50 protein-coding genes and 2 pseudogenes (1 of these 52 running past the window's edge) are annotated in these 57,671 nt (G+C 58.9%); 27 read left to right on the forward strand and 25 right to left on the reverse strand.

Annotated elements, in window-relative coordinates; all coding sequences use genetic code 11:
• Positions 1 to 200: 200 nt before the first annotated feature.
• Positions 201 to 1,556: a dicarboxylate/amino acid:cation symporter gene (locus AC07XF_RS20765; protein WP_007983831.1), complete on the reverse strand. Its 1,356-nt coding sequence runs from the start codon at positions 1,554 to 1,556 to the stop codon at positions 201 to 203.
• 105 nt (positions 1,557 to 1,661) lie between these two features.
• Entirely contained in the window at positions 1,662 to 2,717 is a 1,056-nt protein-coding gene (locus AC07XF_RS20770; protein ID WP_495027940.1) for a tartrate dehydrogenase, read from the reverse strand.
• A 136-nt stretch (positions 2,718 to 2,853) separates the two neighbouring features.
• Here AC07XF_RS20770 and AC07XF_RS20775 point away from each other — a divergent pair, with 136 nt between their 5' ends.
• Positions 2,854 to 3,777: a LysR family transcriptional regulator gene (locus AC07XF_RS20775; protein WP_495027941.1), complete on the forward strand. Its 924-nt coding sequence runs from the start codon at positions 2,854 to 2,856 to the stop codon at positions 3,775 to 3,777.
• Between the two features lie 142 nt (positions 3,778 to 3,919).
• On the opposite strand, the gene AC07XF_RS20780 is transcribed toward AC07XF_RS20775, so the two are convergent.
• The gene (locus AC07XF_RS20780) at positions 3,920 to 4,693 is read right to left on the reverse strand and encodes a ParA family protein (protein ID WP_495027984.1); all 774 of its coding nucleotides are present in this window, start codon (positions 4,691 to 4,693) and stop codon (positions 3,920 to 3,922) included.
• Positions 4,694 to 4,874: 181 nt separating this feature from the next.
• Between AC07XF_RS20780 and AC07XF_RS20785 the strand changes: the two genes are divergently transcribed.
• Positions 4,875 to 5,150 (forward strand): YuaX family protein, encoded by a 276-nt coding sequence (locus AC07XF_RS20785; protein WP_495027942.1) that lies wholly within the window; start codon positions 4,875 to 4,877, stop codon positions 5,148 to 5,150.
• 257 nt (positions 5,151 to 5,407) lie between these two features.
• Here the strand turns inward: AC07XF_RS20785 and AC07XF_RS20790 are convergent, their stop codons facing one another.
• Positions 5,408 to 6,445: a LacI family DNA-binding transcriptional regulator gene (locus AC07XF_RS20790; protein ID WP_495027943.1), complete on the reverse strand. Its 1,038-nt coding sequence runs from the start codon at positions 6,443 to 6,445 to the stop codon at positions 5,408 to 5,410.
• Between the two features lie 212 nt (positions 6,446 to 6,657).
• On the opposite strand from AC07XF_RS20790, the gene AC07XF_RS20795 reads away from it, so the two are divergent.
• The gene (locus AC07XF_RS20795; RefSeq protein ID WP_495027944.1) at positions 6,658 to 7,989 is read left to right on the forward strand and encodes an MFS transporter; all 1,332 of its coding nucleotides are present in this window, start codon (positions 6,658 to 6,660) and stop codon (positions 7,987 to 7,989) included.
• 13 nt (positions 7,990 to 8,002) lie between these two features.
• Positions 8,003 to 9,358, forward strand: a complete 1,356-nt coding sequence (locus tag AC07XF_RS20800; RefSeq protein ID WP_495027945.1) for an amidase — start codon at positions 8,003 to 8,005, stop codon at positions 9,356 to 9,358.
• Positions 9,359 to 9,546: 188 nt separating this feature from the next.
• Here the strand turns inward: AC07XF_RS20800 and AC07XF_RS20805 are convergent, their stop codons facing one another.
• The 7 genes and pseudogenes from AC07XF_RS20805 to AC07XF_RS20835 all read right to left on the reverse strand — a co-directional run bounded on the left by AC07XF_RS20805 (position 9,547) and on the right by AC07XF_RS20835 (position 17,214).
• Positions 9,547 to 10,278, reverse strand: coding sequence for a hypothetical protein (locus AC07XF_RS20805; RefSeq protein ID WP_495027946.1), 732 nt, complete (start codon positions 10,276 to 10,278; stop codon positions 9,547 to 9,549).
• 74 nt (positions 10,279 to 10,352) lie between these two features.
• Positions 10,353 to 10,478: pseudogene (locus AC07XF_RS20810) on the reverse strand (TetR/AcrR family transcriptional regulator); the annotation flags it as partial.
• A gap of 434 nt (positions 10,479 to 10,912) precedes the next feature.
• On the reverse strand, positions 10,913 to 12,232 hold the full coding sequence (locus AC07XF_RS20815; RefSeq protein ID WP_495027947.1) for an OmpP1/FadL family transporter: 1,320 nt from the start codon (positions 12,230 to 12,232) through the stop codon (positions 10,913 to 10,915).
• 152 nt (positions 12,233 to 12,384) lie between these two features.
• On the reverse strand, positions 12,385 to 14,286 hold the full coding sequence (locus AC07XF_RS20820) for an acyl-CoA synthetase (RefSeq protein ID WP_495027948.1): 1,902 nt from the start codon (positions 14,284 to 14,286) through the stop codon (positions 12,385 to 12,387).
• A 2-nt stretch (positions 14,287 to 14,288) separates the two neighbouring features.
• Complete coding sequence (locus tag AC07XF_RS20825; RefSeq protein ID WP_495027949.1) at positions 14,289 to 15,245, reverse strand: fumarylacetoacetate hydrolase family protein; 957 nt, start codon at positions 15,243 to 15,245, stop codon at positions 14,289 to 14,291.
• Between the two features lie 175 nt (positions 15,246 to 15,420).
• Positions 15,421 to 16,512 carry a VOC family protein gene (locus tag AC07XF_RS20830; RefSeq protein ID WP_495027950.1) on the reverse strand — a complete coding sequence of 364 codons (1,092 nt, stop codon included), beginning with the start codon at positions 16,510 to 16,512 and terminating at the stop codon, positions 15,421 to 15,423.
• 87 nt (positions 16,513 to 16,599) lie between these two features.
• Positions 16,600 to 17,214, reverse strand: coding sequence for a TetR/AcrR family transcriptional regulator (locus AC07XF_RS20835; protein WP_495027951.1), 615 nt, complete (start codon positions 17,212 to 17,214; stop codon positions 16,600 to 16,602).
• A 195-nt stretch (positions 17,215 to 17,409) separates the two neighbouring features.
• Here AC07XF_RS20835 and AC07XF_RS20840 point away from each other — a divergent pair, with 195 nt between their 5' ends.
• Complete coding sequence (locus tag AC07XF_RS20840) at positions 17,410 to 17,859, forward strand: winged helix-turn-helix domain-containing protein (protein WP_495027952.1); 450 nt, start codon at positions 17,410 to 17,412, stop codon at positions 17,857 to 17,859.
• A gap of 72 nt (positions 17,860 to 17,931) precedes the next feature.
• Here AC07XF_RS20840 and AC07XF_RS20845 read toward each other — a convergent pair whose 3' ends face one another.
• From AC07XF_RS20845 to AC07XF_RS20855, 3 genes are all read right to left on the reverse strand, one after another.
• Positions 17,932 to 18,579 (reverse strand): TetR/AcrR family transcriptional regulator, encoded by a 648-nt coding sequence (locus AC07XF_RS20845; RefSeq protein WP_495027953.1) that lies wholly within the window; start codon positions 18,577 to 18,579, stop codon positions 17,932 to 17,934.
• 2 nt (positions 18,580 to 18,581) lie between these two features.
• Positions 18,582 to 20,240 carry a bifunctional 3-(3-hydroxy-phenyl)propionate/3-hydroxycinnamic acid hydroxylase MhpA gene (mhpA, locus tag AC07XF_RS20850; protein WP_495027954.1) on the reverse strand — a complete coding sequence of 553 codons (1,659 nt, stop codon included), beginning with the start codon at positions 20,238 to 20,240 and terminating at the stop codon, positions 18,582 to 18,584.
• 311 nt (positions 20,241 to 20,551) lie between these two features.
• Positions 20,552 to 21,004: an Lrp/AsnC family transcriptional regulator gene (locus tag AC07XF_RS20855; RefSeq protein ID WP_495027955.1), complete on the reverse strand. Its 453-nt coding sequence runs from the start codon at positions 21,002 to 21,004 to the stop codon at positions 20,552 to 20,554.
• A 152-nt stretch (positions 21,005 to 21,156) separates the two neighbouring features.
• Here AC07XF_RS20855 and AC07XF_RS20860 point away from each other — a divergent pair, with 152 nt between their 5' ends.
• The 3 genes from AC07XF_RS20860 to AC07XF_RS20870 all read left to right on the forward strand — a co-directional run bounded on the left by AC07XF_RS20860 (position 21,157) and on the right by AC07XF_RS20870 (position 23,070).
• The gene (locus AC07XF_RS20860; RefSeq protein ID WP_495027985.1) at positions 21,157 to 21,774 is read left to right on the forward strand and encodes a LysE family translocator; all 618 of its coding nucleotides are present in this window, start codon (positions 21,157 to 21,159) and stop codon (positions 21,772 to 21,774) included.
• Between the two features lie 62 nt (positions 21,775 to 21,836).
• On the forward strand, positions 21,837 to 22,322 hold the full coding sequence (locus tag AC07XF_RS20865) for a MaoC family dehydratase (protein WP_495027956.1): 486 nt from the start codon (positions 21,837 to 21,839) through the stop codon (positions 22,320 to 22,322).
• A 202-nt stretch (positions 22,323 to 22,524) separates the two neighbouring features.
• Positions 22,525 to 23,070: a DinB family protein gene (locus AC07XF_RS20870; RefSeq protein WP_495027957.1), complete on the forward strand. Its 546-nt coding sequence runs from the start codon at positions 22,525 to 22,527 to the stop codon at positions 23,068 to 23,070.
• Between the two features lie 145 nt (positions 23,071 to 23,215).
• Here the strand turns inward: AC07XF_RS20870 and AC07XF_RS20875 are convergent, their stop codons facing one another.
• A complete protein-coding gene (locus AC07XF_RS20875; RefSeq protein WP_495027958.1) occupies positions 23,216 to 23,467 on the reverse strand; it encodes a glutathione S-transferase family protein in 252 nt (83 codons plus the stop codon).
• 556 nt (positions 23,468 to 24,023) lie between these two features.
• Positions 24,024 to 24,701 carry an acyl-homoserine-lactone synthase gene (locus tag AC07XF_RS20880; RefSeq protein WP_495027959.1) on the reverse strand — a complete coding sequence of 226 codons (678 nt, stop codon included), beginning with the start codon at positions 24,699 to 24,701 and terminating at the stop codon, positions 24,024 to 24,026.
• 134 nt (positions 24,702 to 24,835) lie between these two features.
• Here AC07XF_RS20880 and AC07XF_RS20885 point away from each other — a divergent pair, with 134 nt between their 5' ends.
• Positions 24,836 to 25,066: a hypothetical protein gene (locus AC07XF_RS20885; protein WP_495027960.1), complete on the forward strand. Its 231-nt coding sequence runs from the start codon at positions 24,836 to 24,838 to the stop codon at positions 25,064 to 25,066.
• A gap of 3 nt (positions 25,067 to 25,069) precedes the next feature.
• Here the strand turns inward: AC07XF_RS20885 and AC07XF_RS20890 are convergent, their stop codons facing one another.
• The 3 genes from AC07XF_RS20890 to gntB form a co-directional block, all read right to left on the reverse strand.
• Entirely contained in the window at positions 25,070 to 25,786 is a 717-nt protein-coding gene (locus AC07XF_RS20890) for a helix-turn-helix transcriptional regulator (protein WP_495027961.1), read from the reverse strand.
• Between the two features lie 142 nt (positions 25,787 to 25,928).
• On the reverse strand, positions 25,929 to 26,828 hold the full coding sequence (locus AC07XF_RS20895) for a DMT family transporter (protein WP_495027962.1): 900 nt from the start codon (positions 26,826 to 26,828) through the stop codon (positions 25,929 to 25,931).
• Positions 26,818 to 27,792: a guanitoxin biosynthesis L-arginine gamma (S) hydroxylase gene (gntB, locus tag AC07XF_RS20900; protein ID WP_495027963.1), complete on the reverse strand. Its 975-nt coding sequence runs from the start codon at positions 27,790 to 27,792 to the stop codon at positions 26,818 to 26,820. Before gntB ends, AC07XF_RS20895 begins: the two co-directional genes overlap by 11 nt.
• Positions 27,793 to 27,924: 132 nt before the next feature.
• On the opposite strand from gntB, the gene AC07XF_RS20905 reads away from it, so the two are divergent.
• The 12 genes from AC07XF_RS20905 to AC07XF_RS20960 all read left to right on the forward strand — a co-directional run bounded on the left by AC07XF_RS20905 (position 27,925) and on the right by AC07XF_RS20960 (position 45,027).
• Positions 27,925 to 28,824, forward strand: a complete 900-nt coding sequence (locus AC07XF_RS20905) for an enoyl-CoA hydratase/isomerase family protein (RefSeq protein WP_495027964.1) — start codon at positions 27,925 to 27,927, stop codon at positions 28,822 to 28,824.
• Positions 28,821 to 30,209 (forward strand): asparagine synthase C-terminal domain-containing protein, encoded by a 1,389-nt coding sequence (locus tag AC07XF_RS20910; RefSeq protein ID WP_495027965.1) that lies wholly within the window; start codon positions 28,821 to 28,823, stop codon positions 30,207 to 30,209. The genes AC07XF_RS20905 and AC07XF_RS20910 overlap by 4 nt, the downstream gene beginning before the upstream one ends.
• A gap of 11 nt (positions 30,210 to 30,220) precedes the next feature.
• Entirely contained in the window at positions 30,221 to 31,084 is an 864-nt protein-coding gene (locus AC07XF_RS20915; protein ID WP_495027966.1) for a TauD/TfdA dioxygenase family protein, read from the forward strand.
• A gap of 2 nt (positions 31,085 to 31,086) precedes the next feature.
• Entirely contained in the window at positions 31,087 to 31,821 is a 735-nt protein-coding gene (locus AC07XF_RS20920; RefSeq protein ID WP_495027967.1) for an NRDE family protein, read from the forward strand.
• Between the two features lie 24 nt (positions 31,822 to 31,845).
• Complete coding sequence (locus tag AC07XF_RS20925) at positions 31,846 to 32,670, forward strand: GNAT family N-acetyltransferase (protein WP_495027968.1); 825 nt, start codon at positions 31,846 to 31,848, stop codon at positions 32,668 to 32,670.
• Between the two features lie 19 nt (positions 32,671 to 32,689).
• Positions 32,690 to 34,147: a class I adenylate-forming enzyme family protein gene (locus AC07XF_RS20930; protein ID WP_495027969.1), complete on the forward strand. Its 1,458-nt coding sequence runs from the start codon at positions 32,690 to 32,692 to the stop codon at positions 34,145 to 34,147.
• Positions 34,144 to 35,301, forward strand: coding sequence for a bifunctional glutamate N-acetyltransferase/amino-acid acetyltransferase ArgJ (gene argJ / locus AC07XF_RS20935; protein ID WP_495027970.1), 1,158 nt, complete (start codon positions 34,144 to 34,146; stop codon positions 35,299 to 35,301). Before AC07XF_RS20930 ends, argJ begins: the two co-directional genes overlap by 4 nt.
• A gap of 538 nt (positions 35,302 to 35,839) precedes the next feature.
• A complete protein-coding gene (locus tag AC07XF_RS20940; RefSeq protein ID WP_495027971.1) occupies positions 35,840 to 38,737 on the forward strand; it encodes an AAA family ATPase in 2,898 nt (965 codons plus the stop codon).
• A gap of 202 nt (positions 38,738 to 38,939) precedes the next feature.
• On the forward strand, positions 38,940 to 39,155 hold the full coding sequence (locus AC07XF_RS20945; protein WP_495027986.1) for a hypothetical protein: 216 nt from the start codon (positions 38,940 to 38,942) through the stop codon (positions 39,153 to 39,155).
• Between the two features lie 119 nt (positions 39,156 to 39,274).
• On the forward strand, positions 39,275 to 40,792 hold the full coding sequence (locus AC07XF_RS20950; protein WP_495027972.1) for an efflux transporter outer membrane subunit: 1,518 nt from the start codon (positions 39,275 to 39,277) through the stop codon (positions 40,790 to 40,792).
• A gap of 30 nt (positions 40,793 to 40,822) precedes the next feature.
• Positions 40,823 to 41,935: an efflux RND transporter periplasmic adaptor subunit gene (locus AC07XF_RS20955; protein ID WP_495027973.1), complete on the forward strand. Its 1,113-nt coding sequence runs from the start codon at positions 40,823 to 40,825 to the stop codon at positions 41,933 to 41,935.
• Entirely contained in the window at positions 41,932 to 45,027 is a 3,096-nt protein-coding gene (locus AC07XF_RS20960; protein ID WP_495027974.1) for an efflux RND transporter permease subunit, read from the forward strand. Before AC07XF_RS20955 ends, AC07XF_RS20960 begins: the two co-directional genes overlap by 4 nt.
• Positions 45,028 to 45,186: 159 nt before the next feature.
• Here the strand turns inward: AC07XF_RS20960 and AC07XF_RS20965 are convergent, their stop codons facing one another.
• Entirely contained in the window at positions 45,187 to 45,537 is a 351-nt protein-coding gene (locus AC07XF_RS20965; protein WP_495027975.1) for a BON domain-containing protein, read from the reverse strand.
• 286 nt (positions 45,538 to 45,823) lie between these two features.
• On the opposite strand from AC07XF_RS20965, the pseudogene AC07XF_RS20970 reads away from it, so the two are divergent.
• Positions 45,824 to 46,060 (forward strand): annotated as a pseudogene (locus AC07XF_RS20970) (type 1 glutamine amidotransferase family protein); the annotation flags it as partial.
• 29 nt (positions 46,061 to 46,089) lie between these two features.
• Here AC07XF_RS20970 and AC07XF_RS20975 read toward each other — a convergent pair.
• The gene (locus tag AC07XF_RS20975; RefSeq protein WP_495027976.1) at positions 46,090 to 46,437 is read right to left on the reverse strand and encodes a hypothetical protein; all 348 of its coding nucleotides are present in this window, start codon (positions 46,435 to 46,437) and stop codon (positions 46,090 to 46,092) included.
• A 183-nt stretch (positions 46,438 to 46,620) separates the two neighbouring features.
• Here AC07XF_RS20975 and AC07XF_RS20980 point away from each other — a divergent pair, with 183 nt between their 5' ends.
• The 5 genes from AC07XF_RS20980 (at position 46,621) to AC07XF_RS21000 (ending at position 52,169) form a co-directional block, all read left to right on the forward strand.
• Entirely contained in the window at positions 46,621 to 47,529 is a 909-nt protein-coding gene (locus AC07XF_RS20980) for a peptidyl-prolyl cis-trans isomerase (RefSeq protein WP_495027977.1), read from the forward strand.
• Complete coding sequence (locus AC07XF_RS20985; RefSeq protein WP_495027978.1) at positions 47,529 to 48,527, forward strand: HupE/UreJ family protein; 999 nt, start codon at positions 47,529 to 47,531, stop codon at positions 48,525 to 48,527. Before AC07XF_RS20980 ends, AC07XF_RS20985 begins: the two co-directional genes overlap by 1 nt.
• Before the next feature lie 39 nt (positions 48,528 to 48,566).
• Positions 48,567 to 50,783, forward strand: a complete 2,217-nt coding sequence (locus AC07XF_RS20990) for a DUF3604 domain-containing protein (RefSeq protein ID WP_495027979.1) — start codon at positions 48,567 to 48,569, stop codon at positions 50,781 to 50,783.
• Positions 50,784 to 51,069: 286 nt separating this feature from the next.
• Positions 51,070 to 51,390, forward strand: coding sequence for an isochorismate lyase (locus AC07XF_RS20995; protein WP_495027980.1), 321 nt, complete (start codon positions 51,070 to 51,072; stop codon positions 51,388 to 51,390).
• A gap of 242 nt (positions 51,391 to 51,632) precedes the next feature.
• The gene (locus AC07XF_RS21000) at positions 51,633 to 52,169 is read left to right on the forward strand and encodes a P-loop NTPase family protein (RefSeq protein WP_495027981.1); all 537 of its coding nucleotides are present in this window, start codon (positions 51,633 to 51,635) and stop codon (positions 52,167 to 52,169) included.
• A gap of 308 nt (positions 52,170 to 52,477) precedes the next feature.
• Here AC07XF_RS21000 and AC07XF_RS21005 read toward each other — a convergent pair whose 3' ends face one another.
• The 4 genes from AC07XF_RS21005 to AC07XF_RS21020 form a co-directional block, all read right to left on the reverse strand.
• Entirely contained in the window at positions 52,478 to 52,774 is a 297-nt protein-coding gene (locus AC07XF_RS21005; RefSeq protein ID WP_495027987.1) for an OprD family outer membrane porin, read from the reverse strand.
• Positions 52,678 to 54,882: a catalase/peroxidase HPI gene (gene katG / locus AC07XF_RS21010; protein WP_495027982.1), complete on the reverse strand. Its 2,205-nt coding sequence runs from the start codon at positions 54,880 to 54,882 to the stop codon at positions 52,678 to 52,680. Before katG ends, AC07XF_RS21005 begins: the two co-directional genes overlap by 97 nt.
• Positions 54,883 to 55,404: 522 nt before the next feature.
• Complete coding sequence (locus AC07XF_RS21015) at positions 55,405 to 55,602, reverse strand: YbdD/YjiX family protein (protein ID WP_046042517.1); 198 nt, start codon at positions 55,600 to 55,602, stop codon at positions 55,405 to 55,407.
• A 14-nt stretch (positions 55,603 to 55,616) separates the two neighbouring features.
• A protein-coding gene (locus tag AC07XF_RS21020; RefSeq protein WP_495027983.1) for a carbon starvation CstA family protein crosses the window boundary here: on the reverse strand, positions 55,617 to 57,671 show its 3' portion. It continues 3 nt past the right edge of the window; 2,055 of the gene's 2,058 nt are visible here — the last part of the coding sequence; the start codon falls outside the window, past its right edge — the gene reads right to left on this strand; its stop codon occupies positions 55,617 to 55,619.

Here is a 57,671-nt window from a genome sequence, read left to right on the forward strand (position 1 = left end):
GTCCGGCTGCGCAGCAGTCGTAAATCCGGCTTGCACGATCTCTCTGACGTACCGCGAACTCTGATTTTACGACTGCTTCGCAGCCGGACGCAGGCTACGCCAGCTGCTACAGATTGCGTTGTGGCTTAACTGATCGGCATTACCCTCTAGAGGCCTTTCTTTTGCTTGATCAAACACGGCACTGACTGTCGCTACGCGCCCTACGCCCGAGACGCTTTTTTCAAGTCTGGCAGTACGGACCGCTCCTCCACTGCCGAATGAGCAAAAATACGATCAGCCTGGCCCACCGCGGATCTCTCCTCCTCGACTTCACCATTGAGCGCCTTGTTCATTTTGACCGTATCGAGCGCCCCTACCCATTTGGCGATGGCCATGGTGCCGACACCATTGCCGATGGTGTTGGTGATGGCCCGCGCTTCCGACATAAACCGGTCGACACCCAACAGCAACACCATGCCCGCTACCGGAATGGTGCCCAGGGAAGACAAGGTAGCGGCCAGGATGATGAACCCGGAACCTGTGACCCCCGCCGAGCCTTTGGAGGTGAACATCAACACCGCCAGTACGATCAATTGGTCGGTCAGGGTCAGTGGAGTATTGGTTGCCTGCGCAATGAAAATCGCGGCGATGGTGTAGTAGATCGCCTGCCCGTCCGGGTTGAAGGTCAGGCCGGAGGGAATGATCATCCCGGCGACGGGTTTGGACACCCCGGCCTTCTCCATTTTGGAAATCATCTGTGGCAGTACCGATTCCGAGGAACTGGTGCCCAGCACGGTGAACAGTTCTTCCTTGATGAATTTCAGAAATTTCCACAGGCTGAAACCGCTGTAGCGGCAGATCGGGCCGAGTACGAAGATCACGAACACCGCACAAGTGAGATAGACGCAGGCCATCAACTTGCCCAGAGAGAACAGTGAGCCGAAGCCATACTTGCCGATGGTGAAGGCGATGGCACCAAATGCGCCGATCGGTGCCAGGCGCATGACCATGTTGACGATGCGGAACATGCCCTGCATCAGGCTATCCAGCGTATCGACGAACGCTTTACCGCGTGGACCTACATGCGCCAGGGCGATACCCAGCAGGATGGAAAACAGCAGGATCTGCAGCACATTGCCCTTGGCGAAGGCATCGACGATGGTGTCGGGGATGATGTTCATGACGAAGTCCATGAACGATGCATGTTTCACAGCCGAGGTGTAAGTGGCCAGGCTGGAGGTGTCCAGCGTCGCGACATCGATGTTCATGCCTGCGCCCGGCTTGAACACATCCACCACTACCAGGCCGACCACCAGCGCCAGCGTCGAGACCACTTCAAAATAGAGCAAGGCCCGGAAGCCGACACGCCCCAGTTCCTTCATGTTTTCCATGCGCGCGATGCCGGTGACCACGGTGAGAAATATCACCGGAGCGAGGAGCATCTTGATCAATTTGATGAAGGCGTCGCCCAGAGGTTTGAGCGCGGTGCCGGTTTCGGGAACGAACACCCCGACGATTGCGCCGAGGATCACAGCGATGAGTACCTGTACGTACAGTTTGCCAAATATTCTTTTCATGACAGGGCCCTGATTTTTTATTGTTGTCAGGAAATGCCAAGGAGTCAGATCCAGTGACCTGCCCCTCGGCGGTGTGCCGCAGTACTACTTTGAATCGCTGGAAAATCAGCGGTTGATCAGCGCGATGACCGCATCAGTGATCTGGCGTGTGGTGGCGTTGCCGCCGAGATCCGGGGTATGCAAACCACTTTCGGTCACGGCTTCGATGGCTGACATCAGTTGCTTGGCGGCAGCTTGCTCGCCGAGATGTTCAAGCATCATGGCGGCGGTCCAGAACGTTGCGATCGGGTTGGCCACACCTTTGCCGGTGATGTCGAAAGCCGAACCATGGATCGGTTCGAACATCGACGGGAATTTGCGGGACGGGTTCAGGTTGGCGGTTGGTGCGATGCCCAGACTGCCTGACAGCGCCGCGGCCAGGTCGGACAGAATATCGGCGTGGAGGTTGGTGGCGACGATCACATCAAGCGTCGATGGCTTGAGCACCATGCGCGTGGTTACGGCATCCACCAGTTCCTTGTCGATCCTGACGTCCGGGAAGTCCTTGGCCACTTCATAGAAGATCTCGTCCCACAACACCATGCCATGACGCTGGGCGTTGGACTTGGTGACCATGGTCAAGTGTTTGCGCGGACGGCTCTGCGCCAGCTCGAAAGCGAAACGGTGAATGCGTTCGACCCCGGCACGGGTGAAAACCGATACTTCGGTGGCGACCTCTTCCGGCAGGCCGCGGTGTACGCGGCCACCGTTACCGGAGTATTCGCCTTCGGAGTTTTCCCGCACCACCACCCAGTCAATTTGATCGCCATTGTGCAGCGGACTTTTCACCCCCGGCAGTACTCGCGCAGGACGCACGTTGGCGTATTGATCGAAGCCCTGGCAAATCGGCAGGCGCAAGCCCCAGAGGGAAATGTGATCCGGAACGTTGAGCGCGCCCACCGCACCGAAGAAGATGGCATCAAAGGTTTTCAGTTCTTCCAGGCCACCTTCGGGAATGTAGTACCCGTTTTTCAGGTAGTTATCCGAGTTCCAGTCAAAGTGTTTGAAATCCAGTTGGAAACCGGATTTTTTCGACAGGGCTTGCAACACCTCGACGCCAGCGGCAATCACTTCAACACCGATGCCATCACCTGGAACCGCTGCAATCTTGTATGCGCTCATGGTCAACTCCACTCTCGTAACGTTCTTGTTGTGCCTGTCGAACGGGCTGTTCAATCAGGGTGTGAGCGGAGTATATGTAGTGAACAAATAGATGTGAGTTACTCAAAATCACTACATAAATAACTTTGAGTTACGAATGAACCAGACCCTGGATTTGTCCTTTTTCTACCTCTTGGCCAACAAAGGCAGCCTCGCCGCGACCGCGCGGGAACTGGGCATCACGCCGCCGGCAGTGAGTAAACGCCTGACCGCACTGGAAGCTCGACTGGGCATCCGCCTGGTCAACCGCACCACGCGCTCGATGAGCCTGACTTCGGAAGGTGAACTGCTGTTTTCCCATGCAGCCCGCATCCTGACGCAGATCGATGAGGTCGAGCAGTTGATCAACAGCAGTCGGGCGACGCCAAAGGGTCTGATTCGGGTGAACGCGTCGTTAGGCTTCGGTCGCCGTTACATCGGCCCCGCTCTGGGTGCATTCTTTGCCCAGTACCCGGAGGTGGAGGTACAACTGGAAATCAGCGATCACCCCCTGGACCTGACGACCCATGGATTTGACCTGGGCATACGCTTCGGTACCCTGCCGGACGCCGCCTTCCATGCACGCAAGATCGCGTCCAATCGTCGTCTTCTATGCGCTTCGCCGCTGTACCTGGAAAAGCATGGTATGCCACAGCGCCTGACGGACCTGCAGCAACACAACTGCATCTTTCTGCGGCAAAACGAAACGCCCTACGGTGTATGGAGTTTCACCAATGGGGGGCGCACGCAAAACATCAAGGTCCGTGGGGCTTTGGGCTGCAATGACGGCGAAGTGGCACTGAACTGGGCGCTGGAAGGCTACGGCATTCTGTTGCGAGCCGAATGGGACATTGCCCGCTATGTGCGCAGCGGCCGCTTGCGACTAGTGCTGGAAGACCAGACCCCGACGCGGGCCGATGTCTATGCGGTGTACCCACAACAATTACATCTTTCAGCCCGAGTGCGCAGCTTGATCGATTTCCTGGTAGAGCGTTTCAAGCACATTGACCACCTTGAAGAAGCGGCAGGCATGCAAGACTGAACAGCGTGGGCTCGCCTCCACTTTGGCTAATCGCACTGGCATTTCGAGTTCAATTTTATGTTCAGCGCACACAATCAGATGGAGAAGCAGCGTTGGCTATACAGTCGCCAGAAACTCAAACTTCCCCCCCCTGCTCTTGCGATCAACTGGCTCGCTCCAAAGCTGAAAACAGGCTGACGAATTCCAATGAAAGCTTATGACGCGGCGCCAGATGGATCATGGGCACTGACACCTCATGGGACTCACGCATTTTGACCGTGCTGCTCAAATAATCCGGTAACACAGGCAAGCCTTCAGCCACCAACTCGTCGATCAGCAACTGGTGCAAGCTGGCACGCGCCACAAATTGGTTGACCACCACACCTTCCACGATCAACGACTCGTTGTGGTCAGCCTGTAATTCGGCCACTTGCGCGATGACGTTGTAGAGCGCCTGACGAGAAAAGCTGTCGCAGTCGAAAGGAATCAACACGCGGTCGGCTGCAATCAGCGCGCTGAACGTATAGAAATTCAGGGACGGCGGTGTATCGATATAAATGCGTTCGTAATCCTCGGAAAGCGCCACCAACAGGCGGCGCAGCTTGTTGATCTTGAACCTGGACTCAAGCTTTGACTGCAGGTCAGCAAGCTCGCAGCTAGCCGTGACCAGATGCAGATTGTCGTAGCGGGTATCAGTGATGGCCACGCGATTCTTTTTGCTGGCCGGGCCGCTGGACAATGTTTGCTTGAAGAAATCGGCAATCCCCATGGGGATATCATCACCTGTCAGCCCGGTCAGGTAGTGGGTCGAGTTAGCCTGAGGGTCGAGATCCACCAGAAGCGTCCTATAGCCTTCGGCAGCACTTACAGCAGCAAGATTGCAGGCGATGCTTGATTTGCCAACGCCCCCTTTTTGATTGAACACAACTCGACGCATGAGACAGGTAACCTGAGAAAAACCTCCCTCGATCATAGGAATGAAATATTTCAGTAATGTTTCTGCGCGACAATATTGTTTCATTTTTAAGACAGCCAACACCACGCTCCGACTGCTTCACCAGATCAGCTGTCGGCCAGTGGTTTATGCCTGTACGTAGCGTTATACAAGGAGGTCAACGATGCGATGCTCACCGGATGAAATGCGCCACCAGATCCTGGACGCCGAACCCGTGCTGAAACGACTCGATATCGAGATGGAAGGAATTCAGTTCGATCCGCTGGTGCCTTCAAGCGTCAACGCTGCCTACGCCAAGGTAGATCGGGTGATCGAGCATTTGTTGGCCCGCTTCAAGGCAAACCCCATCCTCGGGCCATTAACGACGGAGCTGAAGTCCCAATACTTTGACGGTATTCGAGCGAAGGTCGTGCACGCCAGGAATGGCAAACAAGTTTGAAAACCTTGTCGGCAGTGACCGTTTAATTTGCTCTTTGATTGGCCGTCGTTGTCTCCCGTGGGGCACAACATTTCGTACTTATGGTGACCACGGCGAGAACTCGTTTACTGACAGTGCCACTGGGTGCCTTTGGCGACCATGGCGGCGCTGTTCGTATGCTTTGCCCACAGTTCGCACTGCAAGGCCTATGCGGCGTAGTAGCGGGGGAACGCTCAGAAACTCCCGCTCCTGCCGGCGAAGGGCCGTGCAGCCGCCCCTCAGTCAGCGCGGCGCAACAGCGAGGAACTCGCCCGCACCTGCAATTGCGGCGCCAGGATGATCGACTCGGCGGCCTCGCCTTTGATGCGCTTGAGCAGCAACTCCACCGCATGCCGCCCCATCTGTGCCATCTGCAGGCGCACGCTGGTCAGTGGAACGATTAATTCATTGGCTAGCGGGATGTCGTTGAAGCCGACGACGGCAATGTCCTTGCCCGGCTGCAACCCTTTGTCGCGTGCGGCGCCCATCAGGCCAATGGCAAGGAAATCGTTGACCGCGAAAAACGCCTGCGGGCGTGGGTTGAGCCCCAACAGATATTCGCCTTGTTGGTGTCCGGTGTGGCTGTCGAAAGGACCATTGAGTATCCACTCGGGGCGCAGGGTTAGGCCTTGTTCGCGGTAATAACGGATGAACCCGCGGGTACGATCAGCCCCGGTGGACGCATGTCGTTCGCCAGCCAGGATCGCCACATCGCGACAGCCCAGCCGATACAAATGCTCAGCCGCCAACCAGCCGCCCAATTCGTCGTCGCTGGCCGCCGACAGATGCCCGGCAATCTGCCGGCTGACCAGCACGTAGGGAATTTGCTTGCGTGCAAGCAGATCGAGTAGGGGCTGGGTTTCACCCACATGCGAGTCACCCACGATCAGCCCGGCCACCGAGCGGCGCAAGGCGTGCTCGGCACGCGCCATCTGGCGCGGCTGCTGGTCGTCGGTATTGGAGACAAAGGTGAGGTAGCCGGCCTGCTCGGCCGCGCTGTCGATGCTGTCGTAAATGGTCGCCATTACCAGGTCGGTGAGGCGCGGCATGAGCACGCAGATCTCCTGGCTTTTACGCAATTTCAGGTTGGATGCCTGCGTGTTCGGCCGATAATCCAGCTCTTTGGCCAATGCGCGGATGCGCGCCACCACCTCGGCCGACGCCGCTCGCTCAACCCCGGTCGGGTCGCCATTGAGCACCCGTGACACCGTGGAAACGTGCAACCCGAGTGCAGTCGCCATGGACTTCAGGGTGGCGGGGCGAGATTGATTCGGCATGTCTGAAAGGCTTCCAACCGTCCGTTATTCAGCGCGCGATTCTACCTCAATACAGCACCTCCTCTCGGAAATAAACCTTTACCCAAACGATTGACTAAAACTTTTTCTCTCACTACATTTCGCCAACCCAAACGTTTGGGTAACACAATAAAAATACGCCGGACGCGGCCGACTTTTTGACTTCTGCCAATCATTTGAAGAGTCAGATCCCTATGAACAGCGCAGCTATTCCGTCTTTCCGCTACCAGATTTTCTTCCTGATCATGCTGATGGCACTGCTCAACTACATTGACCGCGGCGCGATCGCCTATGCCTCGGCGAGCATTCTTCCGGAGTACGGTTTCGACAAGGCCGACTGGGGCAAGGTCCTGGGTTATTTCGGTTACGGCTACATCCTCGGGGCGTTGATCGGCGGCATCCTGGCCGACCACTTTGGCGCCAAGCGCATCTGGCTGATTGCGGGTGCCACCTGGTCGATTTTCGAGATCGCCACCGCGTTTGCCGGTGACCTCGGGCTGGCATTCATGGGAGGCTCGGCCATGGCCGGTTTCGCCACTATCCGCGTGCTGTTCGGCTTTGCCGAAGGCCCGGCCTACTCGGTGATCAACAAGAGCGTGGCCAACTGGGCCACGCCCAAGGAGCGCGGCTTCGTGGTCTCGGTGGGACTGCTCAGCACACCACTGGGCGCGCTGCTCACCGCTCCGGTAGCGGTAAGTCTGCAAACCCTGACTGGCGGCTGGCGCAGCATGTTCGTGGTGCTGGGCGTGGTCAGCCTGGCGCTGCTGATTTTCTTCATGACGCGCTTCACCAACACCCCCGATAAGAACCCGCGGGTGTCCAAGGCCGAGCTCGACTTCCTGCGACGGGAACGCGCAGCGGCAGCCAATGCTTCAACCCCGACCACTAGCGTTGCGCCGGTATGGCATTTCTTCAAGAACAAGGACCTGATACTCAATGCGGTCGGTTACTTCTCGTTCGTGTACGTGACGTTCCTTCTGCTGACCTGGACCCCCAAATACCTGCAGGACGAGTTTCACTACAACCTGTCGTCGCTGTGGTACATGGGCATGATTCCGTGGACCGGCGCCTGCTTCACCGTGCTGCTGGGCGGCAAAATCTCCGACCTGCTGTTGCGCCGCACCGGCAACCTGAAGGTGGCACGCAGCTGGCTGGCCGCGACCTGTCTGCTGTTGACCACGCTCTGTTTCATACTGGTATCGCAGGCCCAGACCGTGTGGGGTGTGATTGCCCTGATGACTCTGGCCAACGCCCTCAACGCGCTGCCCAACTCGGTTTACTGGGCCGTGGTGATCGACACCGCGCCGTCCAACCGGGTCGGTGCCTACAGCGGCATGACCCATTTCATCGCCAACACCGCGTCGTTCATCGCGCCAATGCTGACCGGCTACCTGACCGTGCGCTATGGCTACTCGTCGATGTTCGTGGCCGCGGCGGTAGCCACTGCACTGGGCATGAGCGCGATGCTGATGGTGCGTCCCGGCAGTCGGCAATCCAGCCCTTCCCCTTTATCCGCAGCAGTTTGATGGAGTTGTTTGTATGAGCCTGGCGGAACCTACTCACGTTGGATCTTTTTTTGGTCAATCGGTCATCGCGCTGGCCGAGCGCCTGCGCACGGGCAGCCTCACGAGTGTCGAGCTGACCCAAGCAGCCCTGGACAGCATCGAGCGCCTGAATCCGACTTTGAACGCCTTCGTTCATGTCGATCCACCCGTGGCGCTGGCCCAGGCGCGCAAGGCCGACGAGCTGTTCGCCCAGGGCCTGGACCTGGGCCCGCTGCACGGCATACCGGTGGCGGTCAAAGACAATATCGACACGTTCGACTATGTCACCACCTACGGCTCTGCTCATTTCGCAGGCTTCAAGCCGAGCCGCGATGCGCTGTGCGTGCAGCGCCTGCGCGAGGCCGGTGCGGTGATTGTCGGCAAGACCTTGACCCACGAATTCGCCTACGGCCCGACCGGCGATCGCTCGCTGCAGGGCGCGGCACGTAACCCCTGGGATGTCAGCTGCATCACTGGCGGCTCCAGCGCCGGCAGCGCGGCGGCGGTGGCCAGCGGCATGGTGCCGCTGGCGCTGGGCACCGACACCGGCGGATCGATCCGTATTCCGGCGGCGTTGTGCGCAGTGGTCGGCTTCAAGCCATCGTTTGCCAGTGTGCCGCTGGAGGGGGTGTTCCCGCTGGCGTCGAGCCTCGACCACGTGGGTCCGATCGCCAACCACGTCGAGGATGCGCGTCTGCTGTTCGAAGTGGTGGCTGGGCGAGTTTGTGCGTCGGTGGCCAACCCTCGACCGTTGCGGGTTGGCTGGATCACCACCGGGAGCTTCGGCCCGGTCGACGTTGAGCTGGATCGGCAGGTATACCAGGCGGCGCGGCAGCTGTTTGGCGAGGCGCTGCAGGATACTGCTGAACTGGAGCCGCTGGCGGCCGGAATGAAAGACACCTTGCTGGTGCTGCAACGCGCCGAGGCCTTCGATGTGCATGCCGAGCGCATGCAGGATGCACCGCACAAGTTCGAGCAGGAGGTGCGCGAGCGCCTCGAATTGTCGCGTGAAGTCAGGGGCTGGCAATACATCCGCGCACAAGCCAGCCAAGCACGATTCAAGGTGGCGATGGCTCGCTTGTTCGAGTGCTATGACTTTCTTGTCTCGCCCAGCGTGCCGATTACCGCGACAGCAGTCGATGCGCGCGAGGTCCGGGTTGGTGACCAGGACATCGATGTGCGCGCCGCGCTGCTCAGCCATACCAGTGCCTGGAACCTCACCGGGCTGCCTGCGATCAGCCTGCCGGTGGGGCTGGTAAGGGGGATGCCGGTGGGGCTGCAGGTGATTGGCGCCGCGGGAGAGGATGATCGTTTGTTGCGGGTGATGGCGCAGCGATTCGTACGGGACTAACGGGTCAGCAGCGACACATACCCTGTAGCAGCTGGCGAAGCCCGCGTTCGGCTGCGCAGCAGTCGTGAACCCTGGGCGCGCGGTGGGTCTGACGCACCGCATAGGCTGACTTTACGACTGCTGTGCAGCCGAACGCAGGCTTCGCCAGCTGCTACATGGATCGCGTTTTGGCTTGATTAATCGGTATGTCACGGATCAGGCGCACAGCGCCAACCACCAGCTGGAATGAATGTGCCGAGTGAAGACATGACGGCTTCATTGGCGAAAATATCCGGGGCAAACGGGTCCACCGATGATGGCAGCAGGCATTGGCCAGTTTTGGCGGGGAGCGTTGAGCACTCGATTTCCCATGGGGTTTCTCCGGCGTGATGCCGGCCAAAAGACAGTTCGCAGGCAAACAGGGAGGCAGGATTTATTGAGCTTTCGGGTTGGCTGAACTTTTCGCGCAAATGAGTGCCCGGTGTCAGCGGTGTGGGACGGCTGGCGGCGAACAGAAAATAGTCCCCGGCCAATAGCAGACAGCCCTGACGCGATGGATCATCCATCGCTTGCAACCATTGGCCACGACAAGCACCGAGGGAGTCGGGCAAGCGTTCCCATATTTCGTAGTAGCTTTCGTCCAGAGCGGTTTCGATCAGGCACTCACTGGTTTCAAAGTGCATGCGACCAATGTCTTCAGCGCCACTGACCGGCTGATAGTCCATTTTGCGATGCCATTGGCAAATGTCGACGTCTATCTGGGTCACCCCGGCGAAACCTTTCTGCTCACACAACGCCAAATGTTGAGAGTGGTTGAGTTCTTCGAGCGCCAGACTTGGGAGCGGATTGGAGGGGATTCGCAGGTCGGCAAACAGTCGTGGTGTCTGTAGCCAATACACGGCCGTTTCGCTGTCCGAACGCCCTGAGCGGTGCTGGATCAAACGCCGCTTCCATACGCCAAGATAACATTGCGCAACTTGATGCATTGATATTCCCTTTGTTATGCGTCGCGTTTGGGCAAATAGGGCAGTCCGAAATGGTGATCGTACAATTTGTGCATCAGGTCGCCAAGCTCGATGTCGTGCTGACGGTCAACCTGGGTGACTTCGGTCAGGCCGTGCTGGGCGAGGTTCAGTTGGCGTAAGTCCCGGCTAGATATCAGCTATTTCATGACGACTTCAGGATCGCAAAGAGGCTGCTGGCGAAAGCAGCCCTTCACGAAAGGCAGCAATCGGCTGTGGATTCAACCGGTCGATGCAACACAAACCCTCCAGACTTTTGATTTGCGTAATTCGGTGGCGCCGTCCCGAACTCGCGGAGCGCGCGTTCGGGGTCCTCCAAATCGCCACGGATAGCGACGACCTTCAGACAGGCGCAGATTTAAAGCAGAGACCCTCTTGTGGAGAGTGCACTGACAGCAAGGAGCTTGGTGCAGCGCCTCGATTAGGCATGGCTACTAACGCCGTGGAACGCGTAGCGTCCGCCCGCTGTAATGAGCCCCCATGACAGGTTCAGCAATGGGCGCTGGAAAACTACTCAATCAATTCGTAGTGGAAATGCTCTGAGTCAGGTCGATCAGTACCGATAGGTTGCCTGCACTGAAACTCCATTCGCGCTGTTTTCGTAGTTGGCACTGTATTCAGGTTGAAGACCGGAGTTGTTCGACTGCTTTACCGAGGCTTTGGAATCCCAGAGATAACCATAAGCAAAGTCTATCGTCAGATCGGAACTCGGCGAATAAGCGCCACCCAGTGTCACGGCTTGGCGATTGCCGACCGGAACGCGCACGCTGCGATCGGCATTCCTGATTGGCGACGGATCATAGGCGTAGCCTGCGCGCAGCAGCCATTGTTGGTTCAATTGCCAGGATGCGCCAACTGCGGTGGACCACGTGTCGTGCCAGTTCATTTCTTCGGTCACACTTCCCAGGCCGGCCGCCTGACCCAAGGGGGAAAGACCGCTGTTGACTGCCTCGACCTTCTTGATCCGGCTCCAACGTTTCCAGGTGGTCCCCAGGTATCCCGTCCAGCGACTATTGAAATGATGGGTGATAGACGTGTCCACGGATTCGGGCATAGTGAGGTCTATCTTGTTGTCATAGTTTCCGTCCAGCGGGACAACGCTCGGGGAGCCGGAAACCTCAGTATGCCCTTTGAGTTCATAGCTCACCTTCGAGTGATAGTTAATCCCCCAACGGGTCGCATCACTCAAATCAAACAAGACGCCGACGTTGTAACCAAGTGCCGTGTCATCGCCTTTGATGGTAACCAGTGTGTCCTGGCCGTTGTTCAGGGCGCCGGTGGCCAGGTAATTCTGAAGCTTTGCATTGAAACGGTTTATGGTCGGTCCGCCACCAATGGACACGTAATCATTGATCCGCCAGGCAATGGTGGGCTGCAGGGTTATTTCCCTGGTCGTGCTATAGGAGCCATGATAACGGCCCTGAAAACCGCTCTCGTAATCATTGATCAGACCACTCGGAGCATACAGGCCAATACCAATCGAAAATCGATCGTCAAGCGGCGTCGACATATAGGCGAAAGGGACGACCCCCAAAGGTACCGAGTCCCCTTTATTCGTTCCCGGGGCACTGCTCTGCGCATCACTGATGTCATCGCTCACCGAGACGACCGCAGCTCCGCCGGAAATTTCAGGGCGTTTCAATTTGGTCAAACCTGCAGGATTTCCAAAGATAGTGCTGGCGTCCAGCGCAGAAGACGATCTTCCCGCATAAGCAGTACCCGCACTGCTTGCACTTTGTTCGTTAAGGGCAATGCCATTGGCGCTTGCGCTTGTTGAAACGCTGAGTATTGCCGCGGCACCTGTGAATTTAATCCAGGAAGACACTTCTCGCACAGCTGAGAGACACGGGGTTGCACGGTTGCTCAGTTTCATTTCCCACCTCGTATTGTTTTTATTGATTGGTGCGCAGGCAAAGCTTCGCCTTCCGGTGCACTTGGCAGTGCCGGTTGGAGTTGATCGAAGTTGTGAAAAAGGCCCTGGTTTATTACTACCAGGGCGCAGGTGCCGAACTTACGAAGTCAGGATCATTTGAGCCACTCCACCTGAAAGCTATAGCGACCTAGAAGGAGGGCCAGGGGCTCTTGATTTCTCCCAGCCCGGATGCAGGCGACTAACCCACGTTGTTCGTGCTGAATGACCTCTACTGCAATGTCCTGCAGACACATGCGTTCCACTTCCTGCCGAACGACTCGGGCCACCTCGCGCTGCTGCAAAGCGGGCTTGAAGATCTTGCCAACCGCCGTCAATGGCAGTGCGTCGAGGATTTCGATCCGCTTGGGAATGGCCGCCCGCTCACTGATGTGGTGCAGAGCAAATTGCTCAAGTTCTTCAACATTGCAGACGTGGCCTGGTCGCAGTTGCACGTAGGCGACCGGCACTTCACCCGAATAGGCATCCGGGCTGCCAATGGCAGCTGCCAACGCCACCGCCGGGTGGGCTTGCAGAGCCTCTTCGATTTGCTTGGGATCGATATTGTGGCCGCCGCGGATAATCAGCTCCTTTTTGCGCCCGGTCAGCCAGAAGTAGCCATTTTCATCCTGGCGCCCCAGATCGCCCGTATTCAGCCAGCGCTGACCATTTATGTTGATCCACAGGCCGCGGTTATGGCTTTCCTCAACGTAACCCTCGAACAGGTTCGGACCCGTGATGGTGATCAGGCCAATTTCGTCGACGTCGGCGTCGCGCAGATACTCTCCTGCGTCATCGAGCATGACTGCGCGCATGTCCTGGTAGGCAATCCGTATACCGATGGAACCGATGTAGCGCTCGCCATGGGGCGGATTGACCGAGGAGACGCATGCGCCTTCCGTGAGTCCATAGCCTTCGAGGATCTTCACCCCGGTCCGGCCTTCGAATTCCCGGAAAAGTTCGACCGGCATCGGCGCGGCACCACACATGGCATAACGAAGGCTGGACAGGTCGCAGCCTTCCAGCTCGTTTTGCAAAAGTGCGGAATAGACAGTAGGAACACCGGAGAAGAAGTTGATGCCGAAGTGCTCAACCATCTCCCAGAAGTGCGGGATCACACCCTCACCGCGATAACCCTGCGGCGTGCCGAGGATGACATGATCACCTTGGCTCCAAGGCATCAGGCCTGTCACCAGCTGTGCATTTACATGGAACAGCGGCAACCCACAGAAAATGACCTGGCCACTCTCATGTGGTTGCATGTGCGTGGCCATGGCCCACGCGTTGAAGACCTCCGCCCCATGGGTACGCATCGCGATCTTGGGCAGCCCGGTGGTGCCGCCGGTGCAGAAGTAAGAGGAACGATCCTCAGGGCGAAACAGCCGGGCACTCTTCAAATGCGTGCCTGGCTGAGCGTCCATCAACGTTCGTAATTCGTGAATCGTGGCCCCCCTGTGCAACTCACGTTCTTTCTGTGCCAGGGATTCAAGGGTTTCACGCTGAGCGACATCAACATAGGGTCCCATGCCAACCCAAACGACGTGCTTGATCTCGGGAAGTTGATCCAGCTGAGAGGCCAGCTTAGGCCACAGGTCGCTGCCCGGAGTCGGCGCGAGCGTTACCACCACACTGGCCTTCGCGGCCCGTAGCAAAGCCGCTATCTGTTTGGCCTCTTGCAGCGGATTGATCGCCATGACGACACCGGCCGCTTCACCTCCCCAGATGGTGAAGTGGGTTTCCGGCAGGTTGGGCAGGATGAAGGCAAGCACTTCCCCCGGGGTAATGCCCAGGTCGTGGAAGGCATTCGCCGCGCGAGTGATATCTTCGACGAGTTCGGCATAGCTCCAGTGGTGGGTGTTCCTGAAGCAGCTGGCGTCGGCGAAGAAACTCAGTGCGGGCGCGTTGGGGCTAAGCTCGGCTGTCCGTGTCAGTGCTTCATAGGTGCTGGAAGCCAGGCTACGCTCTGCCAACGGGACCTGCTCGATACTTTCAATGTCGTTCAGTGATCGCACCATCATCGTCAGGCTTCCTCTACGACTCGGTTGCGTTGCACACCCAGATCAATCACGCCATCCGCGCTGCTAATGCGCGCTTCAACGACGTCTCCTGGCTTGAGATACTGAGACCGCCCTTCCTGCGCTTTGAGGAAAAGCTTCCACTTGGTGGCTTCTGGCATCAGGGCCGCAATGCGCTGTTTGGCGGGTGAAGGTATGGTCAACGCGCATCCCGCAGGAGTACCGGTGGCGATCAGGTCGCCGGGGGCGAGATCCTGGACGGTGGAGAGTTCGGTCAGGGTTTCAGCGGGGCCATATACCAGGTTGGCCGTGCTGTCGCTCTGTCGCACTTCGCCGTTGACCGTCAGGCGCAACTGCAAGGCTTTCAGGTAATGCATGTCTTGGGCATCCAGCAGGCAGAGGTACGGGCCGACCGGGCCAAAAGTACGGAAGCTCTTGCCCTTGTAGAACTGCATCTGAGGGATCTGAATGTCGCGTGCCGAGTAGTCGTTGACAATGACCACGCCGGCAATGAACTCATGCAGGTTGGCGTCATTGACGGTCACTGCGCCGCTGATTACGCGTTTCATCACCAGCCCAAGTTCGATCTCATAGTCAAGGAAACGCACGGTGCGCGGCTTGATCAGGACGCTGTCTGCGGCCACCAGGCAACTGGTCGCCTTGGTGAACATCATGTTGTATTTCTTCGCATCCGGATCCATGCCCGACTCGATCATGTGCTGTCGGTAGTTGGCCCCTTGGCAGACGAACTGTTGATTGCGGGTCACCGGCGACAGCAGCTTGACTTTGTGCGCCTCCAACTGAGTACCTTTCAGTTGAGCGAGGTCATCGATACTGTTCTGGCAGATGAAGTCACCCGTGGTCTCAAAAGTGCCTGGGACAATCGTGATACGGTCTTGGCGTAGCACGCCCCAGTGGATACCGTTCTCAAACTCAAAGCGGACTACGTGTACAGCAGACATTGAAGGTACTCCTGGAGCAGTGTTTGTCCCGCGCTCGATGGTGCGAGAACTGTGGTGTTGTTCTGAAGGTGGGTTGGCGACGCTGTAGATCAATGAGCCGCCGGCGATCAAGGCACTGGCCTTGAGCACGTCTCGCCGGCCATACCGTTTAGTGATGCCCGACATGGCGGCCGCTCTACCCGAACATCCGCATCAGCGTGATCAACTTGCGAATCGTTAAGTCCGGGCTGCGTCGCAGGTTGCGAACCAGCGCTCGCATATTGCTGAAGCTCATCTTGGGTTTTGTAAAACTCTTGGGCATGCGCTGCCCCCACTGCGCCATTGCTTCAGGGCTCACGGGATGGATGCCCGTAGGCTGTATGGCCGTAAAAATATCCCCATCGCAGTAGTGCTCGTGTTTATCCCCCCAAGGGTCTTGCCAATAATCGAAGATCTGACTGCCCAGAATGTGCCGGCCGATGCCCCATGAGTGCTCCCAACCCCGCTCTCGCAGAACCCGCTGCCCCATGCCCACCGCGTCTGCGTCGACGACTTCATAGGCACTATGACTGTAGGTCGCCATGAACCCCTGCGCGATCGCCAGCGTATGGTGATCGGCCGGCCTGTCACCGAGATCAAGGCGCATGAAAGCGACGATGGGGGTGCCGTCGGGGAGTACCTGCACATCGCTGGGAATAAACCCGAAATGCTGGGTATACCAGGCACAAGTCGCCTGATAGTCGGCCACTTCAATGACGATATGGCCCAGTCTGAGGACTTCAGGCGGTGCAATCGGCGGGCGCTGTGTGGCGTTGATTCGCGGCTGCTCTTGCGCCAGATTCCAGGGAAGTGGGGCTCTGTGTTCCAGGGTTTTACCGGGCGTCTGGTCGCAAACCACCTCGACGATAAAGCCAGAAGGATCGGTCAGTCTGACGTAGTGGCCGCCGCCAGGATGGGTCGAGGCCCCGACCGAGGATGCACCTGGAATTTGCGTCAGCTTTTCCAGATCCTTGAGCGATCGGACTGCCAGGCCGAACCCGATAAAGCCTGCCTTTTCTGCACGGTGCACACGGTAACAATAGGGAGCCGACTCTGTGCCACGCAGATAGAGCATTTCGGCGTTCTGATGACTGACGGTCAGACCGAAGTCAGTCAGGAAATGCGCCGCCTCATTCAAGTCCGGCCTTTGAAAAATCAGGTGAGTCAGACCTTGGGCCTTCACCGTCGGTTGCGGATGCCTGGCAGGCTGTCGCGTTGCCAACCGGGGCATTTCATTTTTGCTATTCATTGTTCTTGTTTTCCAGTTTTTTAGGGCAAAGCGATCCCCGAACCCCTGAAAACTTCAGGGGTTTGCTCGTAGTGTCGGTTACCGCGCTTAGTCGATCGGAGGAAGTGCCGGCAACTCTGCGGCCGCCAGCGCTTTAGCCTCTTCAAGAGGCACACCCAAGGCCCGCAACACGAGTTCGGCCGTATCAGATCCCGATTCGCGCCACGTTCTGTGCCCTTCCAGAACCAGGAAAATGGACCCGAGGACGCTGCTCGATATGAGCGTCAGGACCGAGAGCAATTGCTCTTGCTGAAACATGTACCGACCGGTGGAAAGTCCACTCAGAAGATCCGTCGTCGCCTGGCTGCTAAACATTTCACGCAGCGAAGAGTTGCTCATGGCGAACTTATGGATGAATGCCCCCCAGTGGGAGTCTTCGTGAGCCCGACGAATGAAGAATCGGATACCATTGGCCAGGCGCTGAGCGGGATCGGAGAGGGAGTTGAAGCTCTTGTTGACCCGTTCATGCATCTCTTTGGCGAGCTGACTGGCGACCGCTTCGAAAAGGCTTTCCATACTCTCGATGTTGCTGTAGATCGTGCCGCGCGCTACCCCCGCCTCTTGTGCAAGGTCGAGAATGTTCACTTGCAAGGTGCCTTTTTCCGCGAATAGACGAAAAGCGGCTTGGTGAATGCGGCGCTGTGTTGGATTCAGGGATTGCACAATTTATCTCCAGACTCATCTGAGGGTCGATTGAACACCTGTGTTCAATCGATGTCAACGTGTTTTCGGGATGACAGTTCCCACCTCGCGCCTGGATTTGATGTGAGGCTCAATATTTTGCCCCTAGAAGAAAGGGGGTTCTGGTTTTCAACGGGCTTGCAAAATTACCGTTTCTAGTGACATCGTTGAACACGTATGTTCAACAAGCCTTTTGGTCGCGGTCTGATCCCGCCAGCTGGATACGGTTTGAATGATGAACACGCCTCTACACATGGCGAGGAACGCTGCACAGGTGAAGCGAAAACCTGCATTCAACGGAGGGAACTGCAATTGATCGTGCCCAACAAGGAAGACTGGAAGTTAGACATCGGTCATAAGGTACTGGTGAAGGACGACGTCAAGGTCATCCTCACAGGCATCGAATCGGCTCTGGTAAGAACTCTGGTGCAAGCGGATAACCGTGTGGTGAGCAGAGAGGACTTGATTCGAAGCATCGGTCGAGAGCCGGATCAATACTGCGGTCTGGAGATGAGCCTTAGCCGCCTGCAAGACAAGTTCAAAAAGGTCACTCGTGGTGAGCGATTGTTCTGCGCTGTTAGAAATCGAGGATATTGCTTGATCCAGAGTATCGCTCACGAGTACTGACACTAAGGAAGCCGGAGGTTCGCCAACGCTTCGCAAAACGTAAAAACAATGTAACTCCGTGCAGCCAGCAGATCAGGTGGGCAGTGGCTTTACGGCTATTTTCCGGGCTTTGGCAGGCGCTACGCCCAGGGCCCGGAGAATCATTTCGGCGACCCGCACATCGTGCTCAGTCACTGCACGTCCCTCGACAACAGAACGCATCGCTCCGGTTGTACACGATAAGACCAAATCCAGGGCGATCCCTTCATCCTCATAAGCAAAAGTGCCTGCACGCAGCCCTTCACGCAGATCGCTCATTACATGAGTAGCCAATCGCGAGCGCATGGCCTGGTCGAAATGGATGATGCGCAGCAGCGCATTCGCCCATTGGTGGTCGGCGGCCGCCCGACACACAAACATGCGTACGCCAATCGAAAGCCGCTGTGCTCCGCACTGCACGTCCGCGTTCAAGACAGAAATGGCGTCAGAGAACTCGGCGGCCATGGCAATGCCCACCGCCTCGAGTACTTCGTCGCGCGTTCGGAAATAGTTGTAGATGGTGCCGTTAGATACGGCCGCCTCGGCGGCGACTTCGAACAATGCGATCTCCCCTACCTCCTTACGTGCGACAAGTCGCAATGCCGCGTCCACCAGACCGCGACGGGTGCGCTCACGCTTCTTGTGCCCCCTGGTGAGAGGTTCTGGCGCAGCAGCTTCTAAAGGAGGTGTAGGGAAATGCATGATTAAGCTCGTAATCTGATCGGCTCGTTGATGGTAATGGAAACGCGGCCAGGAGTGGCGTCATTACTCATCAGCAAGCCCTGGCAATCTCGAAGGAGTCTGCTTGCCTCTGTGCCAGGGGCGTGGTGCATGATGATACGGTCAGGACGAACGGCGACCAGTGTTCCTTTCGCAGCCAGCGGCAGGATGTCATGGTTCATGTCTTCGATGAAGTCACAACTGCCGCCGGAGCGTTGACCGTGGGGTCTAACCTCCAGGAAGTGGCCCCCCATTTTTTCCCAGGCAACGATCTGATCAGTGGTGAGCAGTGTCAACGGGTCAACACCGAATCCAACCAAGGTCAGATTGTCTCCCAGTGCATCGTCGCTCAGCTTGATCTGCTTTTGCAGGGTGCGAACCCAAGCTTGGGGAAACAGGCTGCCACGTACCAGCTTGTCTCCCCGACGATGCTGCACGAACAGGCCGTGCTTGAAGGTATTCTTCGGCTTGATATCCAACTGCTCGAAGTACCTTCTGGTGGCTGGAGTCAACGCCAGCATGCGCATCAGGCCGTGGATGAAAAAAGCCGCGATCTTGTTCTTGGGCATTACCAGACGGCCCATGAGTTTCGCCAGATTGATCATCGCCTGAGCATGCGGGCGGCGCTCTACGTCATAGGTATCGAGTATCGCAGGCGCGGCGTGGCCACGAAGAACCCAAGCAAGCTTCCAGGCAAGGTTGGCGCCATCACGAAGGCCCGCCACGAGACCTTGCCCAACAAAAGGGGGGGTGATGTGTGCGGCATCACCGACGAGGAAAGTACGTCCCTTGCTGAATCGATTGCAGCAACGCGCGTGGAATCGATACACCGCCTTGCGCTCGATTTCCAGTTCCTGCGGATTGACCCATGGCGCAATGAGCCGCGCGATGCTTTCCGGGCTTTCCAGCTCCTCCCGGGATTCGCCGGGTTGCAGCATGAATTCCCAGCGTTCCCTTCCACCCGGGGCGGGCATGTGCGGCGTGGGCCGCCGCGGATCACAGATAAACTCAATGTGATCGATGGCTGACTGATGCCGATTCCTGGCATCGACAATCAGCCAATCCTCTGCATAGGTTTGTCCTTCGAACTCCTGGCCAATCAGTGCTCTGACCCTGGAGCTGGCGCCGTCCGCACCGATCAGGTACTGGGCACGAACAGAATGCGAATGCCCATTTTGATCCCGTACGGTGGCGACCACGCAATCCGCTTCCTCGACCAGATTCTCCAGCTCGAAACCACCCAGGCTGGTCACTGATTTCAGCCGGGAAACCTGGCCACGCATCGCTCGTTCGAGGTCGGGTTGATAGAACGTCACAAGTTTGGGATGGCCGTCGACGCACCCTTCAGTATTGGCTCGACCGAATTGCCCGAGGACCGGAGAGTGCATTTTCACTTCAGGGATAACGATCTTCTCGAAAGCGTCCTCCGACAATCCGGCGAGTTGCAGAATGCGCAGAGCCTCGTTGTCCAGAGCAATGGCACGAGGCATCAGAACGATTTCATGGAGCTTGTCCAGCACCAGGGTCGTAACCCCGTAGCGGCCGAGCAGCGCCGCGATTGTCGCACCCACCGGACCGTTTCCGACGACCAGTACATCGACGGCGGAGGGAGGCAATTCGGAAACTTTCTTGTTGTTGTTCATCTCGAGCCCTTGTTGTGATTGAAGTCGTGAGGCGCACAGGCCTCATCGTCAGGCAGAGTCAAGGTATGCAATATTGAGAAATTTTTCAATATTGATGTTTCCGTCATTAATTTTTCGAGCTCATTGAAGAGCCATGATGAGACCGATCGGGCGAGCCGAGATATCAGGCGGGCGCGGCAGAGCGCGTTCAGATCAAGACAACGAGTTCCGCAGACTCGTGGCGTGAATCGACCGGCTGAATCCACAGTCAGAAGCGGTCACGCCCGACTCTCATGAAGAACCGCATGAAGCCAGAGGCTTGCGCCGGGCTGTCACAAAGGAAGTGGCCTGTCCTGTACGACCCGTTTCATGACGAGCGTCGAGGTCAGCCGTTGTACGTTGGGCAGCGTGGAAAGGCTCTCATCGTAAAGCCTCTGGAAGGCCGGCAGATCCTGGGTGATCACGTGCAGCAGGTAGTCCGGCTCCCCAAACAAACGCTGGGCATCGACCACCTGGGGAATTTCGACGAGCGCAGCCTCGAAAGCCGCGACCGCTTGCCTGTCACCCTCCCGAAGCGTGGCAAACACCATGGCGGAAAAGTTCAGGCCGAGTGCTCCGGGATCCAGCTGTGCACGATAGCCCAGCAACACCCCAGACTCCTCCAATGCCCGAACTCGCCGATGGCAGGGAGACAGGCTGAGACCCACGCGCTCGGCCAGTTCGGTGACCGACAGGCGACCATCCTTTTGCAGCTCGGAAAGAATCTTTCGATCAATCCTGTCCATATAGAAGAATCTCCCAATCAGACCCGTTCCGATGATCATCTTTGAAAGTAAATTCTAACAAGATTTCATTATTCTTCCTTCAATCATTCATAGCCGTCCTGCGCTCAAAACCGTTGCAGGGGCGGTCTTTGATTCAAGGAGCGGGTAGCACCATGACCTTCAGCGTTTTCGTTGCATTCTGGGCAGTGTCGATTCTGTTCATCATCACACCAGGCGCAGATTGGGCCTACGCGATTTCGGCGGGGTTGAAGCATCGAGTCGTCCTGCCCGCCGTAGGCGGTCTGTTATCCGGCCACTTGATTGCCACAATGATTGTTGCCGGTGGTGTTGGCACACTGGTCGCCAACCACCCTCTGGCCTTGTCGGTGCTTACCGTTGCCGGGGCGGGTTATCTGCTTTGGCTGGGCGCCAACATGCTTGCCCGCCCTTCCACACCCCGCGCGGATGAGACTCAGGTGTCAGGCTCATGGAAGCGTTGGGCGCTCAAGGGGCTTTGCGTGAGTGGGCTGAATCCGAAAGTCTTCCTGCTGTTCCTGGCGCTCTTGCCTCAATTTGCCGACGCCACCGCGCCCTGGCCTGTACCGGTGCAAATGATTGCGCTCGGACTCGTCCACACTGTCAGTTGTGGCGTGATCTACCTGCTGGTCGGATTTGGCTCGCAGGTTGTCCTGCGGACGCGCCCTGCCGCCGCTCAACGGGTCAGCCAATTTTCCGGAGCCGCCATGATCATCATCGCGCTGGTGCTGCTGATTGAGCAATTGCGGGGTTGATCCCTCATCAGCGGGACATTTCTTGTTTTTTGCCACCGCTTCATCACTGCCAGGAAGTGCTTATGAAAAGCCCGAGAGAACGTGCCGCCGAAGGTCTCCAGGTAGGTGACCGGTTCACAATAGTCCGCTGTTTTTCAGAGGATGATATTCAACAGTTCGCACTGATCTCTCGTGACTACAACCCGGTTCATTGCGATGCGCGCTACGCGCAAATACGCAGGTTCAAGGCGCCCATTGCCCATGGCCTCCTGACCGCCAGCCTCATCACTGAAGTTGGCGGGCAAATCGGCTGGCTGGCGACTGGGATGAATTTCGAGTTCAAACGACCGGTTTATGCAGGCGAGCAAATCACCTGCCACTGGCTCATCGCCGACATCGATGAACGCGGTCACGCAAAAGCCGAAGTCAGGATACTCAACGCACAGGGCATCACGGTGCTGGAGGCAACGACGACTGGCGTCCTACCCGGAACTGAAGAGCGTGAACGCCTCCAACAAATGCTTGCTGAGGGCGATCTCACTAACGGAGCTGCCACCCCCATGACTTGATGCCCTGGAATGGGTGGCAACTGGTGATATCTTTGTGTGTCCGCCAAGGGTCGACAGAAGACTTTCGCCAGGCTACACGCATGCTCCAAGCAAGAGTGGCCACTCTGTTGCGCCACACTGAAAACAACGAAGCCCAGTACTAGACGGGGTTTCAAGATGAGCGTGGAGCGCTGATCAAATATTCACTCAAAGGATGAACACAATGAGCCGCACCGGCCATATCTGCTTGATGGCGACCTATAACGAGTGGATGAACGCAAAGATTTATGAGGCTGCCAAAAGCCTGCCAGATGAAGAGCTTTCAGTGAATAGAAAAGCATTCTTTGGTTCTATTCTCGGGACGTTGAACCACTTGGTGGCCGGGGACACTATCTGGCTCAAGCGATTCGCCGAGCACCCGGCGAACCACTTGGCTCTGGAGCCGATTCGGCAGCTTCCTGCCCCCAAAAGCCTTGACCAGTTAACATTCTCAAATATCCGAGAACTTTCGGCACATCGAGTGTGGCTCGACAGGATCATTATCGAGTGGTCTTGCTCCATGACAGAGGCGAATTTAGATCACACCCTCAATTACACAAGCATGACGGGAGTGCCCGCCGACAAGAACTTTTATGGTTTGGTCATGCATTTCTTCAACCACCAGACGCATCACCGTGGGCAAGTGACTACCTTATTTTCACAAGCGGGTGTCGACATAGGTAATACGGATCTGGTCGTCCTCATTCCATCCGAGCCCCGCACACTGTAGAAAATCCCAGCGCTGGAACAGGTTTTGTCACATCAGATCGGGTCGGCTAAACAGTGCAGCCATCCAGAATGGCTGTCAAACCCGAGTGACGGCAAACGGCCAGATAGCGGCCCTTGGGCGAACGATAAGTCCAGCATTTTCTGCATTAACTAAAGTTCGGCTCGGTCAACACGTTGCGCCCTGACTGGCGCAATCGCATGCGCAAAAGATGATCACGAAGATTTGATGTTTTTTCCAGCCATTGCGCACTTTCGGGCACGCGTTCCAAATAATCGAGCATAGGCGTCAGGATGGCGTCCGCCATGCGGTAGTCCGCCCCGCAGAAAAATGGCTGCCCGTCCAATTGCGTCTCCAACTGCCCAAGTGTCTGGATAGCCATTGGCTCGGCGGTAGCCACAGCTACTCTATCGATAGGGCGTGAGGTTGCGCAGGTGAGACCAGCAATAAAAGATAACGACGTATCAGTCGATCATCGGCAAACATCGCCAAGGCAGCGGACCACTGATCGACCTTTACCTTCTGGGCCAAGTCTGCGGGTCTTAGAGAAGTGTGCGCAAAGCTTCATCCACGTGCATCCCGTGTGTGTAATCAGCACTCTCTCTTCGCAGTAAAGTCTGACACTACGTACATCGATTTTCTCGCGCTCCATTGCATTCATCTGTTTGGCAAGAGGAGAAGGTATTCGGCAAGAGGTGTAGTGGTTAGACGGGCGTCCACTTATGCGGCAGCAACTCCGTAATTTCACTCGTCGCGCAGACTGGATTAAACTCATGATCGCAGCCGCGCGTTTTCCGCTGCGTAACGAGCCTGCAACTTACTAATGCATTCAGACTTCTGGGTGGCACCAATTTGATACTGGCTTTTTTAACGCGGACCTTTATTTAATAACTATTTCATTTTTAACGAAGACTCATATTCCCTTCCTCGAATTACAAGTTATAAAACAATGTCAGTTACACGGAGTTTACCTGAGGCAGATTGCAGGTGCCGTGGGCAAGCCATCGAGGAACGTCGGAATCTGCCGGATGCCACGCAGGTGCACCCGCCGCTTCACTAACTGCCCGCTCCAGCGCAGCCGAAGTCCGACCATTGAGCTCGATACGCAACGCCACCGCCCGCTCAACACCGACCTGCAATGCCGGGCCGAAACGGCTAATGTCTAGTCCCAGGCGGATCAGCATCTTTTCGACACCAACCGTAGTGACCGTGACGAACTGCTCCACCCCACACCCGAGGGCAAAGTTCACAATGGCACGGATAGCCTGAGTGGTGCCCTGCGAGAAGCCGAAACGGTTGCCTTGAGGGATCTCGATGGCAAAACGACTCAGCTCCCAGATCGAATCGGAACAAGGCGCTGGTTGGCCATGCAACAGTTCTGGAAATGTATGCGCCAACATATTTGGCCCGATAGTTGGAAGAATCCGCCAGCAACCACAGACATACGCTGAATCTGCATTACGGTTGATAATCATATAATAAGGGTCAAGCGCATCATACCCATCTATTTCCATACCGTTGATAAGTGGTATATCCCACATCTTCTTCTGCTTGAAGATACGAGCCCGAAGCTTGTGCATATCATCCAACTCTTTAGGATTGAATTTATGACGGCGATCAATAGAAATAAACATAGGGAAGATACCGGCGACTTTAAATTTGCCAAACAGGATATATTCACAATGAATAAGTGAGATCCTCCCAGATCAGGGAGGTGGTTCGGGGCTGCCGAGTTTGCTAGGTTTCAGCTTTTAAAGGATTTACCCAGATGAAACTAATTGATACCTCGCCCGCGCGCGAGGTCGCACGCCAAGCCATCAACCTACGCTTGAAGCTGAAGCAAAGTCAGACCGAATTCTGGTCAAGGTTCGGCATCAGCCAGGCCTGTGCCAGCCGTATTGAATGCACCAGCCTGGTACCCGCCCCCGTCTACATCCTGCTGCGCTTGTACCTGAGCGGGCGTCTGCAGGAAAGTGACCTCGCCTGGCGCGGGCAGTGAGACTCAAGGCGTGATCAGTTTCTGCTGGATGGCCTTGAGCACCGCCATCTGACGCGAGCTCACCTGAAACTTGCGGCGTATATTTTTGAAATGGAAGTCGATCGCCGAGGTTGTGCTGGACAGTATCGTTGCGATTTCCCAACTTGTCTTGCCCGCCGCACTCCACTGCAACACCTCTTTTTCCCGACTTGTCAGGTGCACCACCGCGTGGTTTTCAGCCTGTCCCCTGAGCAACCGCTCAATAACGTAATCGCGCAGCAATGTCGCCATGGGCAGGGAGTGAATGATGGCGGAAAGAGAGCGGGGACCCCGCTCGTAGGGTTTGAGGCAAAACATACCCGCCTCGCCTCGCGGGCCGTGCAGGGGCAATGCCAGCCCCAACTGGAGCCCATGCATCGCGGCTTCTTCGAAGAATGCCGATTCCGCGGGCTGACTGTAGTTCTCCCGGTTCCAGAGCAACGGCAGGTTAGAGTTGAGGCAGTGATGCACGATCGGGTCAATCGCGGCATAGGCCTGGCTGTCGTAATGATTGCGCCAGGTAACCGGGTAGTTGCTTTGAATCAATACCTGCTGGTTGGGAGCACCAGGACCAGGCTTTACGCCCAACAGGAAATTCGAGTAACCCAGTCTACACGTCAGTGTCTTCAGGTTCCCCAGCCAGTCCTCGAAGCGCTCCGTCTTACCGAGTTGTATCAGATCATCCATTACCAGCATGGTCATTCCCTTCCATGGTCACACCGTTCGACGGTGCTCTCATCCTGAGATAGCACGAGGGAAATCGAGCCCCGTCATTAAAGTGGGGCGGTAAAGTAGTGACAGGGAGCGTTGAAGTCAATATGCCAGCAAAGGACCCGACAATCGCTCACTCAGTCGTCGGGACGGGGGCTTTACTGCCCAAGCGGATCAGCTCATTGGAGAAACACAGCCCGACGATGATCAGTGCCGCCCCCGCGAACAGGCTTTCGCGCGGTACTTCATGGAGCACCACAAACGCCAGCAGCGCGGCGAACAGCGGCTCGGTCAGTTCCAGCGCCTGCACTTGGGATGGCTTGAGATATTCGATGGCCTTGGTGGTGCAAAAGAAGCCGAGGATGGTCGGCAGCGCGGCCAGCGCCAGCAGTGCGGCGATCGCCAATGGAGACAGCTCGCCGATCACGAAACCATCGGCCGCAGCCGGCATCAGCAGGTACAGGCTGCCAAAAAACAGCAATTGCCGGGTGAAGTGCAGGCCCCCGGACACGCCCATCTGCTTCATGGCAACCGAAAAGCTCCCATAGCCGCAGCCGGCCATGGAGGCAAGCGCAGCGCCTTGCAGGGTAAAGCCCTGTTGCAGGTCGGCGCCAAAGATCACCGCAATCCCGGCGATGGCCAGTGCGGCGCCCACGGTTGCGTTCGCGGTGATGGCGTCCTTGAGGAAAATGCGTCCCAGGATGATCGAGGAAATCGAGGCACTGGCCATCAGCACCACCACTACACCTGCCGCAGCGTAATGCCGATAGGCGGACGTTTCGAAGTGAAACAGCACGAAGATGCCAAGGAAGGCGCAGATTGCCGCCTGAGTCCATTTAGCCGTAGACGCCGGGCGCTTGAGGAAAAGCAATAGGATCGAAAGCAGCATGCAACCCAACAGGGTCTTGATGACGGCCACACTGCTGGCAGTGAAGCCATTACTCATGAGTACTTTGCTAAGCACACCGATCGTTGCGTTCAGTGCCGCGGCGGAGAGTGCAAACATGACGCCTTTGCTGAAACTAGATTGCATTGATGACGATCCCTGTCGCTGCTTTGTCGTTAGATAGAATGCCGGCCCACATCGACGGCGCAAAGTTTGAGGATACAAAGATCCCGCCAAAACCGGCATTGATTGTGGCATAAACCGGATCGCCCAGAAGAATCCTGTGGGCCTTCTTGAGGTTCCAGTACGGAATGGCGGGAAAGAGATGGTGGATCAGGTGGAAGTTCTCTCCGTGCATCGCCGTGAAGAAGTGCTCGAGCGGATGGCTGAAGCGATTGCGGGTGGCCTGCAAATCGGTTTTGGCCTTGACGATCATCGGATAATGCTCGGCAAGCTCGATGAACCAGGTCAAGGCCTGGAAGGTGGTCAGATACGGTAACAGCCAATAAAGCAGGTAGCCTTTGGCGCCGAGGACCAGCGTCAGGCACAACGCGAGCAGACACTGACAGGTCAGCACTGAAAACAGCTCGCCCTTGCTGGGGCTGCGAACCAGCCGATTGACCAGCAGATACCTCAAGCTCTCCGGTGCGCTTATGAACAACATCGGCCTTATCAAATGCGCGAGCGCGAACCTGAACGTCGAATGCGCTTCGAACACTCCGGATTGCCGATAGTACTGGTAGTCGGGGTCGTGATTCGGATCACCCAGCTTGTGATGGTGATCCAGGGTATGGGAGCGCTTGTAGCTGGCCCAGGCCTGGAATATCAGGTAGCCGGAACACCATGTACCGAGGAATTTCTCCAGTCGTCTGCTGCGGCACAGCGCGCCATGAGCCGCTTCATGCAGCAGCGTGGCCAGTGCTCGTTGCCGTGAACCAATCAGCAGGATCGCCAGCGGCAACAGCCAAGGGCTGGACTCGCCCAAGTAAATCGCCAGGCTGATCCAGAACAGGTTCTGCAGCAGCGCAATGGGGCCGTGGTAATTGTCGTACAGGTACAACTTCTTGATTTGGTCCTTTAACTCTTTCGAGAATCGGTGTCTGGGTAACATCAATAGTCCTGTTGATTAACCATGGAAACTTTTTAGCCGTGCGTACTGCATGCGGCAGGATTTCGAGCGACCACGGAAACTAATGAGTTACCAGGACGACCACAACCTCCCTATTCCGGGAGGTACCAGACCGTGCGCCTGCCTATTAACGTGGGCGTTACCGGCCTGCGTCAGGCACGGCAGCACCACTGCGCACAAGGACGTCACGGGGATTTATCGATGCCAGGGTTTGAAAACGATTACGCCACTTACGATTTCGACATTACCTTCGAGGGTAGTGTCGCGCTGGTAGCCTTCACCGACTCGCACCGGCACAACCTGTGGTCGATGCCGCGAATGGAGCAACTGACCCGCCTGCTGAGGCAACTGAACGCGGATGACGCGGTGGGAGCAGTGTTGTTGCACAGCGGCGAGGGCCGCTCGTTCGGCGCCGGAGGCAGCTTCCACGAGACCTCGACATTCACCGGTGGCAACGAGGTCGACGTGTGGATCGATCACGTCACCGACCTGTACATCGCCGCCCTGCAACTGAACCGTCCATTGATTGCCGCCATCGACGGCTACGCCATCGGCATCGGCCTGCAAATAGCCCTGACCGCTGACTATCGGATCGGCAGCGATCGTTGCGTGCTGAAGATGCCCGAGTTCGAATTGGGCATTGCCTGCACCTTCGGCGGCTTCATGCTCGAGAAGATCATCGGTCGCAGCCTGATGCAGAACATGCTGATGTCCTGCGACGCCTGGCCTGCGCAACGTGCCATGGCCGACGGGCTCCTGCATGCCGTGGCCGATGCCGGGCAACTGCGCACCCGAGCCCTGGAGCAGGCTCACCGTGCCGCCGCGTTTACCGATGCAGCTTTTCGTAATACCAAGGCCTACCTCAACCGGGACTTCATCGTTGGCCTGGAGCAGACCCGCATCGCCGGCAAGCAGGCGCACCGCGCGGCCTTCGCCGCCGGTGAAGCACAAGGACGGATGAAGGCGGTGCTGAACCGGTCCACCGCGCAACCGAGCGTGGGGGCGATCTCGTGACCGTACATCCCTGGTTGCTGCTCTCCAGTCGTCCCCTCGAACACTTCGAAGACGCCCGCCTGCCATCGACCGCGTCGGCCTTCCAAACCTATGCCTCGGCCTGGTCAATGCCCGCTCCCGCCACAAGTGCCGATGCGCAGGACCGACCTTGCACGCGCTGGAGCGTGGGGGGTGACAATCTGATCGATATGCAGGGTGCCCGGCTAACCGTGACGACCAGTAGCCGCAACATGACCCCGCTGTACTGGAGCGCCGATGATCACGGAAACTTCGTCCTGTCGACCGACCTGCTCATCGCCGCCAGCGCCTGGGTGCGCCTGACCGATTGTCAGTTGGCCGTGCGCGAGGAAGCGGGCGTGCGCCTGGATGATCGTTCGAGCATCCAGGGCATCGACCGGCTACCGCACAGCAGCCACCTGGAGGTCGTCCTCCACGGCAACCAGGCGCGCATCGAACGTCGTGAAATGCACGACAGCCTGGCCATGCAGAGCGCTCGCTACGACGACGCCCTGTCCGCCGGGCAGGCTCAGATCCGTGCTTTGCAACAGAGCATCGCCGGCCATCTGCAACGGCCCGCAAAGGTCGCCGCACTGGTCTCCGGCGGTGTCGATTCCGGGCTGGTCGCTGCCCTGCTCGCTGCGCAATGTCCGAGCTTTGAAGCCTTCAGCATCGGCACGCCCTGGGGCAATGAGTTCGATGATGCCCAGCAACTGGCCGACGCACTCGGGCGCCCGCTGAACCGTATCGAACTCGACCCGCAATCGATTTTGCTGGCGCTGCCACAGACCATCCGTGCCTTTGCCCATGCACAGGCACAAGCCGTGGAGATCGGTGTAGCGATTACCGCGTTCTGCAGGCAATTGGAAGATCCTCGACTGATTTTCACCGGCTATGGCTCGGACCTGATCAACTCCGGCCTGGCCACCGGTGACGGTCTTGCCGAAGACATACGCCGCAGCATCGCCATCGAGGTCAACAAAACCCGCTACTCAAGCGAACTCACCAGCGTCGCCGCCCAGGCCTGTGGCAGCGAACTGGTCCATCCCTACTGGGACCTACCGGTATTGCGTACGGCATTGGACACTTGCCCGTCGGTCAAGACCGCCCGCGGCCGCGAAAAGGGCCATCTGCGCCTGGCCGCCGAACAATGGCTGCCGGCGGAGGCCGCCTGGCGCAAGAAAACTGCTATCCATCATGGCAACGGACTGGGTACCGCGCTGACGCAGTTGATCGACGCCACCACCGGCCAGAGCGCCAGTGCGGCGACCCTGTACCGGCAGATCCTGGCGACCCAGCTGGACCAGGCCGTGCGTGCCCCGCTGGCGCCCCTGGGCGCCGAAGAAGTGCTTGACCGTTCCCTGCAATCAATCGCTCACCGTCGCTGAAGGAACCGCCCATGAACTCATCCGTTTTCCCGCGTGGCCTGCGCGACCGGGCCCTGACCGCCTCGGGCCTGGGCGTCCATTTGTCGGACGAAACGCCGCTGGCCGCCGTTCGCCAGGCTGTGCTCGACCATGGCGTGACATTGCTGCAGAACGTCCAGCTTGACGAAAGCAGCTTTCGACAGTTTGTCGAAAGCCTGGGCGACAAGGTGTCCTACGCCGAAGACAACGCCAAGGTCGGCTACGGTTTTGCCGACATCCTCAAGCTCGACGGCACCCACGACAAGGAAAAGGTCATCACCGGTCGCGGCAGCTTGCCGTTGCATACTGATGGCATCCTGCTCGGCACCCAGGTCGACCTGATAATCCTGTATGCCGAGGACGTCAAGGACATCGACGAGGACGGCGCGACGGTGGTGTGCGACCAGCTCGCCGCCTTGAAGGACATGCCCGAATCGCTGCACCAGCCACTGCTGGACGGCCGGCTCGAGTACCTGGCCTTCGAGCGCGGCTACTTTACAAACGTGCCCGAAGGCTGGTACCCGATTTCCACCTTCCGCGACTACGGTCGCGTGCGCTCGCTCAATCTTGCCCTGCCCTTCGACGGCCAGGCCAAGGCCAGTTGGGACGTACGCGTGCCAGGGCTGAGCGAGGCGGCGTCAGCCGCCTGGTTCGCGGCGCTGGAACAGCACCTGATGGCCGATCGGTACCTGTACTGCCATCGCTGGCGCAAGGGCGACCTGTTGATCATCGATAACCAACGCACCCTGCACGGCCGTCGCGGGCTCCTGCCCAATACCTGCCGCAAGCTGCTGCGCGGCCAGGTGACGTTCGAGGCCGTCGCATCGGCGCCAGGCGCTGCGCTGGGGAGTGCCTGAGGGTGTGCACAATCATTGCTGCAGTCGGGCTTTCGCCGCAGTGGCCGGTGCTGCTGGCGACGGTGCGCGACGAGTCGGTAGAGCGCCCATGGCACGCCCCCGCCGCGCACTGGCCTGAGCATTATCCACAGGTGATCGGCGGCCTGGACCTGTTGTCCGGCGGTACCTGGCTGGCGCTGGACACTCACCGGCACCGCGCCAGTTTCCTGGTCAATCGCCCTGAGCATGCAGGCAGTAATACCCGCAGCCGTGGCGAACTGCCGTTGATCGCACTACAGATGCCCGAGCGACGCTGGGACGCCGAGAGCCTGCGTCGATACAACGGTTTCATCCTGGGGCAGGCCGATGCCAGTGGCTTGACGCTTCATCAGTGGGATACCCGGTCGCTGCGTTCGGTGCGCCTGGAGAAGGGCATCCATGGCCTGTGCTATCGCGGCATCGGCGAGGATCACCCGCGCCTGGCACGGCACCTGCCCCGGTTCGCCGCAAGCCCCCTGCCCCAGCCAACCACGACGGCCTCCCCTGCACACGCCTGGGGCCGGTGGCTGCAGCTTTTGGCTGGCGATGGCAAATACAGCAGCGCAGCAGATGCGCTGCTGTGGCGACGTGACGTCGAAGGTGGTCTCTGGACCTCCCAATCAGCCGCCTGCCTTGCGCTGGGCGTACGGCAGGCGCGGCTGGATTTCAGTGCCTCTCCACTGGAACCGGCCAGCTGGCGCAACGTGACGTGCTCCTAATCCTGTTAGAACGAGAATGATGCCTTGAATATTCAACCCCTTGAGCCAGATAACTACCCCCAGTTGCTGGCCTTCATCCGCCAGTCGGACGATGCCGATGCCCAGCTGTTCCTCGTCGGCGCATTGAACAGTCGCGCCGAGGGCCTGCAGGTGTTCGTGCACCAGGATGCAGAGCGGCTGCTCGGCGCCGTCGCACTGCTACCGAGCCTGCCGCCGTTTGCCGTACCGGTGATCCTCATCGTCGGCGAACCGGGCGCGTTGCTGGCGCACATTGCAGAAGGCCATGCCAGCCCCCAGATGGCCATCGGCCCCAAGGCCGCTCTGGAACGGCTGCTCGAACACTGGCCAGTTACCTGGCTGCCACTGATCGGCCGTCGCGACGAGGTACTGCTCAAGCAGTTCGATGCGTTCCCGGTCGGTTCAGCTCCGGCGCTCACCACGCGCCTGGCCGGCCCCGAGGACGAGGCCACTCTGGTCGACTACCGGATCCAGATGGAAAAGGACTCCGGCGTAACGCTGGTCTCCAGCCGCGAGCAGGCCACGCAAACTGTTCGCCAACTCACCCGGACCCAGGCACTGCATGTGGTCGAGGTCGATGGGCAGGTCGGCGGCTGCACCGCCCTGACCAGCCGGGACGAGCAGCACGAGCAACTGGGTTTCATTTTCGTCGAGGCCCGGCACCGGTTGCGGGGGGTCTCGGACAAGCTGCTGGGCGAGGTGTGCGCCGGCATCCACCGTCGCCAGCGCAGACCCCTGACATTTACCTGCGTCGGCGGCCCGTTGCGCCATCGCCTGGGCGAGATCGGTTTTCGCGTGGTGGGCGAACACCTGAAGCTGTATTTCGGCTGACCATCAAGGAGACCGACGAATGTTCCAGCGACAATTCCTCAGCGTGGTTGCGCGTCATCGAGACCACCCGGCGGTCATCGACAGCCATGGCAACGCCCGCACCTACGGCGAGTTGCTCCAGGACATCGACCAGTTGCGCGCCCGCCTGCACGGCACCGGCCTGCGTGAGGGAGACGTTGTGGCGACCCAACTGGGCGACAGCACTGGCTATGTGGCGCTCTTGTTCGCCATGGCCAGCCTGGGACTGGTGCACTGCCCTGTAAGCCTGGCAAGCAATGTCGAGCATCGGGCGATGCGCCTGTCCCAAGTCGACGCCGCCGTGCTGGTCACCGAATCGGGCATCGTACCGGCAGATACTGACGTGCCAGGCTTCGCCCTGTGCAACCCGTCCCACGTCACGCTGGAGGCCCCCGTCCACGAAGAGCAAGCCGGGCTGATGCGCATGCAGGAAACCTCCGGCAGCACAGGCACACCAAAGCTCGCCTTATGGCGCCAGGACCGTCTCTTTCGGGAAATCCTGCACTGGGTCGAGTGTGCCGGGCTCGACGCCAGCGCGCGCTACCTGAACATCCATACCCTCGATGGCGGTCATGCCGTGGACTTGCACGTGTTCCCGGCCTTGCTGACCGGCGCCACGCTTTACCTCGGCGAAGCCACCCGGATCGAGGACAACTTGCGAACGCTCCACGAACAGCGCATCAGCGTGATGAGCGCTTTACCGGCCCAGTACCTGGAACTGGCGCAGGCCGCGCAACGGTGCGCAATCCGTCTGCCGGCGCTGGCCCTCCCGTTCTGTGGAGGCGCCTACCTGGACGACCTGGTGGTACTGGAAGCCGAACGCTGCCTGGGCGTGCATATCAAGCGAGTCTACGGTTCCACGGAATTCGGAATGATCCTGGCCAATTTCGCCCCCGGTCTGCAGATAGGCTGTGGCATGCGCGTGGTAGGAGATGTGGAGGTGAAGCTGGCGATCCTCGACCCCGCACAGCCGGAGATCGGCGAAGTCATCGCGCGCTCCAATCATCGGGGCTCTGGCTATTTTCCACTGCCGGCCAACCCGGTAGAGGATGCCACCTATGCAACGGGGGATATCGCCAGGCAGCTGGCCGATGGCAGCCTGATGCCCCTGGGGCGGGCGAACGATGCATTACTCACCGTGCATGGCACGCAGTTCGCGCCGGTCCTCGAAGGGCGTATTGCACAGGCAATGACGTTCGAACGGGTGGTCATACTGGTCGATGAGTTGGATCGCCGTCGCGCCCATGTGGTGGTGCAGACGGGTATTGCCATGGCCCGGGATTGGCAGTCGGAGCTTGCCGGTTTGCTGGAGAACATGGGAATTGTCGGTCGCATTGCGGTGCTTGAACGGATACCGTTGACGCCGACTGGCAAGCCGGACCGCATGCGCCTGCGCAAGCAGCTCGGCGAGCAGCATGAGGACAAGGAATCAATCACTCTTCTGAAGGACCTGACATGAGCAAAACGCACATCCAGCCGAAAGGCTTCCGCAGCATTATCGCCAACCTGGGCATCAAGGACAGCCGCGACGATTTCATGGCCGTCATCTCCGAAGTGCCGGCCAGCGTCAGCGCCGTATTCACCCAATCACGCTTCGCCGGCCCGAGCGTGACCTTGTCCCGCGAGGTCGCCAAACGTGATACCGCACGGGGCCTGATGGTCATCGCGCGAAACGCCAATGTCGCCACCGGCCCAGAGGGCCTGGCCAATGCCCAGGAAGTGCGCATGGGGTTGGCCCGGGCGGTGGAAGTCGACCCGCAGGACCTCATGATCGCCTCTACTGGCGTGATCGGTCGCCAGTATCCGATGGAAAAAATCCGCGCGTTCCTGGGCGACGTACCGGCCCTGCAACCCGCCGACTTCCAGCGCTGCGCGGCGGCGATCATGACCACCGACACCCACGCCAAGCACGGTGCCCGTAAGGTCGGCAACGCCAGTCTGGTGGGCATCGCCAAGGGCGTGGGGATGATTGAACCGAACATGGCGACCCTGCTGACCTTCTTCTTCACCGACGCCAGGATTGCGCCCGACGTATTGGATGCACTGTTTCGCAGGGTGATCGACAAGACCTTCAATGCCCTGAGCATCGATACCGACACCTCCACCAGCGACTCAGCGGCGATCCTGGCCAACGGACTGGCTGGCGACGTGGACCTGGTTGCTTTCGAGCAGGCACTTTACGACATCGCCCTGGGGCTGGTGCGGATGATCGCCTCGGATGGTGAAGGTGCGAGCAAGGCGCTAGAGGTACAGGTCACGGGGGCACGTGATGATGCGCAAGCCAAGCGTGTAGCCAAGGCCATCGTCAACTCGCCATTGGTCAAGACGGCCGTACATGGCGCGGACCCGAACTGGGGACGCGTTGCCATGGCGATCGGCAAGTGCGAGGCGGAGCAGGACATCGACCCGAGCAACGTACACATTTTCTTTGGCGAGACCGAGGCCTATCCGCGCCAACTGGACGAGGCCGGGTTGATGGAGGTCCAAAGCTACCTGCGCGGAAAGGAAGTGCTGATCTCGGTGAACCTGAACATCCACCGGGGGCAGTTCACCGTCTATGGTTGTGACCTTTCTGAAGGCTATATCCGGATCAACGCCGACTACACGACCTGAGGCTTATTGTGGCGGAGCTGCTGAGAATGCCGTTTTCAGGTCCGCCAGGCTGCACAGCAATGAACTCTTCTGGCCGTTTTCAGCCCTTCGCGACAGGCAGAAATCGGCCAGAAAGCGGTCATAGTGAGCCTTAAAGTGTTGTTCATTTCGAGCCCTTGTTGTGATTGAAGGCGTGAGGCGCGCAGGTCTCATCGTCAGGCAGAACCAAGGCGTGGAAAATTGAGGATCAGATCAATATTGATTTTTTTGTCATTAAATTTTTGAGATCATTGAAAAGCCGTTATGTGACCGAACGGACGAGCTGAGATACAGGCGTAACTGACCGCATTAAGGCGAAGAAGGCTCATGGCGTGAAGTTGTGCGTGTGCCAGTTTCCGACCGACGACGCTTGGCTTCAGAGTTGATCAGCGTTGTCATGGGAACAATGGCCCAGGACTGAAGTGCGTAACTGCGAGGGGTCCGAGCCCAGGTCGAAGACGACCGAATCCCGTGCGAATCTTCAGCGCACCACCATGTTTTTAGTCTTCAGGAATCAACCGTGGCGCGTCCGCAGCCCCATCCGACCCCCGTCCTTCTTGACTTTGGCGAGTTCGAACTCGACGAGGCCAACGCTTGTTTGTTGCGTAATCGGGAAGCGGTGGCGTTGGCGCCAACCCCTTTTCTGTTGTTATGTGTGCTCGCACGCCAGCCGGGGTCGTTGGTATCCAAAGACGCCTTGCTGGACGCCGTGTGGGGGCATCGGTTTGTCAGCGATTCGGTGCTCAAGACGGCCATCAGCGACCTGCGCAAGGTGTTGGGCGATGCCCCCAAGCACCCTCGTTTTATCGAGACGGTGTCGCGGCGCGGCTATCGCTTCATCGCCGTGTCCTCCTCTACCTCTTCGATACCACCTGCATCCCCGGCGGTTAAGGCGACCGGTACACGTCCGTCGCCTTCATTCATCGGTCGCATCGACGAGGTCACCAGGCTGCAACGGGCATGGGAGCGGGCCGGTGACGGTCAGCGGGCCGTGGTTTGGCTTGCTGGAGAACCGGGGATCGGCAAGACCACGTTGATCGAACATTTCCTCGCAGGCCTTGGCGGCATTGCTTGCGCACGCGGCCATTGCGTGGAGCACTACGGCACCGGCGAACCGTACCTGCCGGTGTTGGAGGCGCTGGCCGATTTGTGCCGCAGCGACCCGAGCCTGCCGGCATTGTTGCGTGACGTGGCGCCGACTTGGCTGCTGCAACTGCCGTGGCTGAGTACTGCACAAGAGCGAGAAGCGTTGCGCCGCGAGTTGGCGGGCGTCGGTCCGGACCGCATGCTGCGGGAAATGGGTGAATTGCTGGACCGCTACACAGAGCAGCGCCCGCTGTTGCTGGTGACCGAAGACCTGCACTGGAGTGATCGGGCGACGGTCCAGCTAATCGACTACATCGCGAGACGACGTGGCCGAGCGCGCCTGATGTGGCTGTCCAGCTTCCGCCTTGCCGAAGTGGTGGCGCTCGACCATCCGCTCAGCTCATTGCGCCACGAACTGCGTCTGCAACGTTTGTGCGAGGAAGTTGTGCTCGACCCGTTTTCGGAAACTGAAATCGCCGACTATGTGGCGCTGCGTTCAGCCTCACTGGCACGTGATGAAGCCTTCGTGCGCGCTCTGCACGAACGGACCGACGGTGTGCCGTTGTTCGTTTCCTCAATCATCAGTGAGGTGATGGATGCAAAGGAAGACGAAACCACCATCGAAGCTCGACTGGCGGATCTGGCGGTTCCCGACAACCTGGCCGCCATCATTGATCACTACATCGCCAAGCTTGGTCCGGAGCAACGTACACTCCTTTCGGCGGCTGCGGTATGCGGGTCCGACTTCCGGGTCGAGACGGTTTCGCTAGTCCTCGAGCGCGATCTCTCTTCGGTGATCGGCGCCTGTGAGGAACTGATGCGTGAGCAGGTATGGCTCACACAATCGCGGGCTCCCGATGTTGACGAGGCGGTAGAGCCTCCCTATTCGTTCCGACACGCCCTTTTTCGCCAGGTGCTGTATGACCGCACGCCGCGTTCGTTGCGCATCGATCTCCATGGCCAGGTTGGCACTGCCCTCGAACGCGAGCGCTCGGCCGGTATGTCGGTTGCTGCCTCGGAACTGGCGATGCACTTCGACCGTGCCCGGCTGCCGATGATCGCGCTACGCTACTACGCCGAGGCCGCAGAAGCCGCGCTGCTGCACTTCAGCCCGGACTTGTGCATCAGCCTCACTGAGCGCGCCCTAATCCTGCTTATGCGGGCACCCGAAGGGACGGAGCGCGATACGCTCGAAATTACCTTGGCCACGTTGCAGGGGGTTTCAGCTTTCCACATGTTCGGTGTCGGTAGCGAAGCCAAGGGCGCTTTCGAACGGGCGTACACGCTGCTCGCGGATGTACCCGAGCACCCCATGCGCGGTCGCCTTCTGCACGGATTCGGCTATCTACTCGGTCTGCGCGGCGACTATTCGCAGGCTTTGGAAGTGGCAGAGCGTGCTGAAGCTCTCTCCCTTAATGCAAACGATCAAGAGCTCATGCTGGCGGCGTGCATCGTTCAGGGCGAGGTGCATCACCTCCAGGGTCGCACGAAGACGACACGCAGCTGGTTAGAGCGCGCCCTCGCGATCGCCGAGCCGCTGGGCATCGGGACAAACGAGATCTTTGCGGCAGATCCCCAGGTCATGCTGCACGGTATGCTGGCCATCGAGCTGGTGCGGTCTGGCCTGATTGAGCAAGGGCGCACCCATATGCAGCAAGCACGAACCCGCGCGCATACGCTTCGACAACCTATGACATGGCTGGTCGCTACCTGGCAGGAGGTGTTGATCGAGGTACGACTGGGCAACCCTGTGCGGGTGGCAGCGCTGGCTGACGACATGCAGAAGCTCGTCGATGAATATTCGCTCGCACTCGGTCGTACGGCTTGTCGCTGGTGGCGCGGGTGGGCCGACGCGCGCAACGGTGCCCCCCACGCCGGCTACCGGCACATCCGTGAGGCCTACGCGGAACACACCGGACTCGGTATGCGCTCCGGTGCCAGCGAGGTACTCGGCTACGCCACCGAGGCGCTGCTACTGACAGGCGATTTCGACGCAGCGCACGTTGAATTGCAGGAAGCCCTCCGGGTGGGAGAGGAACTGGGCGAACGCGTATACCTGCCGCAACTGTTGCTGCTGGAAGCCGCGATTGCGCGAGCTCAGGATCGGTCGGATGCCAGTAACGCGGCGGTACGGGCTGCGATTGAGGAGGCACGCGCCCAGGAAGCATCGTGGCTGGAGCTACTTGCGCTGGTGGAGTTGTGTGAGCACAACGAGGCTACGGCCGAGGACCATCAGGCATTGTCGACTCTGACTCACCAATTGCCCGAAACTGACGGAACTGAACTGATGAAACGTGCGCACTCACTGCTTCTGACTGCTAAGTCGACTTGAAGCGACAGCGTACCCTTCATTGCCTGGTGAGTTGATATAGCACCTACTCAGCGTGGCTAATACCGCGTGGCTGTCAGCGTTCCGCTGGTCACCGTCTCTGTTTTTCGGGTGCTGTCCCGACCAAACTCTGACCTTTCGCTTACGACTCGACCCAGGGGGCAGCCTACGCTGTCGTCGAACTTTCTTGATCCCCTGGTCCATGATGAGCCTGAACCCTGAATCCAAGTATCCGAACCGCCGCGCATACGTAGTCAAGTTGCGCAGTGATGCCGCGCCGGGAACCCTGGTGGGCCGCCTCGAAAACCTGGTCACCGGTCGTCAACGCGAGTTCTCGTCTGCCGAGGAGTTGCTGGAGTCAATTGACTCGGATCTAGCGTCGGCCGTCGGTGAACACGCGCTAGACACTGACCGCGAGTGACCCCTTCCAACATAAACATAAATGAGCGCATGGCGACCGAACGGCGACGGTTCGCTGACGACTTCGCGCGCCCCCGAACCTACGCTGATGCAACCTCGAATTTACACGAGCTCACTCTGATGTCGCGATTTTCCACTTCCCATCCGCTGTCCCATCACACCGGTCGGACAACCTTACAGCGCATCGAGCGCACGACTGGCTTCGTTATTGCGGCAGTCCTTGCCACTTCGATCTCCCTCGCCCTTTCCGGTTGCTCCACACCGGTCGTCAAGCCATCGGTTGACCTGCCTGGCAACTTCGCTGCAAGTACGGCCTCCGAGATGGAACCCGAGGCGGCGTGGTGGGAGGTTTACCACGACCCGCTGCTAACGGATCTGGTGCGGCGAGCCGCGCGTGAGAACCGCGACGTCAAGATTGCCGCCGAGCGCTTGCGTGCCGCACGTGCCGGAGAAACGGTCAGCCAGTCCTGGCTGCTCCCGAGCGTCGGAGCATCCGTCTCCGGCAGTGACCGCAGCAGCGGTTACAACTCAGCAATAAAACAGGGGTATCCGGATACCAAAACCACCAGTGTGGGTCTGGACGTCTCTTGGGAACTCGACCTGAGCGGCCGACTGCGAGCCGGTGCAGCAGCGGCTGACGCCGATGCGCTAGCCGCGGAACACAACATGCGGGGAGTGCGCCTGCTGGTGATGAGCGACGTCGTCAGCAACTATTTCACACTGGTCGGTGCACAGCGCCAAGTCGCAACGCTGCGCGCTATCTCGGCGATGCAGGATGAAACGCTGCGTCTGGTGACCGCACGTCAACAGGTGGGGCTGGCATCCGCCTTCGACGTCGAGCGCGCGCAGACCGATGCCTTATCGGCTCGGGCGCAGATTCCTCCGCTGGAAACCCAAGTGGCGGTGGCACGTCACCGTATCGCGGTGCTGATCGCCGACCAATCTTTCAACACCAGGAACATCCAGCCTTCGAGTGGTGATTTGGCCGACGTGCCCCAGGCCAAACCCGGCCAGCCCGCCGAGTTGCTGCAACGCCGACCTGACGTACTGGCGCTGATGGCACAGCTCGACGCCGCCAATGCTCGTCGCCAGCAAGCGAAAGCTGAGTGGTTCCCGCAACTCTTTCTCGGCGCGTCCTTCGGCCGCCAGGGCCTGACCCTGAACGGTGCCGATCTCGGCGCTGCGCGCTTCACCAACGTCGCAGGTCTACTGGCGATGCCGCTCTTCAACGCCGGGCGCACGCAAGCGATCAACGAAGCGGCCGAAAGTGCTCAACAAGAGGCGCTGCTGCGCGCCGAGGACGGCATCGTACGGGCGCTCGAGGATGTGGAAAACGCCCTTGTCACGCTTGCGCAGGAACGCCGCCGCTCGGGGTCGCTGCAATTGGCCGCCGCTTCCGCAGAGTCGGCTCAAAGTCGCGCCCAGTCGCTCTACAACCGCGGGCAGATTGACCTGTTGCCTTTGCTGGATTCGCAGCGGGCGCACTTGGCGGCACGCCTGAATTCCAACGAAAGCAACACCCGCCTGCTGCTCGATAGCGTGCAGCTCTACAAGGCACTGGGCGGGGGCTGGCAGGTGTTCGAACAACCCTCCAACCCAACCGCATCCGCCAAAGCCGACCGGCCACCACTTTCCTAAGAATCTGTCGTTTTCCAAAGAGGAACCGTCTTGAAGAATTCCCTTACTGCGGCCGGCGCCTTGGCTGTTGCCGTCATGCTGTCCGCGTGTAGCCCCGACCAGCCCACCGTGCAGGCTCCACGACCGGTGCGTACCGCTGCAATCAGCTACGACAATGCCCGCGACATCAGTCGCTATGTGGGCACCGTACAGTCGCGCCATGAAGTCGAGCAGGCCTTCCGCGTGGGCGGCAAGGTAGCCCAGCGCAAGGTCGATGTAGGCCAGTTTGTGCGTGAAGGCGACATCCTGGCTGTGCTGGATGACAGTGACTACCGCCTCGCTGAGGAAGCATCGCGACAACAGTGGTCGGTTGCCGTTGAGCAGACGCGCCAAGCCGACTCGGACCGCCAGCGCCTGACCGCGCTGAAGGCTGACGGCTCGGTCAGTGCGGCCGATGCCGAGCGCGCGCATACCAATGCCCAAACCGCGCATGCGACCGCCGAGGCCGAGGCGCGAAAGCTCGAACTCGCACGCAACCGGCTCAAGTACACGGTGCTGCGCGCCTCGCGTAGCGGCGTCGTCACGGCTGTCCGCTTTGAGGCCGGACAGGTCGTACCGGAGGGGCAACCGGTTGTCTCGATCGCGAATCCGGACGAATCCGAGATCGTCATCGACGTGCCCGAGGATCAACTGGCCATCTTCAAGGACGCGCGTTTCAAGGCCTCGCTGGCCAGTACGCCGAACGAGATCTTCGATGTCACGCTGCGCGAGCTGTCGCCACAGGCTGCAGCGCAGACGCGCACCTATCGTGCGCGGCTCAAGCCGTTGCAGGCGCTGCCGCTGGGCGCCACCGCCACGGTGATGGCCGAGCGAGTCATGACAAGTGTCCCTGTGGCGGCAGTGCCAGCCACGGCATTGACGCAGAGCGGCGGTCAGCCGGCGCTGTGGATGGTCACGCCCAGGGGCAAGGATCCGGTAGGAATCGTCGATCTGGTGCGTGTGGCAGTTTTGGGTTACCGCAACGACGAGGTGCTCGTCTCCGGGCCGCAGGCTGGCGCATTGATCGTCACCGCCGGTGTCCAGAAGATGACGTCCGGACTGAAGGTCGCGCTCCCCGATGCGGCGATCGCTGACACGAATACTACACAGCAGGCCACCCGATGAACAATTTCAACCTCACCGACTGGGCGCTGCGCCATCGCGCCATCGTTCTGTTCATGCTCCTCATTGTTGCGGCGGCCGGCGCCTTCAGCTTCACCCGGCTCGGCCAGCTCGAGGATCCGAACTTTTCCGTGCCTTCCATGACCGCCATGGTCATCTGGCCGGGCGCCACTGCCCAGCAGTTGCAGGACCAGGTCCTAAACCGCATGGAGAAGAAATTCGAGCAGATCGACAACTTCGAGAAGGTTGTCACCTACGCGCGGCAAGGCTACGCAGGCATGACGCTCACCGTGCGCGGCGGCACTTCCAAGGCTGACCAGCGAGAAGCCTGGTACCAGGCGCGCAAGAAACTCAACGACCTGAGCCTCGAGATGCCTGACGGCGTGATCGGCCCGATCCTGAACGACGAGTACGGTGACGTTTATGGCCTGATGTACGCCATCAAGGGCGACGGTGTCGGCCACGCCGACCTGTCGGACGCGGCCGAGGACATCAAGCGCCAGATGTTAAAGGTGCCGATGGTCAAGAAGATCGATCTCATCGGCAAGCAGGCCAAGCGTGTCTACGTCGAGTTCTCGCACGAGCGCCTGGCAGCGCTGGGCATTACACCGCTGGCCATCGCCGAAAGCCTCAAGAGCCAGAACGCGATGTTGCCCGCAGGCCAGATCGACACCCGCGGCGACCGCGTCATGGTGCGTGTGAGTGGCCAATTCGCCAGCGAAGAGGCCATCCGCAAAGTACCCATTTCCGCGGGCGGCCGGCTGATCAAGCTCGGCGACATCGCGACCGTTACACGTGGCTTCGAGGATCCGCCGACCTACACGGTACGCCACAACGGCCAGCCAGTACTGATGCTCGGCATCACAATGACCAGCGATGGCAACATCGTGGACCTTGACAAGGCGATGGACACGGCAGTCGCCAAGATCCAGTCGGAACTTCCGCACGGCGTGGAGCTGGAGCTGGTGGCTGACCAACCAACCACGGTGAAGGATGCAATCCTGGACTTCGGGCGTGCGCTGGCCGAGGCGCTGATCATCGTGATCGCGGTGAGCCTCGCCAGCCTGGGCTGGCGCGCAGGCCTCGTGGTCGCGGCCACAGTGCCGCTGGTGCTGGGTGGCGTGGCGCTGGTGATGTTGGCGATGGGCTGGAACCTCGAGCGCATCTCGCTCGGCTCACTGATTATCGCGTTGGGACTGCTGGTGGATGACGCAATCATCGCCATCGAGATGATGGTGGCGAAGATGGAAACCGGCATGGACCGCGTGAAGGCGGCCGCCTTCTCCTATCAGTCCACCGCCATGCCGCGCCTGACCGGCGCACTCATCACGGTCGTGGGCTTCCTGCCGATCGGCCTCTCGAAGTCCACCACTGGCGAGTACGCAGGTGGCATTTTCTGGATCGTCGGTGCCGCAGTGCTGTTCTCGTGGATCTGTTCCGGCATCTTCACGCCATACCTGGCGGTCAAGATGTTGCCCAACGACTTGGGCAAGCACCAGCACGGTGATCTGCACGATACGAAGTTCTACCGCAACCTGCGCCGCCTGATCGACGCCGCCATTGAGCACCGCTGGGTGGTCATCGGCGCGACGGTTGGCGCACTGGTGCTTGCTCTGGCTTGCATCAAGCTGGTGCCGCAGCAATTCTTCCCCAACAGTTCGCGCCCTGAACTGGTCATAGACCTGCGTGTCAAGGAAGGCTCCTCGTTCGCCGCGACGACCGAGCAGGTCAAGCACATGGAGCAGATCCTGGCGAAGGACGAAGACGTGCGTTTCTATACCGCCTACACCGGCGCCGGTGCGCCGCGCTTCTATCTCTCACTCAACCCCGAGCTGCCGAATCCAGGATTTGCCCAGTTCGTTGTGATGACCAAGGACCTGGATGCACGCGAGCGGGTACGTGCGCGACTGGTGGCCTCGGCTGACCAACAATTCCCACAGGCGTGGGTGCGCGTGACCCGGTTAGAGTTGGGGCCACCTGTCGGTTACCCGGTGCAGTTCCGCGTCGTAGGCCCTGATACCCAGGTGGTGCGCAAGATCGCCCGCGACGTAGAGAAGGTGGTTGCGTCCAACCAAAAGGTGCGCGACCTCCAGCTCGACTGGAACGACCCTGTGCGTACGCTGAAAGTGGAGCTTGATCAGGACAAGGCGAGCGCGCTTGGCCTCACGCCGGCCGACGTGTCGCTGGCGACCCAGACCGTGATGAACGGCGCAACCCTGTCGCAGCTGCGTGAGCGCGAGGACCTGATAGACATCGTGGCCCGTGCCGTACCAGAGGAACGCTTGAACCTCGACACACTGAAAGACATCAATCTATACACACGCCAGGGCACGGTGGTGCCGCTGTCGCAAGTCGCGCAGATGCACGCTGAACTGGAAGAACCGGTACTGTGGCGCCGTAACCGCGACATGGCGATCACTGTGCGTGCCGACGTGAAGGATGGAGAGCAAGGTGTATCGGTGACTCAGGAAATCCAGCCGTTGCTTAAGGACATCGAAGCCAAGCTGCCGACCGGTTACCGCATCGATGTGGGCGGAGCGGTTGAGGAAAGTGACAAGGCCAACAAGGCATTACTCGCGGTGGCCCCGTTGATGTTAATCACTATCCTGCTGTTACTCATGCTGCAACTGCAGAACTTCTCCCGGATGTGGATGGTGATGCTAACTGCACCGCTGGGCCTGATCGGTGTGGTGCCCGCGCTGCTGGTGTTTCAGTCACCGCTGGGCTTCGTCGCGATCCTGGGCATCATCGCACTGGGTGGCATGATCATGCGGAACGCGGTGATCCTGATTGATCAAGTACAAATCGAGATCGCCGAAGGGCGCGACCCGTGGAACGCTGTGCTGGATGCCGCCATCCACCGAGCCCGTCCGGTGATGTTGACTGCGCTGGCCACCGTGCTTGCAATGATCCCGCTAACACGCAGTGTATTCTGGGGACCGATGGCAATTGCGATCATGGGCGGCCTTACCGTGGCGACGCTGCTGACGATTTTCTTCGTCCCGGCGTTGTACGCCGCATGGTTCAAGGTGGGTCGCCAGACGACCGCTGATACCCAACAGGTGAGGGGGAACACCGCGTTTGCTTCTGAGTGATGAGGCCAAAGCGCTGTGCCCCTGACCTCACCCTATTGGATACGATTGTTCAGCGCCGTTTCTGAGAACAACCAAGGTCAGCCGTGAGGTCGTGCGAACGTTACTTTCTTTCGCCCTCGGTTCCCGACTGGGAGCGCGGCGCCTACTAAATTGCCATTATCATTTGTCGTCCATCTTTGTTGACGATTGTGGCCGGCGCTCAGTGCTCTCTTCGGCGTTGGGCGCTTCTGGAAAACTCCCTGGCGTGAACACATGGGTCTGCAAGTCGCTGGCATCGACTTCGGTGACACCATGAACCGAACGGGCCAGACCAATGGCCTGTTCACACTGTTTATGAGTGTTGACGCGGCCGCTTAACCCCACTATTCCCGCATGGGTTTTGACATTGATATGCAGGCTAAGGGTCGGATCGGAAAATGCCAGGGCCGATTTCACCTTGGCGGTAATCCATGCATCGTGAACGGCCATTTCCAGACCATGAGAGTAATGCTGGAAGGAGTGAATTTTCATGGCTGAACCCTCTCTCGCGTAATCAGACGTACTGTCCATCCCATTTGCTGTACTGCCCTCTGCCTGTCAGGTGAACGCTATGGATACCTGATTCGTTTTGGAGCGCTCGCCACGCAAACATTGACAGACATTAATTATAGTACGGCCGTTGCCTGCGGTCAGAGCGTTGTCCCCGTGAACGTCCGCCTTGGTTGCTCTGTGCCAGGCGCAACACCTACAGAGCACTCCAAACAGTCCTCATTGCGATCAGCCCTGATCAACCCGAAGCAGCCCTTGATGTCTGTTTGTTGTCATTGGAGCAATGGTCTGGGAACGTGCAGAAGCACCGGATATTCGAGACTTTCTTCATGCCAGTCGCTCAAGTGGGGCGACAATTGCCGGTATCTGTGGGGGAACGCTGGCACTTGCGAGGGCCGGGCTTCTCGACACGGTTCCTCATACCTCGAACAGCGCTGACTTCTTACAACAGAATGCCTTAGGTTATGAAGGGCGCACGCTTTATCGAAGCAGTCCAGTAGCTGTGGATTGGCTAAATATTTAAGCAGGCGTTGACTACGCCGGTGAGTTCTTCTTCTGACTTGTCATTGCCCGAATCAAAAGTACCGTCATGACGCCGTGCAAGATGACCACTGGCCACAAGAGAACTCCACTCGATTCGCCCAAGATGCCAACGTAAGCGAGATAAAGCGTAGCGGCCGCGTTATAGATCAACATGCCGAGCATTGCTGGTCCGGGCCAGCAGGCGATGGCCAAGGCGATGAGGGCGATGCCGGCCACGCGGACGATGACGCCCGTCAGTTCGATGCCAAGCAGAAGTTGCCCGACCAGCGATGGGACAAGTATCAGCGCCACGCCAGTGGCTGCCTCGATGATCGCGGCGAAAACCAGCAGTCCTTTCATTACATGAACGCTCCGTCCCGGACTGTATTGGTGAAAGACTGCACGGCACTGGGGAATGGGTTAATCCGATTGCGACTAATACTTAGTGCTTATCGTGATTAACCTCGGTGGAAAGTTCCGACCCAGCAGCAATACTCCACTCTGCTTCGAAAACCATTCGAGTATAGCGTGGAGCAATAAGTCATGAACTTAAGCGTCTGCGAAGCGAAAGAATCTCGACTTTCGTTAATCAAGCGCTGCCTTCGCCAGCCCTTAATGCACTTTTTAATCGCCGGTTTCGCACTCTTTGCGCTGTACGGAGGTTTGCACCGTTCAACGGTCAATCAAGATCCTCAGCGCATCGAAATCACCCCTGAAGTTGTTCAGCGGATCGCGATTTCCTGGCTGGCGCGATGGCAACGACCCGCCTCGGAGCAACAGTTACAGGGCCTGATAGATGAATATGTGAAAGAGGAAATCCTCTATCGCGAAGCACTGAAACTTGGCCTGGATAAAGACGACACCATCATTCGCCGCCGACTGGCGCAAAAAATGGATTTCCTTGCCGAGGATGTAGCGTCACTTCGCGAACCGGCACCCGGTGTACTTGAGGCCTGGTACAACCATCATCAGGACCAATATGCCCCGCCGCCACTTGCAACTTTCCGACATTTGTTTTTTGCCCTGGATAAACGCGGTGCGAATGCACAAGCCCAGGCTCAGGCCGTGTTAAGTGGGCTGACTGACAAGAACAGTGGTGAAGGCGATGCCTTCATGTTTAAAAGCGCCTACACGGAACAATCCCGGGATCAAGTGGCGCGGGTCTTTGGTTCAAAGTTCGCCATTTCATTGTTCCAGCAGACACCGGGTAGTTGGGTGGGGCCTGTGGAGTCCGGTTTTGGCTGGCATCTGGTGTGGATTGATGCGCTGGCCAGGCCACCGGCACCGCCCTTCGAAACCGTGGCCCAGCAGGTCAAGTCCGATTGGTTGTCCGAGCAACGCAGCGAATCGAAACGCGCGAATTTCGATGCGCTCAAAGCACGCTATGAAGTCGTGGTGATGATGCCTGCTTCCGCCAGTGGAATTGCCGCCATACAAACGGAGCGGCCGTGATGAGGCGCACAGTCTGGCTGCTGTTGCTGCTCGGGTTTATCGGGCTGACCGCCATGGCCCATGAGTCGCGCCCTGCTTACCTGGAACTCAACGAAACGGCTGCCGGGCGCTATGACGTTGTGTGGCGCACGCCGGTGCTGTCAGGCATGCGATTGCCGATTGCGCTGCGGTTTGCCGAGGGTGTGCGTACTGTCGCTGACCCGGTGGAAAGCGAACTGAACGACTCGCTGATCGAGCGCCGGAACATTGATGCCGGTCCCACCGGCCTGGTCGGGCAGCGCATCGAGTTTATCGGCCTGCAAGCGAGCATCACCGATGTGCTGGTGCGTGTCTCGCGCCTGGACGGCAGCCTGACGACCACCCTCGTCCACCCTGCGCAACCCTGGATAGAAATCGCTGCCACGCCGGGAGCGTTCTCGGTGGCCGGTGCGTTTCTGGTCCATGGCATCCAGCACATTCTGGGGGGCTTCGATCACCTGCTGTTCGTCTTCGGGCTCCTGCTGCTGGTGGGTAATGGCTGGATGCTGGTGAAGACCATCACCGCGTTTACCCTCGCCCACTCCATCACCCTGGCGCTCGCAGCATTGGGTGCGGTGCGGCTTCCCGGCCCGCCGGTGGAAGCGACGATTGCGCTGAGCATTCTGTTGCTGGCGGTGGAAATCGCCCGCAAGAACCGTGGTGATGTCAGCTTCACCATCCAATGGCCGTGGGTGGTGGCGTTCTGTTTTGGCTTGTTGCATGGCTTTGGTTTTGCCGGTGCGCTGGCGGAAATCGGCTTGCCCCAGCGCGACCTGCCGCTGGCGCTGTTCACTTTCAATGTCGGCGTCGAAATCGGCCAGTTGATGTTTGTCGCCGTCGTGCTGTGCCTGCGAGCGCTGTTGCTGCGTTGCCGGCTGCCACGACCCGCGCTCTTGTATGCCCGACCGATTGCTGCTTACGGGTTGGGAACGCTGGCTGCCTTCTGGTTTTTCGAACGAGTCTCGAGTTTCTGGGCCTGAACTTCACCCTGTCACTGCCGTATTCCGGAGACGAGGAATATGAAAACCCTTACACACTTCACCACGCCGTCACTGCTCGGTTGCGCCGTGCTTACTGTCAGCACATTGGCATTGGCGGAGGGCAACCCGGATCGCGAGGTTTACTTTGGCCAGACGCACTCGCACAGCTCCTGGTCGATTGATGCCTATCTGATCGGCAACCATCAGGTCGATCCCGAGCAAGCCTATCAATACTCGCTTGGCATGCCGGTCAAGCATCCGATGGGGTTTGAAGTCCAGCTCAAAGGCCGACCGCTGGATTTCCATGGCGTGACCGATCATTCGGAATACGTGGGCGTGATCGCGCTGGCCAACGATCCGAAGTCAGACTTCAGTAAACTGCCCATCGCGCAAAAACTGATAGCCAAGACTCCGGAGGATTTCAACCGGGTGTTCAAATGGATCGCCGGCAGCTTGAACAATCCCATCAAGGAGCTGATTGATCCGAAGGTTGCCGGCAACATCTGGCAGCAGAACATCGCCATCGCCGACAAGTACTACAAGCCCGGCAAGTTCACCACCTTCGTCGCCTATGAGTGGACCTCTGCACCCAATAATCAAAACATGCACCGCAACGTGTTTTTCCGCGACTCGAAGAAGGTGCCGGACCTGCCCTTCACGGCGCTCGACTCGAGCAAACCCGAGGACTTGTGGGGCTGGATGGACGATCAACGCAAAAAGGGCAACGAGGTGCTGGCGATCTCCCACAACGCCAACCTCAGCAACGGCCTGATGTTTCCGGTGGACGTCGATGACCGTGGCCGCCCCATCGATGCCGCGTGGGCCGAAACGCGGATGCGCAATGAATCCCTCACCGAAATTCACCAGGTAAAAGGCACTTCCGAAACTCACCCCGAGCTATCGCCGACCGACGAATTTGCCAATTACGAAATCATGAATTTCCTGATCGGCATCGACAACAGCACGTCGAAACTCAATGGCAGCTACATCAGGCAAGCCTGGCAAAACGGCATGGCCTTGCAGGAAGCCCGTGGATACAACCCATACAAAATGGGCGTGGTCGGCGCCAGCGACTCACACAACGGGGTGATTCCCTATTCGCAGAGCAACAACTTCGGCTCCCACGGTTTCACCGACAGCACCCCGGCAGCGCGCCTTTCCGGTAAACAGAACTCGGGCATGATGGCCCTGCAAACCAGTACCTCCGGGCTGGCCGGCGTCTGGGCTGAAGAAAACACCCGTGAATCGATCTTCGATGCCATGAAGCGTAAAGAAGTCTATGGCACCAGCGGCGTGCGTATCCCCGTGCGCATGTTTGGCGGCTGGGGCTTCGACAACAATTTGTGGAACGAAAAAGACTGGGTGCATGCCGCCTACGCCAAGGGCGTTCCCATGGGCGGTGACTTGCTGGCAAAACAGGGTAAACAGGCGCCGTCCTTCGCGGTGTGGGCGGTCAAGGATGCCGACGATGGCAACCTTGACCGAATCCAGATCATCAAGGGCTGGACCAAAAACGGCCAGACTTTCGAGAAGATCTACGACGTCGCCTGGTCCGGTGACCGCAAACCGGACCCGGTCACCGGCAAAGTCCCTGCGGTGGGCTCGACAGTCGATGTTTCCAAGGCGACCTACACCAACACCATCGGTGCCACCGAGCTGAAAAAAGTCTGGGTCGATCCGGACTTCGATCCGGCCCAGCACGCGTTCTACTATGCCCGCGTGCTACAGATCCCGACACCGCGCTGGAGCACCTATGACGCGGCCAAGCTGCAAGTACCGCCGCCGGCCGACGTCTCGCCCACCGTCCAGGAGCGCGCGTGGACCTCACCGATCTGGTACACGCCGACAGCCGAGGACAGCAAGTCTGTCGCTGGCGGCAAAACCATCGATCAACTGAAAACCGATGGCGCCAAAGCGCTCACCAACGAGCAGTTGCAAGCCTTCGTGGTGGGCAAAACCATCAAAGTGCGCAATACCGTCACCGGCCAGACATTCGAAATCGTCTATGGCACCGACGGCCAACGCCTGGTCGCCAGCGTCGACGGCAAGCCGCCCGCAGAGGGGGAATACCTGAACATGCTGCATGGCGGTCAGTTCGGCGTGCCGGCCAAATACGAAATCAAGGACGGGCATCTGCTGACAACACTCGGCGGCACGCCCTTCGAGGCCACGGTATTCGAGCAGAACGGCAAGTACGTGGCGGCTCGCAGCAACGAATTCGGTTATGTGAATTATGAGGTTGAGCAGGTCAAGTAGCGCCGGGGCCAGTACCGATGTTCTGCATGCTGCATTCGATCGCTTGCTGCCCTTGGCGACGGTCAGCAATCGGTTGAAGCAGCCACTCAGCAGCTGACACCACTGCCCACAACCTTTTCGAGCAACGTGGCTCAATGAGTTCGCTGATCTGCCTTAACTAAAAATCCGCTCATCGTGCGGCGGGCCGCGGATTCTATGGTATTCAGGCTGTATCGCTCACGGAAGATAGCGCACCAAAACTTTTTCCGAAGGCTCATAATCTTTTTTTGCAAACGGAGTCACCTACATGGAAGTTATCAATCAGTTGCAGCCCGAAGCGTGTACAGGCATGGAAGACATCCGACGCGAAATCGATGCCCTTGACCAGATCGTTATCAAGCTGTTGGGCAAACGTTTTCACTACGTACTGGCGGCCTCGAAGTTCAAGACCTCGGTGACTTCGGTGCGTGCTCCGGAGCGTTTCAAAGCCATGCTCGCGACACGACGCGAGTGGGCCGAGGCTGAAGGCCTGAGCCCGGATGCCATCGAGAGGATGTATAGCGATCTGGTGAACCATTTCATTGCCGAAGAGATGAAACACTGGGCGGCTCATCAATTCGACACCTGACTCTAGTATCGGACTGTCCGCCATGGGTTGTGGGTTTCGGTCAGTCATGACAGGCCATGATCGGCCAGGAGCCGACGTTCAATGGGAACAAAGAGAGGGCGACATTTTGTTCTCATCAGCAAATAGCGCAGTAAACAACAAAAAATTCATTCCTGTAGTGCGCCAGCCCCCCCCATCAGCCTTTAACTGATACCCCGAAACCTGCACAATTGCCGGCTTTTTTCGCGACAGGAAGTCCGACCATGCAACGGATTGTAATTCTGGGCAATGCCGGTAGCGGAAAATCTACCCTCGCCCGCGCCCTCGGCATGCGCCTTGGCCTGCCCGTGGTGCACTTGGACACACTGTTCTGGGAGCCCGACTGGGTCGAACCCGACGCTGAGCAGTTTCGCTCACGGGTCAGCGAAGCAATCGCACCGGCTGCCTGGATTTGTGAAGGCAACTATGCCCGGCGTACATTCGATCTTCGCCTGCCCCGTGCCGACTTGATCATCTGGCTCGATACGCCGCGGATCACCTGTTTCACCCGGGTGATTATGCGTAGCGTAATGAACCGTCCTCGCCCTGATCTTGCAGCAGGCTGTACAGAGAAGATCGACCGGGCGTTCCTGACCTTTCTGCATTTCGTGTGGAATTTCGATCGTGGCTACCGTCCAGGCATCGAGGCGGTGCGCTTGGCCATAGGCCCGCGAATTCCTACGGTGCACTTGCGTGGTACCCGGCAGATTGTCGCATTTCTCGACAGCTTGCCTGCAACGCCTGAAACCTGTCCGGAATAGATGGACAGCGGCACTCGCCACCCAAGGTTATGTTGAGACACCCGCGTTCGTACGCGATGAGGTACAAGCAGAATAGGACATCACCAAGAACGTCCGTTATGGGTCGTTCTCTACTGGTAATGGCCACGAAGCGTGCTGGTCAGATCCGATGCAAATGATTGCTCTGGTCGAATGCAAATGGGTGGGCAAGTCTGTGCAATTACCCACCGGTGGCGCGCAAGGGATTCCCCGCACACTGTGTGCGAGTAAAGTCACCATGGCTCAGTTGCAGACCAGGAAGTTTGATGAGAACCCTGATCCTTGATTGGCTAAAACCCGAAGGTGTAACCCACGATGATCCGGTTTTCATCCGCCGCATCAGCGAAGTTCGAGTGGATGGTTGCGTTACGCCAATGCAGCGATACGTTCTTGAAAGCGTCTGACTGAAGCCCATCGTTTCTACTGGACGTTGGAGCCGGCAGTCGTGCCGAGGCACTTTTTGCCGGCTCCAGCGTTACGACAACATCTCCTAGTTCAGGTCGAAACGATCCAGGTTCATCACCTTCGTCCAGGCGGCGACGAAGTCCTTGACGAACTTCTGCTGCGCATCGGCGCTGGCATAGAATTCGGCCAGAGCGCGCAACTGCGCGTTGGAACCAAAGACCAGATCAACCCGCGTACCCGTCCACTTCACTGCACCGGTTTTGCGATCACGCCCTTCAAACTCCTGCCGGGCATCCGACACTGGCTTCCACTCCACGCCCATATCCAGCAGGTTGGTGAAGAAGTCATTGGTCAACGCTTCCGGCCGCTGGGTGAACACGCCATGTCTGGATTGCCCGACGTTGGCGTTCAATACCCGTAGGCCACCCAGTAATACCGTCATTTCCGGCGCGCTGAGCGTCAGCAGTTGTGCCTTGTCGATCAGCAAGGATTCGGCCGGCACGCGGTACTGGCTTTTCAGGAAGTTACGGAAACCGTCGGCAATCGGTTCAAGAAAACCGAAGGACTCGACATCGGTCTGTTCCTGACTGGCGTCCATGCGTCCCGGGCTGAATGGCACCGTCACACTGTGGCCGGCATTTTTCGCAGCCTGTTCGACACCCGCACCACCGGCGAGCACGATCAGGTCGGCCAGGGAGATTTTCTTGCCACCGGTTTGCGCACTATTGAACGCTTTCTGGATGCCTTCGAGTTTGGCCAGCACATTGGCCAGTTGCTCCGGCTGGTTGGCCTGCCAGGACTTCTGCGGCTCCAGGCGCAGACGCCCGCCGTTGGCGCCGCCGCGTTTGTCGGAGCCACGGAAGGAGGAAGCCGCCGCCCACGCCGTCGATACCAGCTGCGAGACCGACAGACCGGAAGCCAGCACCTTGCTTTTCAGGTCCGCCACATCGCTGTCGCTGACCAGCGGATGATCGACGGCAGGAATCGGGTCTTGCCACAGCAGCACTTCGTTCGGCATTTCCGGACCGAGGTAGCGCGAGAGCGGCCCCATATCGCGGTGAATCAGCTTGTACCAGGCACGGGCGAAGGCGTCGGCCAACTGGTCTGGATTGGCCAGGAAACGCCGCGAAATTGGCTCATAGATCGGGTCGAAGCGAAGCGACAGGTCCGTGGTCAGCATGGTCGGATCACGCCGTTTGGACGGATCAAAGGCATCCGGAATGGTGCCGGCGCCAGCGCCGTTTTTCGGCTTCCACTGGTTTGCTCCCGCCGGGCTCTTGGTCAGTTCCCATTCGTAACCGAACAGGTTCTCCAGGTAGTTGTTGCTCCACCGGGTTGGCGTGGTCGTCCAGGTCACTTCCAGGCCGCTGGAAATGGCGTCGCCACCTTTACCGGTACCGAACGTGCTCTTCCAGCCCAGGCCCTGCAGTTCGAGGCCGGCGGCTTCGGGCTCAGGTCCGACATGGTCGACAGGACCGGCACCGTGGGTTTTGCCGAAGGCGTGACCGCCCGCGATCAGCGCGACGGTTTCCTCGTCGTTCATGGCCATACGCGCAAAGGTTTCACGGATGTCCTTCCCGGCGGCGACCGGATCAGAGTTGCCTTCAGGGCCTTCGGGGTTTACGTAAATCAGGCCCATCTGCACGGCTGCGAGGGGAGTTTCCAGATTGCGCTCTGCAGGAGCTTGCCCGGCATCTTTGCCATAACGCACGTCGCCACCCAGCCACTTGCTTTCAGAACCCCAGTAAACGTCTTCGTCCGGTTCCCAGACATCCGGGCGGCCACCGGAAAAACCAAAGGTCTTGAAGCCCATGGACTCCAGTGCAACGTTGCCGGTGAGGACGATCAGGTCGGCCCAGGAGATTTTGTTGCCGTACTTTTGCTTGATCGGCCAGAGCAGCCGACGGGCCTTGTCGAGGCTGACGTTGTCCGGCCAGCTGTTGAGTGGTGCAAAGCGTTGCTGGCCGGTGCCGGCGCCGCCCCGGCCGTCACCGGTGCGATAGGTGCCGGCGGCGTGCCAGGACATGCGGATAAAAAAAGGCCCATAGTGGCCGAAGTCCGCCGGCCACCAATCCTGGGAATCGGTCATCAGCGCAGTCAGGTCTTTTTTCAGCGCCTGGAAGTCCAGGCTCTTGAAGGCTTCGGCATAGTTGAAGTCGCCCCCCAACGGGTCAGACTTGGGCGAGTGTTGACTCAAGATCTTCAGGTTCAGTTGGTTCGGCCACCAGTCGCGGTTCGTCGTGCCACCGCCAGCGGCGTGATTGAACGGGCATTTCGATTCAGTTGACATGGCATCTCCTCTTGATTTTGTTTTCAGCTAACCATCCTTCAGCGTGGATCCGGATCACCGATTGATGAAATAGCTTTTCGGTATGGGATCCATAGCCTTAAGGCTATGACAGCCCCGTGATCAGTCGCTCCAGAACATCCATTAAAGTACCGGTCCGGGAAACTGTCGCTTCAACGAGGGGAGATAGCTGACAAACAGCTCAAATCAGTCAGGAGGTTGGCAATGATTCCATGACCAGGGACAAAAGTGGCGGCGACGATTCGGATCACCACCCGGCCTGAAATACTCAGGGCGTTCCTGCATTCAACAAAAAACCGGCCATTGAGCCTAATGATGTTCACTTAAGGACGAACACTGTATCTGTGGCGAGGGAGCTTGCTCCCGCTGGGGCGCGAAGCGGCCCTAAAAAATGGGACTGCTGCGCAGTCCAACGGGAGCAAGCTCCCTCGCCACAGGTTACTTATTGTTCGCTCAATCTCTTAAGTGAGCAGCATTAGCCATTCAGCCGGTTTTTTATGTCACTCAACAGCACTTCGGTCCGGCTTTACTGCCGTAACGGGCCTCCTGGCGCTCGCGGAAGAACGCCTCGTAGTCCATCACCGGTTTGTCCGGGTGCTTGTTCTGCATATGCTCGACGTAGTTGTCGTAGTCGGGCATGCCGACCATCAGGCGCGCGGCCTGACCGAGGTATTTACCCAGGCGACTCAGGTCATTGAACATGCTGCCCTCCTCGACTACGCGTTTGGCACGGCCTGGAATGGTGCTTCTTTATCCGTACGCTCCTTGCTGCCCCAGGCAGAGATACCAACCTTGAGCGCGAAGAACAGGATGCTGAACACCACAAACAGGAACAGCGCGGTCAGCGTTGCGTTGGTGTAGGCGTTGAAGATCACGTGCTGCATCTGGTCGATGCTCTTGGCCGGGGCCAGCACCTGACCGTTGGCCAGCGCGTCGCTGTACTTCTTGGCCAGGGCCAGGAAGCCGATTGCCGGGTTGGCATCGAACAGCTTGATGAAGCCCGCCGTGGTGGTGCAGATCAGCAGCCATACCGCCGGCAGCAAGGTCACCCAGATGTAGCGTTGGCGTTTCATCTTGATCAGCACCACGGTGCCGAGCATCAGCGCGATACCGGCCAGCATCTGGTTGGAGATACCGAACAGCGGCCACAAGGTGTTGATGCCACCCAATGGATCGATCACGCCTTGGTACAGCAGATAACCCCACATGGCCACGCAACCGGCGGTGGCGATCAGGTTGGCGGTCCAGGATTCGGTACGGCGCAAGGCCGGCACGAACGAACCGAGCAAGTCCTGCAGCATGAAACGCCCGGCACGGGTACCGGCGTCGACCGCGGTCAGGATGAACAGAGCTTCGAACAGGATCGCGAAGTGGTACCAGAACGCCATGGTGTTCTCGCCCGGCAACACGTGGTGCAGGATCTGCGCGATACCGACCGCCAGGGTCGGCGCACCGCCGGCACGGGCCAGGATGGTGGTTTCACCGATGTCATGGGCCACGGCTTGCAGGGCTTCCGGGGTAATGGCAAAGCCCCAACTGCTGACGGTTTGCGCGACGGTAACTGCATCGGCGCCAACCACTGCGGCCGGGCTGTTCATGGCGAAATACACGCCCGGATCGATCACCGAGGCAGCGACCATGGCCATGATCGCCACGAACGATTCCATCAGCATGCCGCCGTAACCGATGTAGCGGGCATGCCCTTCACTGGCGAGCAACTTCGGCGTGGTCCCGGAAGCAATCAGCGCGTGGAAACCCGACACGGCGCCACAGGCGATGGTGATGAACAGGAACGGGAACAGGCCCCCCTTCCACACCGGGCCGGTGCCATCGATGAACTGGGTCAACGCCGGCATTTTCAGCTCGGGCATGGTCACCAGAATGCCGATGGCCAGGGCCACGATGGTGCCGATTTTCAGGAAGGTGGAGAGGTAGTCACGCGGCGCCAGGATCAGCCACACCGGCAACACCGCTGCGACAAAACCGTAGCCGATGAGCATCCAGGTGATCTGGATACCGGTAAAAGTAAAGGCCTTGGCCCACACCGGATCCGCAGCAATCTGCCCACCGAGCCAGATCGAGCCGAGCAGCAACAACACGCCGATGACGGAGATTTCACCGATGCGCCCCGGGCGGATGTAGCGCATGTAGATGCCCATGAACATCGCGATCGGGATGGTCGCCATCACCGTGAAAATACCCCACGGGCTCTCGGCCAAGGCTTTGACCACGATCAGCGCCAGCACCGCGAGGATGATGATCATGATCAGGAAGCAACCGAACAGCGCGATGGTGCCGGGGATGCGGCCCATTTCTTCACGGACCATGTCGCCGAGGGAACGACCGTTGCGGCGGGTGGACATGAACAGGACCATGAAGTCCTGAACCGCACCGGCCAGCACCACGCCGGCGATCAGCCACAGCGTGCCGGGCAGATAACCCATCTGCGCCGCCAGCACCGGGCCGACCAGCGGACCTGCACCGGCGATGGCCGCGAAGTGGTGACCGAAGAGCACGTGTTTGTTGGTCGGTACGTAGTCCAGACCATCGTTGTTCAGCACAGCGGGAGTGGCTCGATTGGGATCGAGCTGCATCACTTTATTGGCGATGAACAGGCTGTAATAGCGGTAGGCAACGAGGTAGATAGCGATTGCTGCGACGACGATCCACAGGGCATTGATCGCTTCGCCGCGGCGCAGGGCCACGACACTCAGCGCAATCGCTCCCAGGACAGCCACGGCAAACCAGGCGAGGTGTTTAGCCAGACGGGG

The sequence above is a fragment of the Pseudomonas sp. GW821-FHT01C01 genome (assembly GCF_059422645.1).

Coding starts and splice junctions, on each gene's coding strand:
- AC07XF_RS20765 (WP_007983831.1), bottom strand. CDS start 1,556: ATGAAAAGAATATTTGGCAAACTGTACGTACAGGTACTCATCGCTGTG.
- AC07XF_RS20770 (WP_495027940.1), bottom strand. CDS start 2,717: ATGAGCGCATACAAGATTGCAGCGGTTCCAGGTGATGGCATCGGTGTT.
- AC07XF_RS20775 (WP_495027941.1), top strand. CDS start 2,854: ATGAACCAGACCCTGGATTTGTCCTTTTTCTACCTCTTGGCCAACAAA.
- AC07XF_RS20780 (WP_495027984.1), bottom strand. CDS start 4,693: ATGCGTCGAGTTGTGTTCAATCAAAAAGGGGGCGTTGGCAAATCAAGC.
- AC07XF_RS20785 (WP_495027942.1), top strand. CDS start 4,875: ATGCGATGCTCACCGGATGAAATGCGCCACCAGATCCTGGACGCCGAA.
- AC07XF_RS20790 (WP_495027943.1), bottom strand. CDS start 6,445: ATGCCGAATCAATCTCGCCCCGCCACCCTGAAGTCCATGGCGACTGCA.
- AC07XF_RS20795 (WP_495027944.1), top strand. CDS start 6,658: ATGAACAGCGCAGCTATTCCGTCTTTCCGCTACCAGATTTTCTTCCTG.
- AC07XF_RS20800 (WP_495027945.1), top strand. CDS start 8,003: ATGAGCCTGGCGGAACCTACTCACGTTGGATCTTTTTTTGGTCAATCG.
- AC07XF_RS20815 (WP_495027947.1), bottom strand. CDS start 12,232: ATGAAACTGAGCAACCGTGCAACCCCGTGTCTCTCAGCTGTGCGAGAA.
- AC07XF_RS20820 (WP_495027948.1), bottom strand. CDS start 14,286: ATGATGGTGCGATCACTGAACGACATTGAAAGTATCGAGCAGGTCCCG.
- AC07XF_RS20825 (WP_495027949.1), bottom strand. CDS start 15,245: ATGTCTGCTGTACACGTAGTCCGCTTTGAGTTTGAGAACGGTATCCAC.
- AC07XF_RS20830 (WP_495027950.1), bottom strand. CDS start 16,512: ATGAATAGCAAAAATGAAATGCCCCGGTTGGCAACGCGACAGCCTGCC.
- AC07XF_RS20840 (WP_495027952.1), top strand. CDS start 17,410: ATGTTCAACAAGCCTTTTGGTCGCGGTCTGATCCCGCCAGCTGGATAC.
- AC07XF_RS20845 (WP_495027953.1), bottom strand. CDS start 18,579: ATGCATTTCCCTACACCTCCTTTAGAAGCTGCTGCGCCAGAACCTCTC.
- mhpA (WP_495027954.1), bottom strand. CDS start 20,240: ATGAACAACAACAAGAAAGTTTCCGAATTGCCTCCCTCCGCCGTCGAT.
- AC07XF_RS20855 (WP_495027955.1), bottom strand. CDS start 21,004: ATGGACAGGATTGATCGAAAGATTCTTTCCGAGCTGCAAAAGGATGGT.
- AC07XF_RS20860 (WP_495027985.1), top strand. CDS start 21,157: ATGACCTTCAGCGTTTTCGTTGCATTCTGGGCAGTGTCGATTCTGTTC.
- AC07XF_RS20865 (WP_495027956.1), top strand. CDS start 21,837: ATGAAAAGCCCGAGAGAACGTGCCGCCGAAGGTCTCCAGGTAGGTGAC.
- AC07XF_RS20870 (WP_495027957.1), top strand. CDS start 22,525: ATGAGCCGCACCGGCCATATCTGCTTGATGGCGACCTATAACGAGTGG.
- AC07XF_RS20880 (WP_495027959.1), bottom strand. CDS start 24,701: ATGTTTATTTCTATTGATCGCCGTCATAAATTCAATCCTAAAGAGTTG.
- AC07XF_RS20885 (WP_495027960.1), top strand. CDS start 24,836: ATGAAACTAATTGATACCTCGCCCGCGCGCGAGGTCGCACGCCAAGCC.
- AC07XF_RS20890 (WP_495027961.1), bottom strand. CDS start 25,786: ATGACCATGCTGGTAATGGATGATCTGATACAACTCGGTAAGACGGAG.
- AC07XF_RS20895 (WP_495027962.1), bottom strand. CDS start 26,828: ATGCAATCTAGTTTCAGCAAAGGCGTCATGTTTGCACTCTCCGCCGCG.
- gntB (WP_495027963.1), bottom strand. CDS start 27,792: ATGTTACCCAGACACCGATTCTCGAAAGAGTTAAAGGACCAAATCAAG.
- AC07XF_RS20915 (WP_495027966.1), top strand. CDS start 30,221: ATGAACTCATCCGTTTTCCCGCGTGGCCTGCGCGACCGGGCCCTGACC.
- AC07XF_RS20930 (WP_495027969.1), top strand. CDS start 32,690: ATGTTCCAGCGACAATTCCTCAGCGTGGTTGCGCGTCATCGAGACCAC.
- argJ (WP_495027970.1), top strand. CDS start 34,144: ATGAGCAAAACGCACATCCAGCCGAAAGGCTTCCGCAGCATTATCGCC.
- AC07XF_RS20945 (WP_495027986.1), top strand. CDS start 38,940: ATGAGCCTGAACCCTGAATCCAAGTATCCGAACCGCCGCGCATACGTA.
- AC07XF_RS20950 (WP_495027972.1), top strand. CDS start 39,275: ATGTCGCGATTTTCCACTTCCCATCCGCTGTCCCATCACACCGGTCGG.
- AC07XF_RS20960 (WP_495027974.1), top strand. CDS start 41,932: ATGAACAATTTCAACCTCACCGACTGGGCGCTGCGCCATCGCGCCATC.
- AC07XF_RS20965 (WP_495027975.1), bottom strand. CDS start 45,537: ATGAAAATTCACTCCTTCCAGCATTACTCTCATGGTCTGGAAATGGCC.
- AC07XF_RS20975 (WP_495027976.1), bottom strand. CDS start 46,437: ATGAAAGGACTGCTGGTTTTCGCCGCGATCATCGAGGCAGCCACTGGC.
- AC07XF_RS20980 (WP_495027977.1), top strand. CDS start 46,621: ATGAACTTAAGCGTCTGCGAAGCGAAAGAATCTCGACTTTCGTTAATC.
- AC07XF_RS20985 (WP_495027978.1), top strand. CDS start 47,529: ATGAGGCGCACAGTCTGGCTGCTGTTGCTGCTCGGGTTTATCGGGCTG.
- AC07XF_RS20990 (WP_495027979.1), top strand. CDS start 48,567: ATGAAAACCCTTACACACTTCACCACGCCGTCACTGCTCGGTTGCGCC.
- AC07XF_RS20995 (WP_495027980.1), top strand. CDS start 51,070: ATGGAAGTTATCAATCAGTTGCAGCCCGAAGCGTGTACAGGCATGGAA.
- AC07XF_RS21000 (WP_495027981.1), top strand. CDS start 51,633: ATGCAACGGATTGTAATTCTGGGCAATGCCGGTAGCGGAAAATCTACC.
- katG (WP_495027982.1), bottom strand. CDS start 54,882: ATGTCAACTGAATCGAAATGCCCGTTCAATCACGCCGCTGGCGGTGGC.
- AC07XF_RS21015 (WP_046042517.1), bottom strand. CDS start 55,602: ATGTTCAATGACCTGAGTCGCCTGGGTAAATACCTCGGTCAGGCCGCG.